This window comes from Streptomyces sp. NPDC003248 (assembly GCF_055563235.1).
In genome coordinates this window covers 566899-623091 of sequence record NZ_JBVHDT010000002.1, presented here as the reverse complement: position 1 = coordinate 623091, position 56193 = coordinate 566899, and the positions used below count along the sequence as shown (strand labels likewise).

Annotated in this window: 53 protein-coding genes and 1 tRNA gene (2 of these 54 cut by a window edge); 16 read left to right on the top strand and 38 right to left on the bottom strand. The window is 70.8% G+C overall.

Going from position 1 to position 56193, the window contains the following annotated elements; all coding sequences use genetic code 11:
- On the bottom strand, positions 1-69 hold the start of the coding sequence (gene wblA / locus ACZ3KJ_RS08155) for a transcriptional regulator WblA (protein WP_190046553.1). 270 nt of this gene lie to the left of the window's left edge; only the first 69 of its 339 coding nucleotides appear in the window; the start codon lies at positions 67-69; its stop codon lies beyond the left edge, outside the window.
- Between the two features lie 408 nt (positions 70-477).
- Between wblA and ACZ3KJ_RS08150 the strand changes: the two genes are divergently transcribed.
- Positions 478-2751: a transglycosylase domain-containing protein gene (locus ACZ3KJ_RS08150; RefSeq protein WP_467525547.1), complete on the top strand. Its 2274-nt coding sequence runs from the start codon at positions 478-480 to the stop codon at positions 2749-2751.
- A 155-nt stretch (positions 2752-2906) separates the two neighbouring features.
- On the opposite strand, the gene ACZ3KJ_RS08145 is transcribed toward ACZ3KJ_RS08150, so the two are convergent.
- Positions 2907-3371, bottom strand: coding sequence for a GatB/YqeY domain-containing protein (locus ACZ3KJ_RS08145; protein ID WP_467525546.1), 465 nt, complete (start codon positions 3369-3371; stop codon positions 2907-2909).
- A 75-nt stretch (positions 3372-3446) separates the two neighbouring features.
- On the opposite strand from ACZ3KJ_RS08145, the gene ACZ3KJ_RS08140 reads away from it, so the two are divergent.
- The 3 genes from ACZ3KJ_RS08140 (at position 3447) to ACZ3KJ_RS08130 (ending at position 5499) form a co-directional block, all read left to right on the top strand.
- The gene (locus ACZ3KJ_RS08140) at positions 3447-4373 is read left to right on the top strand and encodes a metallophosphoesterase (RefSeq protein WP_401687446.1); all 927 of its coding nucleotides are present in this window, start codon (positions 3447-3449) and stop codon (positions 4371-4373) included.
- Between the two features lie 215 nt (positions 4374-4588).
- Positions 4589-5374 carry a Pr6Pr family membrane protein gene (locus tag ACZ3KJ_RS08135; protein ID WP_467525544.1) on the top strand — a complete coding sequence of 262 codons (786 nt, stop codon included), beginning with the start codon at positions 4589-4591 and terminating at the stop codon, positions 5372-5374.
- A 51-nt stretch (positions 5375-5425) separates the two neighbouring features.
- A tRNA-Pro gene (locus tag ACZ3KJ_RS08130) sits at positions 5426-5499 on the top strand.
- 74 nt (positions 5500-5573) lie between these two features.
- Here the strand turns inward: ACZ3KJ_RS08130 and ACZ3KJ_RS08125 are convergent.
- The 17 genes from ACZ3KJ_RS08125 to ACZ3KJ_RS08045 form a co-directional block, all read right to left on the bottom strand.
- A complete protein-coding gene (locus tag ACZ3KJ_RS08125) occupies positions 5574-6890 on the bottom strand; it encodes a site-specific integrase (protein ID WP_467525542.1) in 1317 nt (438 codons plus the stop codon).
- Entirely contained in the window at positions 6878-7084 is a 207-nt protein-coding gene (locus ACZ3KJ_RS08120; RefSeq protein WP_467525540.1) for a helix-turn-helix domain-containing protein, read from the bottom strand. Before ACZ3KJ_RS08120 ends, ACZ3KJ_RS08125 begins: the two co-directional genes overlap by 13 nt.
- The gene (locus tag ACZ3KJ_RS08115; RefSeq protein WP_467525537.1) at positions 7081-8424 is read right to left on the bottom strand and encodes a replication initiator; all 1344 of its coding nucleotides are present in this window, start codon (positions 8422-8424) and stop codon (positions 7081-7083) included. Before ACZ3KJ_RS08115 ends, ACZ3KJ_RS08120 begins: the two co-directional genes overlap by 4 nt.
- Before the next feature lie 105 nt (positions 8425-8529).
- The gene (locus ACZ3KJ_RS08110; RefSeq protein WP_467525535.1) at positions 8530-8835 is read right to left on the bottom strand and encodes a SpdD-like protein; all 306 of its coding nucleotides are present in this window, start codon (positions 8833-8835) and stop codon (positions 8530-8532) included.
- Positions 8836-8855: 20 nt separating this feature from the next.
- A complete protein-coding gene (locus ACZ3KJ_RS08105) occupies positions 8856-9011 on the bottom strand; it encodes a hypothetical protein (RefSeq protein WP_467525533.1) in 156 nt (51 codons plus the stop codon).
- 14 nt (positions 9012-9025) lie between these two features.
- Positions 9026-9205, bottom strand: coding sequence for a mobile element transfer protein (locus ACZ3KJ_RS08100; protein ID WP_073889547.1), 180 nt, complete (start codon positions 9203-9205; stop codon positions 9026-9028).
- A gap of 15 nt (positions 9206-9220) precedes the next feature.
- Entirely contained in the window at positions 9221-9928 is a 708-nt protein-coding gene (locus ACZ3KJ_RS08095; protein WP_467525531.1) for a DUF2637 domain-containing protein, read from the bottom strand.
- Positions 9929-9952: 24 nt separating this feature from the next.
- A complete protein-coding gene (locus ACZ3KJ_RS08090) occupies positions 9953-10168 on the bottom strand; it encodes a hypothetical protein (RefSeq protein WP_467525529.1) in 216 nt (71 codons plus the stop codon).
- A gap of 83 nt (positions 10169-10251) precedes the next feature.
- Positions 10252-11619, bottom strand: coding sequence for an FtsK/SpoIIIE domain-containing protein (locus ACZ3KJ_RS08085; protein WP_467525527.1), 1368 nt, complete (start codon positions 11617-11619; stop codon positions 10252-10254).
- Between the two features lie 5 nt (positions 11620-11624).
- Positions 11625-11972 (bottom strand): SCO3933 family regulatory protein, encoded by a 348-nt coding sequence (locus ACZ3KJ_RS08080; RefSeq protein ID WP_467525525.1) that lies wholly within the window; start codon positions 11970-11972, stop codon positions 11625-11627.
- 157 nt (positions 11973-12129) lie between these two features.
- Entirely contained in the window at positions 12130-12951 is an 822-nt protein-coding gene (locus ACZ3KJ_RS08075; RefSeq protein ID WP_467525524.1) for an integrase, read from the bottom strand.
- Positions 12948-13799, bottom strand: a complete 852-nt coding sequence (locus ACZ3KJ_RS08070; protein ID WP_467525522.1) for a sigma factor-like helix-turn-helix DNA-binding protein — start codon at positions 13797-13799, stop codon at positions 12948-12950. Before ACZ3KJ_RS08070 ends, ACZ3KJ_RS08075 begins: the two co-directional genes overlap by 4 nt.
- Positions 13800-13974: 175 nt before the next feature.
- Entirely contained in the window at positions 13975-14376 is a 402-nt protein-coding gene (locus ACZ3KJ_RS08065; protein ID WP_467525520.1) for an ATP-binding protein, read from the bottom strand.
- Positions 14377-14471: 95 nt separating this feature from the next.
- Positions 14472-15323: a helix-turn-helix domain-containing protein gene (locus ACZ3KJ_RS08060; RefSeq protein WP_467525518.1), complete on the bottom strand. Its 852-nt coding sequence runs from the start codon at positions 15321-15323 to the stop codon at positions 14472-14474.
- 413 nt (positions 15324-15736) lie between these two features.
- On the bottom strand, positions 15737-16576 hold the full coding sequence (locus ACZ3KJ_RS08055; RefSeq protein ID WP_467525517.1) for a hypothetical protein: 840 nt from the start codon (positions 16574-16576) through the stop codon (positions 15737-15739).
- 196 nt (positions 16577-16772) lie between these two features.
- Entirely contained in the window at positions 16773-17417 is a 645-nt protein-coding gene (locus ACZ3KJ_RS08050; protein ID WP_467525515.1) for a hypothetical protein, read from the bottom strand.
- A 1009-nt stretch (positions 17418-18426) separates the two neighbouring features.
- Positions 18427-19125: a hypothetical protein gene (locus ACZ3KJ_RS08045; protein ID WP_467525514.1), complete on the bottom strand. Its 699-nt coding sequence runs from the start codon at positions 19123-19125 to the stop codon at positions 18427-18429.
- A gap of 2020 nt (positions 19126-21145) precedes the next feature.
- Here ACZ3KJ_RS08045 and ACZ3KJ_RS08040 point away from each other — a divergent pair.
- The gene (locus ACZ3KJ_RS08040; RefSeq protein ID WP_261679190.1) at positions 21146-22429 is read left to right on the top strand and encodes a DNA sulfur modification protein DndB; all 1284 of its coding nucleotides are present in this window, start codon (positions 21146-21148) and stop codon (positions 22427-22429) included.
- Positions 22430-22777: 348 nt separating this feature from the next.
- Here the strand turns inward: ACZ3KJ_RS08040 and ACZ3KJ_RS08035 are convergent, their stop codons facing one another.
- The 3 genes from ACZ3KJ_RS08035 to ACZ3KJ_RS08025 form a co-directional block, all read right to left on the bottom strand.
- Complete coding sequence (locus ACZ3KJ_RS08035; protein ID WP_467525511.1) at positions 22778-24295, bottom strand: LacI family DNA-binding transcriptional regulator; 1518 nt, start codon at positions 24293-24295, stop codon at positions 22778-22780.
- A 47-nt stretch (positions 24296-24342) separates the two neighbouring features.
- Positions 24343-24723, bottom strand: a complete 381-nt coding sequence (locus ACZ3KJ_RS08030; RefSeq protein WP_392401882.1) for a helix-turn-helix domain-containing protein — start codon at positions 24721-24723, stop codon at positions 24343-24345.
- Positions 24724-24798: 75 nt separating this feature from the next.
- Complete coding sequence (locus ACZ3KJ_RS08025; RefSeq protein ID WP_467525510.1) at positions 24799-25056, bottom strand: helix-turn-helix domain-containing protein; 258 nt, start codon at positions 25054-25056, stop codon at positions 24799-24801.
- 365 nt (positions 25057-25421) lie between these two features.
- On the opposite strand from ACZ3KJ_RS08025, the gene ACZ3KJ_RS08020 reads away from it, so the two are divergent.
- The 3 genes from ACZ3KJ_RS08020 to ACZ3KJ_RS08010 all read left to right on the top strand — a co-directional run bounded on the left by ACZ3KJ_RS08020 (position 25422) and on the right by ACZ3KJ_RS08010 (position 29067).
- Positions 25422-27026, top strand: a complete 1605-nt coding sequence (locus tag ACZ3KJ_RS08020; RefSeq protein WP_467525509.1) for a restriction endonuclease — start codon at positions 25422-25424, stop codon at positions 27024-27026.
- Positions 27027-27223: 197 nt separating this feature from the next.
- Positions 27224-28054, top strand: a complete 831-nt coding sequence (locus tag ACZ3KJ_RS08015; protein WP_467525507.1) for a PIN domain-containing protein — start codon at positions 27224-27226, stop codon at positions 28052-28054.
- Between the two features lie 290 nt (positions 28055-28344).
- Entirely contained in the window at positions 28345-29067 is a 723-nt protein-coding gene (locus tag ACZ3KJ_RS08010; protein ID WP_467525505.1) for a hypothetical protein, read from the top strand.
- A 310-nt stretch (positions 29068-29377) separates the two neighbouring features.
- On the opposite strand, the gene ACZ3KJ_RS08005 is transcribed toward ACZ3KJ_RS08010, so the two are convergent.
- Positions 29378-29560, bottom strand: coding sequence for a hypothetical protein (locus tag ACZ3KJ_RS08005; RefSeq protein ID WP_467525503.1), 183 nt, complete (start codon positions 29558-29560; stop codon positions 29378-29380).
- A gap of 5 nt (positions 29561-29565) precedes the next feature.
- Between ACZ3KJ_RS08005 and ACZ3KJ_RS08000 the strand changes: the two genes are divergently transcribed.
- On the top strand, positions 29566-30459 hold the full coding sequence (locus tag ACZ3KJ_RS08000) for a phosphorothioated DNA-binding restriction endonuclease (protein WP_467525502.1): 894 nt from the start codon (positions 29566-29568) through the stop codon (positions 30457-30459).
- Between the two features lie 8 nt (positions 30460-30467).
- Here ACZ3KJ_RS08000 and ACZ3KJ_RS07995 read toward each other — a convergent pair whose 3' ends face one another.
- A complete protein-coding gene (locus ACZ3KJ_RS07995) occupies positions 30468-31163 on the bottom strand; it encodes an SDR family NAD(P)-dependent oxidoreductase (protein WP_467525500.1) in 696 nt (231 codons plus the stop codon).
- A gap of 534 nt (positions 31164-31697) precedes the next feature.
- Between ACZ3KJ_RS07995 and helR the strand changes: the two genes are divergently transcribed.
- Positions 31698-33893 (top strand): RNA polymerase recycling motor ATPase HelR, encoded by a 2196-nt coding sequence (gene helR, locus ACZ3KJ_RS07990; RefSeq protein ID WP_467525499.1) that lies wholly within the window; start codon positions 31698-31700, stop codon positions 33891-33893.
- Positions 33894-33897: 4 nt separating this feature from the next.
- Here helR and ACZ3KJ_RS07985 read toward each other — a convergent pair whose 3' ends face one another.
- On the bottom strand, positions 33898-34371 hold the full coding sequence (locus ACZ3KJ_RS07985) for an ATP-binding protein (protein ID WP_467525497.1): 474 nt from the start codon (positions 34369-34371) through the stop codon (positions 33898-33900).
- Positions 34372-34549: 178 nt separating this feature from the next.
- Between ACZ3KJ_RS07985 and ACZ3KJ_RS07980 the strand changes: the two genes are divergently transcribed.
- Both ACZ3KJ_RS07980 and ACZ3KJ_RS07975 read left to right on the top strand, forming a co-directional pair.
- A complete protein-coding gene (locus ACZ3KJ_RS07980; RefSeq protein ID WP_467525777.1) occupies positions 34550-35464 on the top strand; it encodes a helix-turn-helix domain-containing protein in 915 nt (304 codons plus the stop codon).
- On the top strand, positions 35421-35558 hold the full coding sequence (locus ACZ3KJ_RS07975; protein WP_467525495.1) for a DUF397 domain-containing protein: 138 nt from the start codon (positions 35421-35423) through the stop codon (positions 35556-35558). The genes ACZ3KJ_RS07980 and ACZ3KJ_RS07975 overlap by 44 nt, the downstream gene beginning before the upstream one ends.
- 281 nt (positions 35559-35839) lie before the next feature.
- On the opposite strand, the gene ACZ3KJ_RS07970 is transcribed toward ACZ3KJ_RS07975, so the two are convergent.
- Positions 35840-37369: an FAD-binding protein gene (locus tag ACZ3KJ_RS07970; protein WP_467525493.1), complete on the bottom strand. Its 1530-nt coding sequence runs from the start codon at positions 37367-37369 to the stop codon at positions 35840-35842.
- A 278-nt stretch (positions 37370-37647) separates the two neighbouring features.
- Between ACZ3KJ_RS07970 and ACZ3KJ_RS07965 the strand changes: the two genes are divergently transcribed.
- Entirely contained in the window at positions 37648-37941 is a 294-nt protein-coding gene (locus tag ACZ3KJ_RS07965) for a zinc-ribbon domain-containing protein (RefSeq protein WP_467525491.1), read from the top strand.
- Between the two features lie 21 nt (positions 37942-37962).
- Here the strand turns inward: ACZ3KJ_RS07965 and ACZ3KJ_RS07960 are convergent, their stop codons facing one another.
- Both ACZ3KJ_RS07960 and ACZ3KJ_RS07955 read right to left on the bottom strand, forming a co-directional pair.
- Positions 37963-38724, bottom strand: a complete 762-nt coding sequence (locus tag ACZ3KJ_RS07960) for a TIGR03943 family putative permease subunit (protein ID WP_467525489.1) — start codon at positions 38722-38724, stop codon at positions 37963-37965.
- On the bottom strand, positions 38721-39704 hold the full coding sequence (locus tag ACZ3KJ_RS07955) for a permease (RefSeq protein ID WP_467525776.1): 984 nt from the start codon (positions 39702-39704) through the stop codon (positions 38721-38723). The genes ACZ3KJ_RS07960 and ACZ3KJ_RS07955 overlap by 4 nt, the downstream gene beginning before the upstream one ends.
- A gap of 323 nt (positions 39705-40027) precedes the next feature.
- On the opposite strand from ACZ3KJ_RS07955, the gene ACZ3KJ_RS07950 reads away from it, so the two are divergent.
- A complete protein-coding gene (locus ACZ3KJ_RS07950; protein ID WP_467525487.1) occupies positions 40028-41974 on the top strand; it encodes an NAD-binding protein in 1947 nt (648 codons plus the stop codon).
- Positions 41975-42016: 42 nt separating this feature from the next.
- On the opposite strand, the gene ACZ3KJ_RS07945 is transcribed toward ACZ3KJ_RS07950, so the two are convergent.
- Complete coding sequence (locus tag ACZ3KJ_RS07945) at positions 42017-43834, bottom strand: S9 family peptidase (RefSeq protein ID WP_467525486.1); 1818 nt, start codon at positions 43832-43834, stop codon at positions 42017-42019.
- A 123-nt stretch (positions 43835-43957) separates the two neighbouring features.
- On the opposite strand from ACZ3KJ_RS07945, the gene ACZ3KJ_RS07940 reads away from it, so the two are divergent.
- Positions 43958-44869, top strand: coding sequence for an SURF1 family protein (locus ACZ3KJ_RS07940; protein ID WP_467525484.1), 912 nt, complete (start codon positions 43958-43960; stop codon positions 44867-44869).
- On the opposite strand, the gene ACZ3KJ_RS07935 is transcribed toward ACZ3KJ_RS07940, so the two are convergent.
- The 7 genes from ACZ3KJ_RS07935 to ACZ3KJ_RS07905 all read right to left on the bottom strand — a co-directional run bounded on the left by ACZ3KJ_RS07935 (position 44839) and on the right by ACZ3KJ_RS07905 (position 51558).
- Positions 44839-45897 (bottom strand): hypothetical protein, encoded by a 1059-nt coding sequence (locus ACZ3KJ_RS07935; protein WP_467525483.1) that lies wholly within the window; start codon positions 45895-45897, stop codon positions 44839-44841. The two genes, ACZ3KJ_RS07940 and ACZ3KJ_RS07935, sit on opposite strands and share 31 nt — an antisense overlap.
- Positions 45898-46055: 158 nt before the next feature.
- On the bottom strand, positions 46056-46742 hold the full coding sequence (locus tag ACZ3KJ_RS07930; protein ID WP_467525481.1) for a SigE family RNA polymerase sigma factor: 687 nt from the start codon (positions 46740-46742) through the stop codon (positions 46056-46058).
- 425 nt (positions 46743-47167) lie between these two features.
- A complete protein-coding gene (locus ACZ3KJ_RS07925) occupies positions 47168-48235 on the bottom strand; it encodes an aspartate-semialdehyde dehydrogenase (protein ID WP_467525480.1) in 1068 nt (355 codons plus the stop codon).
- Positions 48235-49512 carry an aspartate kinase gene (locus ACZ3KJ_RS07920; RefSeq protein WP_389519326.1) on the bottom strand — a complete coding sequence of 426 codons (1278 nt, stop codon included), beginning with the start codon at positions 49510-49512 and terminating at the stop codon, positions 48235-48237. The genes ACZ3KJ_RS07925 and ACZ3KJ_RS07920 overlap by 1 nt, the downstream gene beginning before the upstream one ends.
- A 280-nt stretch (positions 49513-49792) precedes the next feature.
- Complete coding sequence (locus tag ACZ3KJ_RS07915; RefSeq protein ID WP_467525478.1) at positions 49793-50458, bottom strand: DUF5063 domain-containing protein; 666 nt, start codon at positions 50456-50458, stop codon at positions 49793-49795.
- Positions 50451-51050, bottom strand: a complete 600-nt coding sequence (recR, locus tag ACZ3KJ_RS07910) for a recombination mediator RecR (RefSeq protein WP_467525775.1) — start codon at positions 51048-51050, stop codon at positions 50451-50453. Before recR ends, ACZ3KJ_RS07915 begins: the two co-directional genes overlap by 8 nt.
- 166 nt (positions 51051-51216) lie before the next feature.
- The gene (locus ACZ3KJ_RS07905; RefSeq protein ID WP_467525476.1) at positions 51217-51558 is read right to left on the bottom strand and encodes a YbaB/EbfC family nucleoid-associated protein; all 342 of its coding nucleotides are present in this window, start codon (positions 51556-51558) and stop codon (positions 51217-51219) included.
- Positions 51559-51853: 295 nt separating this feature from the next.
- Between ACZ3KJ_RS07905 and ACZ3KJ_RS07900 the strand changes: the two genes are divergently transcribed.
- The gene (locus tag ACZ3KJ_RS07900) at positions 51854-52588 is read left to right on the top strand and encodes an SLATT domain-containing protein (protein WP_467525773.1); all 735 of its coding nucleotides are present in this window, start codon (positions 51854-51856) and stop codon (positions 52586-52588) included.
- 210 nt (positions 52589-52798) lie between these two features.
- Here ACZ3KJ_RS07900 and ACZ3KJ_RS07895 read toward each other — a convergent pair whose 3' ends face one another.
- Both ACZ3KJ_RS07895 and ACZ3KJ_RS07890 read right to left on the bottom strand, forming a co-directional pair.
- Positions 52799-54358: a substrate-binding domain-containing protein gene (locus ACZ3KJ_RS07895; protein WP_467525474.1), complete on the bottom strand. Its 1560-nt coding sequence runs from the start codon at positions 54356-54358 to the stop codon at positions 52799-52801.
- A gap of 99 nt (positions 54359-54457) precedes the next feature.
- Positions 54458-56193 carry the 3' portion of a serine/threonine-protein kinase gene (locus tag ACZ3KJ_RS07890; RefSeq protein ID WP_467525472.1) on the bottom strand. The gene runs 160 nt beyond the window's last position, so the window shows 1736 of its 1896 coding nt (coding positions 161-1896); its start codon lies off the right edge, out of view; its stop codon occupies positions 54458-54460.

Sequence of the window (56193 nt, the reverse complement as noted above, 5' to 3'; positions counted from 1 at the left end):
AACGAACAGTTCATCCGGATCGGTAGTGCGGCAGGCAGCCTGCGCACTCCAGTCGGTTACCCAGCCCATACCGGCGCCGTCCTCTCCCGAATCGAGGCTCCCCCACGGCGGCAGCGGCATATTCACCGCCGCCAGTTGAGGACGTTACGGAAGGTGGGCACAGCGCAACACCCCCTTCGGGCCCAATCTTGAATGGCCCGAACGGACTATGCGCAAGCGGCAGATCACCCGGGGGAGTGAGCCTGCGACATGCGTGACTATCCGCTGCAAAACGGGACAGTCCTGTTGAGTCACAACGGACGCCGAGTGACACACGAGGCGGATTCGGACACGCTCTCACCAAGAAAGCGAGAAACCTCCGGAACGATTCGGGGTCTCCGGACGTATTGATACGTAGCCCTGCTGCTGTGACAGTTGAGGGCAGCTTAGGCCAAGGCATTGACGCGTGTCCGGCGAATGAGAACGTAGGCTTCCCCCATGCCAAAGAAGCGCTCGGGCGGTGGTCTGACGGCGACGCAGCAGGCCGCCCAGTTCCTCGGTGTCAGTGTTCTCGCGGGAGCCGTGCTGGCCGGTATCGCCCTGCCCGCGTTCGGCGCCCTGGGCCTGGCCGCCAAGGGGTCGGTGGAGTCGTTCGACGAACTCCCGGCCAATCTCAAGACGCCACCGCTGAGCCAGCGCACCACGATCCTCGACGCCAAGGGCGACCAGATCGCCACGGTCTACTCCCGTGACCGCACGGTCGTCGACCTCGACGCCATCTCGCCCTACATGCAGAAGGCGATCGTCGCGATCGAGGACTCGCGCTTCTACGAGCACGGCGCCGTCGACCTCAAGGGCGTCCTGCGCGCACTGAACCAGAACGCGCAGAGCGGCGGGGTCTCCCAGGGCGCCTCGACGCTCACCCAGCAGTACGTGAAGAACGTCTTCGTCGAGGAGGCGGGCGACGACCCGACGAAGGTCGCCCAGGCCACCCAGCAGACCATCGGCCGCAAGATCCGCGAACTGAAGTACGCGATCCAGGTCGAGGAGGAGCTGGGCAAGAAGAAGATCCTCGAGAACTACCTGAACATCACGTTCTTCGGCCAGCAGGCGTACGGCGTGGAGGCCGCCTCCCAGCGGTACTTCTCCAAGAGCGCCAAGGACCTGACTCTGCCCGAGGCGGCCCTGCTGGCCGGCATCGTGCAGTCGCCCAGCCGCTACGACCCGGTCAACGACGCGGCGGAGGCCACCAAGCGGCGCAACGTCGTGCTGGAGCGCATGGCCGAGGTCGGCGACATCTCGCAGGCCGAGGCCGCCGAGGCGACGAAGGCCCCGCTCGGCCTGAAGGTCACCCAGCCGAAGAACGGCTGCATCACGGCCGTGCAGGGCGCCAGCTTCTTCTGCAAGTACGTCGAGCGGGTCTTCCTCAGCGACCCGGTCTTCGGCAAGACCAAGGAGGAGCGCGCCAAGGTCTGGAACCAGGGCGGCCTCACCATCCGGACGACGCTCGACCCGCAGTCCCAGCAGTCCGTCCAGGACTCGCTCAAGGACCACGTGTACAAGTCGGACAAGGTCGCCGCGGCCGCCACGCTCGTCGAGCCCGGCACCGGCAAGATCCTCGCGATGGGCCAGTCCAAGCCGTACGGCTACGGCAAGAACGAGACCGAGTACAACTACTCGGTCGACGCGGCGATGGGCGGCTCCAACTTCGGCTTCCCGACCGGTTCGACGTTCAAGCCGTTCGTGGCCGCGGCCGCCCTGGAGGAGGGCCGGCCGATCAACCAGTCGTACGCCGCGCCGTACGAGATGCCCTACCCGGCCTCGGTCCAGACGTGCAGCGGGAAGCCGTGGACCAACGCCTCCAACGAGAAGCTGGAGAACGAGGCGGAGTCCGAGGTCGGCCCGTACACGCTGAAGGAGGCCATGGCCAAGTCGGTCAACACCTACTTCGTGCAGATGCTCGCCGACATCGGCATGTGCCCGGTGGTGAAGATGACCGACGCCCTCGGCGTGGTCCAGGGCAACGGCGACAAGGTCCCCGAGGTGCCGTCCTCGATGACGCTCGGTTCGACCGGCCTGTCGCCGCTGACGATGGCGACCGCGTACGCCGCCTTCGCCAGCCGGGGCATGTACTGCACGCCGATCGCCATCGAGTCGATCACCCAGACCGTCGGCGGCACGAAGAAGTCGCTGGAGGTCCCGAAGTCGACGTGCTCGCGCGCGATGAGCGAGAAGACCGCGGACAGCATCAACACCCTGCTGCGCGGCGTGGTCGACTCCGGCACGGGCCAGCAGGCCGGCCTGTCGGGCCGCGAGAGCGCCGGAAAGACGGGTACGACCGACGAGCGGAAGAACGCCTGGTTCGTCGGCTACACCCCGAACCTCTCCGGCGCCGTCTGGGTCGGCAGCGCCACCCAGAAGGTCAAGATGACCAACATCACCATCGGCGGCGTCTACCACGCCCAGGTCTACGGCGGTGACACCCCCGGCCCGATCTGGCGGGACGCCATGTCCGGCGCGCTCCAGGGCAAGGAAGCCCCGAACTTCAACCTCGTCGACATCCCCGGCGGCGACAAGGACAGCGGCGACGAGGACGACGACGGCGACGACAACGGCGGCAACGACGACCAGGGCCTCATCGCCGGCCTGATCAACGGCGGCACGACGACCGGCGGCACGGTGCCGACCCCGTCGTACTCCTTCCCCGAGAACCTGTTCCAGGGGCAGAGCAACGGAAGCAACGGGAACAACGGGAACGGGGGGCGCGGCTGAGCGGCCCCGCCCGGCCTTGATGTGGAACGGCCCCCGCCCCTCGTACGGAGGGACGGGGGCCGTTCGACGTCGGGGAGCCGGTCACCGTCGGGCGACGCACCGATCGTCGTCGGGCGAGGCGCCGGCCGCCGTCGGACGCGAGGCGCCGGCCGGGGTCAGCCCGCGAGGAGCTTCTTCACCACGGCGGCGACACGGCCGCCCTCGGCCAGGCCGGCCACCTTCGGGTTCACGATCTTCATGACGGCACCCATGGCCCGCGGACCCTCCGCACCGGCCGCCTTCGCCTCCTCGACGGCCTGGGCGACGATGTCGTTCAGCTCGTCGTCGCTGAGCTGCTTGGGCAGGTACGCGGCGAGCACCTCGCCCTCCGCCTTCTCCCGCTCGGCGGACTCAGGGCGACCGCCCTGCGCGAAGGCGTCGGCGGCCTCCCGCCGCTTCTTCGCCTCACGGGTGATCACCTTCTGCACCTCGTCGTCGGAGAGCTCGCGCTTCTCCTTGCCCGCGACCTCCTCCTTGGTGATCGCGGTGAGCGTCAGCCGGAGCGTCGAGGAGCGGAGCTCGTCGCGCTCCCTGATCGCGGCGTTGAGGTCTTCCTGCAGCTTCGACTTGAGCGTGGTCATGGCTGCGATTGTCGCAGGTGCGGACAGTCCGACGCCCGTTCATTTAACGGGCGACGGTTCTGACACGATGGGCACATGCGCGCGCGATACGGAGTGCCCCTAGGAATCGCGGCGGTCGGCGCCGCCGGACTGCTCTACTCGGCGGGCTTCGAAGCCCGCTCCTTCCGCCTGCGGCGGGTGACGGTTCCCGTCCTGCCCGCCGGGATGCGTCCCCTGCGCGTGTTGCAGGTCTCCGACATCCACATGGTCGGCGGCCAGCGCAAGAAGCAGCGCTGGCTGCGCTCGCTGGCCGGTCTGCGCCCCGACTTCGTGATCAACACGGGCGACAACCTGTCCGACCCGGAGGGCGTCCCGGAGGTCCTCGACGCGCTCGGCCCGCTCATGGAGTTCCCGGGCGCGTACGTCTTCGGCTCCAACGACTACTACGGCCCGAAACTGCGCAACCCCGCCCGTTACCTGCTGGAGAAGACCCAGGGCCGCCACGGCCTGAACGGCAACGCACCCGCGGTCAACGTCGTCCACAACCCGTGGGAGGAGCTGCGCGACGGCTTCGACGGCGCGGGCTGGCTCAACCTGACGAACACGCGCGGCACGCTCAAGGTCGAGGGCGTGTCGGTGGAGCTCACGGGCCTGGACGACCCGCACATCAAGCGGGACCGGTACGCCGAGGTGGCCGGCGGCCCGTCGGGCACGGCGGACTTCTCGATGGGCGTGGTCCACGCCCCCTACCTGCGCACACTGGACGCGTTCACCGCGGACGGCTACCCCCTGGTCCTCGCCGGCCACACCCACGGCGGCCAGCTGTGCATCCCCTTCTACGGCGCACTGGTGACCAACTGCGACCTGGACACGGACCGGGTGAAGGGCCTGTCCACGCACACCGCGGAAGACCGTACGGCCTATCTGCACGTGTCGGCCGGCTGCGGAACGAACAGGTACACCCCCGTACGGTTCGCCTGCCCACCGGAGGCCACTTTGCTGACGTTGGTGGGACGGGAGTAGGGGCCGGACGGCACCGGCCCGGACGGAGGGGCGCAGCTGTCGGCCCGGAGACGGACCGACGGGCTGGGCGGACCGAACCCCCTAGGCTTATCCCCCCCCGGGCATTCCAGGTGTCCCAGGCGCCCCAGGTGTCCCGGGCGGCGCTCCGGACGGCGGATCACCCACACAGACCCGCCCGAATAGCCCCTTTCCTCCCCCCTCCCTAGCGTGAGGGCATGACCGCCCCGATACCCAGGGACCTCCCGGACCTGCCGGCGATCCCGCGGACGCACGCGCTCCTGCCCTCCTCCGTCCCCGCCTCGGCGGTGGTGGCCCCCGTACGACGCCCCGTGGCCGCGGTGCTCCGCCTGCTGATCGCCGCGACCGCGGCGGCGGGTGTCACCCTGGCCCTGCTGCTCGGCAGCCCGCTGCGGGTGCTCAGCCACTTCGCCGTCCAGAGCAGCATCCTCCTGGCCCTGGTCACGGCCCTGTCGGCGCGCCGCGCCTGGACCGCCCGCCGCCCCCTCTCCCCCGCCTGGACCGGCGCGGCCCTGCTCTACGTGACGATCACCGCCGCGGTGTACCACCTTCTCCTGGCCGACGCCGCGACCCCGTTCTCCGTGACGGCCACCACAGCCGCCCCCACACGCTGGGACGCGCTCGCCGGCCACCTCCTGCACACGGTGATCCCCGCGGCCGCCGTACTGGACTGGCTCCTGCTGACCCCCGCCGGCCGCCTCCGCCTGCGCCAGACGGCACCGTGGCTGCTGTACCCCGCGGCCTACCTGGTCTTTTCCCTCATCCGCGCGGAACTGATCACCCCGGGGACCCCCGGCCGCCACCTCTACCCGTTCCTCGACACGGCCGCCCACGGCTACCGGCACACCCTCGCCAACGCACTCCTCCTGGGCCTGTCCTTCTACGCCCTCGCCCTCCTCCTGGTCGCCCTCGATCACGCCCGCCCGAACCCGATGCGCCTCCGCGCCAGAACCGGATTTCGCCTACAGCCACCGGTGGGCTAAAGTAAACGACGTCGCCGCGACAAGCAGCACAAGCAGGACCAGCAGCGACATCGGGGTGTAGCGCAGCTTGGCAGCGCGCTTCGTTCGGGACGAAGAGGTCGTGGGTTCAAATCCCGCCACCCCGACACAGGTCAGAGGCCCATTCACGTGATCGTGAATGGGCCTCTGTCGTGCGTACAGCAGCGGAGTACAGCAACCGCTATGACTCTTGCTGGCCGTCCTTGTCCGGCTGCTCTTCCGCCCCCTTTTGCTGCTTGCGCTTCCCCTTCTTTTCCTTCTTCTGCTTGCTGCCGCCGAGCGCCTTGCCGAGCTTGCGGAGGGCCCGGCGGGTCTCGGCGGAGGGCACGTGTGTGTAGACCTCCATCGTGACCGCGATCTCGGAGTGCCGCAGGATCTGCATGGCAATCCGCGGGTGGACGTCGAGGGCGGCCAGGAGCGAGGCGCAGGTGTGGCGGGTGTCGTGCACGCGGATGCGGCGGACGCCGGCGCGCTCACAGCGGCGGTCGAATTCGCGGGTGAAGTTCCGCGGCTCCACCGGGGTGCCGTAGCGGGTGGTGAAGACGAGATCCGATTCCGTCCACAGATCCTTGGCCCGCTCCCTCGCGGCCCGCTGCTCCTTCTGCCGGAGCCGGAGGGCGGTCAGGCAGACGTCCGGCAGCGGGAGCACGGCCTCCGACGCCTCCGTCTTGGCCGTGTCGGTGTGCAGGAGCCGCCGGCGGACCCGCTGCAGTTGATGCCGGATGTGCAGTTCACCGGCGTCCAGGTTCACGTCCGACCAGGTGAGGCCGAGGACCTCTCCTTTGCGCAGGCCCAGGACGAGGATCAGGACGTACGCGGAGTAGAGGTAGTCACGCCAGGTCTGGGCGTTCTCCAGGAACGTGCACGCCTCTTCGACCGACCAGGGGTCGGGCCGCTTGCGCCGGGCCCGCTGGACCTTGACGAGCTGGGCGACGTTCTTCGAGATGCGCTCCTCGACCATGGCGTTGGTCAGCGCGCTGCGGAGGATCGTCCGGGCGTCGTTGACCGAGCGCTTCGACAGGGTCTGTCGGCAGCACTCCCCCTTGGCGCAGCAGCGCCGTCGCTCCTCGGGCCGCCTGGCATCCTTGCCCTGCGCGCAGCACTGGCAGGTCTCGGCGAGCTTGTTGAGCCAGCCCCGCATGTCCTGGACGGTCAGCCGGTCCAGCCGCTTGGAGCCGAGGAGCGGCACGATGTAGAGGCGGACGGTTGTCTCGTAGGTGGCAGCAGTCAGCGGCCGAAGGTTGGGTTCCACAACGTCCTTGAGCCAGTACGCCAGGTACTGCGCCAGGGTCGGCGTGTTGGTCGCCACCGGCCCTCTCTTGGCTTCGTTGTGGAGCTTGAGCCACTTCTCATGGACCTCTTTGCGGGTCGGTCCGTAGACGTACTTCCGCTTGCGGTTGCCCTCCGGAGTCGTGACCCAGGCGTACGCCGCATAGCCGTTCCGGTAGGGGTAGATCGATCCTTCGCCGTTGCCCCGCTTCCCGCTCACGCGGACCACCTCTCGTCCTCGTCGGCGACGCGGTTCACGTAGTCGTCCACCCAGGCCGGGAGGATGCGGCGGTTACGGCCGATCTTCACTGAGCGGAGCTCGCCCGTGAGGACGAGCATCTTGGTCTTGGAGAGGCTGAAGCCGAGCATTTCCGCGACCTCGGCCGTCGTGTGCCACTTCCGGTTGAGCGTGGCCGTGGTCATCGGGTCGGTTCTCCTTCTGCTCCGGGGGTGGATTGGCGTGACGTGGCCAGCCAGGTTTCCGCGGCGGTCAGGCCGGTCCCGGCGAAGCGCCAGTGCGAGAGGACGAGGACGGTGTCCGGGTCGGGCAACGGGTGGCCCGCTGCGGCCGCGCGTTCGCGGGTGAGGGCTTCGTTGTGGTCGGCGCGTTCCTGACGGAGGGCGCCGAGGGTGACGGAGTAGGCGCGGGACTTGGTGGAGAAGTGGCCGCGGAAGCCGAGCATGTGAGCCCACTTGCGCAGGCGGAGGTCTTCGAGTTCAGGCAGTACGCCGAGGTGCCAGCAGGTGAGGATCATTCGGCGTGCGTGGTCGGTGACGCCGGAGCCGATCAGGTCCGTGATCGGGTTGCGGATGGGGCGGTCGAGGGTGCCGGCGGTTTCGGCGCCCTTGGTGGCGTACTTGGCGATGTACGCGGCCACGGCCCGGCTGGAGAGCTCCGAGGTGCCCGCGAACTCGGCGGAGCGGATGGGGCGGATGTCGAGCTGTTCGCCGAAGCGGAAGGCGTGCGCGTGGCCGTCGAGGACGGGGCCGGGGGCCTCGGCGAGGCGGGCGGCCGCGCGGATGGCGTCGGTGAGGAGTTCTGTCGTGGCCCAGGCCGGTGGGGTGTCTTCGGCACCGTCCGGGCCGTCGAGGCGGATTACGGCGTGGAAGTGGACGGCGCCGCGCCGCTGGTACTCGGCGACCTTGGCGTACGAGACCTTGAGGCAGTCACGCAGCGCGGAGCGGCCGATGCCTGCGCGTGAGGCGAGCTGTTGGCGCAGGTAGGTGCTGAACCGGGCCCAGAGGGCACCGGCGTGCGCGTTCCACAGGACGGCCGCGCGGTAGTCGTAGCGGTCAGGATCGAGCGGCGTGCCGAGGGCGGGGTCACCGTCCGGGTGGGTGCGTCCGCAGCGGCAGCGGCCGCCGGCGGGGCGGTTGTGGACGGGGCCGAAGGACGGGGCGGTGAAGGTGGCGAAGACGCGGGGGTGTTGGGCGACGGCCGGGCCGATGCCCTTGCCGCCGCTCAGCCCGGCCGTGACGAGGTGGAACGTGTCCTTGCGGTACACCTCGGCGCAGGCGGCGCACCGGGTGGCCCGGCGGTTGTTGCAGCGGATGAGGAGTTGTCCGGCCGGGAGGTCGACGTCGACGACCTCCCGGACCACTTCACCCGTGGTGGCGTGGACGTCGAGGCGGTGGCCCTCCATCCGTACCGGCTGCTCGCAGCCTCCCAGGCGCTGAATCTGCCGGGCGTAGTCGCTGAGGTTGCCGTGACTGGCGAGGGCGGCCAGGTGGCGGATGGCTCCGAGGGGAGCCGGGGCGTGCATGTGCGGGTTCCTCCTTGCAGTGGGTGGGAGTTCGAGGCGGGCGCCCGGCCTGACCGTCCAGGGGGCTAGACAGTGGGGGCAGGCCGGGCGGCCGGAGCCTAGGGATCAGCGGCGGGTGAGGAGGGAGCGGACGACGACGGCGCAGACGGCGACCGAGGCGGCGGTGACGGCGACGGCCAGGAGCATGGAGACCAGGACGGCGCCGACGACCAGGACCACGCCAGTCCCACCGCCGACGAGGGCGAGCGCGGTACCGGGGGTGAGCTGGACGGCCGGGCGGGACGGCGCCGGAGCGACGGAGGCCGGCGGCAGGGTCTGCGCAGTCGGGGTGATGGTGATCGGCTCGACGACGGTGGGCGGGGGGACCAGGCCGGTCGGCTGGGGCATGGTCGGGATCTTCGGCCGGAACATGGGCGGATCTCCTTTCCGGATCACTTGACGACGGAGTTGATGACGGGGGCGAGCAGGCTGTCGGCGAGGAGGTAGCCGCCGAGAAGCAGGGCGGCGATGAGCCACCAGGGCGGGCGGATGAGCTTGACGCCCAGGACCCCGATGCAGAGCAGGGCGAGCCAGAGCGGGACGTCCATGCGGTGATCTCCTGTCAGGCGGAGCAACGGTGGGTGCGGGCGGCGAGTTCGGCGGCGGCACGGGAGTCGTACTCGGCGGAGAAGTCGCAGCGGGGCGCGGTGCAGGCGGCCAGGTGTCGGTTCTTGCCGCGGTCGAGGTAGGAGGCGACGTTCACGGGGCCGATGCGGCGGACGTTGCGGAAGCGGCGGTGCATGGTGGTGCTCCTCTCTCAGAGGTGGGCGGCGACGGATGCGGTCATGGACGGGGGCAGGCCGAGCCGGGCGCGTACGGCGTCGGGGTCGACGGGGCGGCCGGTGGTCGAGCGGTGTTCGTCGGCCAGGGCCCGGACGCGGTCGACGAGGGCGGGTGGCAGGGCGACGGCGGGAACGGAAGCCGAGGCCGGGGCCGGAGTGGCGACCGGTTCGGCGACAGTGGGTTCGGGGTCGGGGGACGGCGCCGGAAGCGCGTCCCGGTCCGGCGTGTCGACGACAGCTGGGGCCGGATGCGGCTCCATGTCCGTGTCTGGAGTCGCGGAGGCCGGGGCCGCCGGCGCTTCCTGGCCGTGCGGTGCGTGGGCCAGGAGCGTGCCGCCGAAGAAGGCGACGGCAGGCCAACCCGCGACGACCACGCGGAGCGAGGCGGGGACGTGGTCCAGGTCGAGGAGTCCGGCGGTGGCGACGTTGGCACCGAGGGAGGCGGCCAGGGCCACCAGGAACCACAGCCGCGGTCCCCCGGCCGCCTGCCCCGCTCGCTGTGACTGGCGCATACGGCGCCAGGCGGCGACCAGCAGCAGGTCGACACTGACGGGGTAGGCCCATGCCTTCCAGCCGCCCTGTCCGGCCGCCGAGGCGAGGTCGTGCAGGTGGGAAAAGGACAGGGCACCCGCGATGGCGGCCTGGACGATCACGGCGTCCACACGGAGCAGGTGGGCACGCATCAGCTCGGGTTCCCTTCCGGGGGGTCAGTTGGCGGACTTGAGCGCGTCGGCACGCTCACGGGCGAGGCGGGCCACCTCGGCAGCGTCGGCGTCGCCGGGCGTATGGGCCGCGATGCGCTCCAGCAGCTCCGCCTTGCGGTCCATGAGCGCGGCGTACTCGGCGGAGCCGGCGCCGATCTCCCGGAACGTCTGCAGGTCGGCGAGGAGCGCGTTGATCTCGGAAATGGTGGGGCGCGACATGGGCGTCCTTCCGGTTTCAGGCATGGGAGGGGTAGGGACGTGGCGCGAGGCGGTCACGCCGGCCGTGAAGAGAAGGGGCGCGGCTACTCGGTCACCGGGCGAGCGGTGGGAACGGCAGCGGTCGAGGAGGGCGGCCCGGCCGATTCGACGGCGACGGCGGGCCGGAAGGCGTTGAGCCGGGGCAGCTCCGGCACCAGGGCGGCGGTGTCACGGCAGACGGCCGCCGCCTCGTCGAGGGTCAGGTGGGGGGAGCGGACACGGGACCAGCCGCCGGAGGAGTCGCCGACGATGGCGACGCCGGGCCGTTCGGCCGGGATGGAGGTGGCGGCCAGGGCCGCCTCAGGGGAGATGTCGGCCAGCGCCATGTTCGCCGAGGACTCGTCGTTGACGCGGTGGCAGATGCGGCCGGTCAGCTGAGCGCGCAGCATCGTGGCGCCCCTGCCGAGTTCCGAACCGAAGCGCTGCCCGCACACCTCCAGATAGATGCCGGCCGCACGCCCGAGCTGGGCGAGACGGATGAGCTTGGTGACCATGGCATCCCGCCGTTTCTCGTCGTCCTTGCCCGCCGCGAGGAAGAGTTCCGCGACCTCGTCGACGACGACCACGACCGGCACCGGCCGCACCGCTTCCGGCAGCCCCCACACGTCCGAGGTGAGCACGGTGTCCGGACCGGCCCCGCTGCGGAGGCCGATGAGGCGGAAGCGGGCCTCCATTTCCTCCAGCAGGACGTCGAGGAGTTCGTTCGCCCGGTCCGGGGTGTCGGCGAGCGCGGACAACCGGGGCGCGAACGGCGCCAGTTCGACGCCCCATTTGCAGTCGATGCCGACGAGGACGACCGGCTGTCGGGCCAGGCCGCACAGCAGGTTGCGCAGGTAGACGGACTTACCGGATTGCGTGGCGCCGAGGATCAGTTCGTGCGGCACGGTACGGAAGTCCCGTACGTGCCACTCGCCGTCCTCCCGCAGCGCCAGCGGCAGGCAGAGCGGACCGGCGGCCAGCCGGTGCCGGGCGGGCCGTACCTCGGCGAGCACATCCCAGCCGACCAGCCGCAACTCCAGCCGCCCCGGCTTGGTGGGCCGGACGTGCACGGCATGGGCGCCCCAGGCGTGCCGCAACCGGTCGGCAGAGGCGGCGAAGTCCTCGGGTGCCTGCCCGGCCGCCATGCGCAGCCGCATCACGAGCCCGGAGCCGGTCGGCCGCGGGAACGAGTGGCGAGGCGGTACGGGAGCCGCCTGCCGCCCGAGCATCCGGGCGGTGGCCCGGCGGACGGCCGAGGCCGGGACCGTCAGGCCGCAGGCGTCCATCGTCGCCCGGTACGAGGCGAGCACCCGCAGCGCGACGACCGGATAGCCGACCAGCCACCAGAACACCACCGGCATACGCCGGCGTACTACCAGCAGCGCCACCCAGACCAGCAGGACGGGCAGCAGCACCCGGACGGTGTCGGCCATGGCGATCAACCCTGCGCCGAAGCCGGGGCGTTGACCATGACGGCGTCGGCCCGGTAGGCGATGCCGTGCCGGGCACGTCCACCGAACTCGCTCTCCCAGGGCCGGGCCACGAGACCGGGCAGGATGACCGGGGCGCCCATGACCAGACCGTCACCGATGCCCGGCTCGGGAACGGTGACCTTGATCATGTCCGAGCCGCCGGCCGCGATGAACACCAGCTCCAGGACCATGAGCCGCTGGTTGGTGACCGGGTCCACGGCGACCTCTCCGGTCTGCCGGTCCTTCACCTTGACCTCGGGCAGCTTGGTGACGAGGAGCGTCGCGGCCGAGGTGTCCACGGGGATCACACGCATTTTCTGAACCTCACTGAGCGGTGCGGATTGAATACCCCCCTAGACAGCACAGGGAGGGGCCCGCCCTAACTGTCTAGGGGGGTTGACGACAAAGGTAACCGACGGCCCGTCAACTGTCTAGGGGGATATACGAGCGCGCCTCAAGGGCGCGCCCGCGCTACGCCAGCAGCCAGTGAAGGACGGTCGCGTCGTCCCGCACTTTGCCGCGCGGCCAGCGCCGACCGTCGGGGTCCCCGCCTTCGGCGGCGCGCACCCGGTGGATCAGCTCATCCGGCCCGGAGGAGTCGAGGACGGCCAACACCTCTCGCCAGTCGGCGAGTTCGAAGCGGTCGACGAGTCGCGTCGCACCGTCGCTCAGCAGCGTCACGGACGCCAGCGACTCCAGCGGCACTGTCCCTGTCAGGGAGTGTTCGGCCGCCCTCGGGTCGGGGCCGGCGATCCAGAAGCCGCCCGGCAGGTTACGGAGCCCGGTCAGCGCGTCGCGATACTCGGCGAGCGCGGCAGCATGCTCGGGCGATCCGGTGGGCAGCGCGTCGACCGGCCCGCGCAGCCGTTTGCCGACGTCGTCCAGGCGCCGGTCGGTGACGACGGACGTACCGCCGCCCTTGTCAGCCAGGAGCAGGGAGGAGTCGCCAAGGACGAGGTATTCCAGAGCTCCCGCGCCGACCCGGGCGCAGACGACCGTACTGGTCGGACTGGCCCGGTACGCCAGGTCGCAACCGTCCTCGTGCAGCGACCGGACAAGGCTGATCGAGTCGGCCAGGCAATCGGCGAGCGGCCGGGCGGAATGCGCCGTGATGCTGCGCAGCAGCAGGCCGCCCAAAGTCGAGGAGAACCAGGCGACACCGTGCGTGCACCCGGTTTCGGCCCCGCCGACGCCGGCGCCGTCGAGAAGCACGGCCGCACCAGGAGCGGTAGCGGCGAAGTCCTCGTTTTCGCGTCCGAGGTCGGCGGGCAGCGTGGCGAGGGCGACCCTCACGCCGTCGTCTCCTCGTCGTGCAGGTAGAGCGGGGTGAGCAGTTCGACGGATTGCGGTTCGTCGGTGTCAGAGTCGTACTCGACGCTCACCAGGGTCGAGAAGTGACGCTCACCCACCTGCCCCCAGAGCGTGTTGAGGTCGGAGGCGAGCAGCTGGACGACGCCGAGGGAGCCCGCCGGGTGTATGCCGGCGATGGCGAGAACGGAGCCGTTGCCGTCCGGCCGGGGCAGCCGGCCGAGGTATCCGACGTCGTGCGGACGGGACGGTTCGGTGTCCACTCCCGCGCGGTACGTCGAGCCAGTACGCCGGTCCACCAGGGCCCACGGCTCGCCCTCCGGGTGCTCCCAGCTGAGCACCGGATCCTGCGCGTACAGGTCGCTCATGACCTGAGACATGCCCGGCCCGCAGACGACGACCAGGCCGTCACGGTTGAGGTCGACCTCACCGCCCACCTGCACATGCCCGGAGCTGACATCGAGCCCGTACGACTTGGCCAGCTCCTCGAGCCGCTTCCCGGAGTTCATGTCTGCCATGGCGACGACCGGGCGCTTCTTCTCGCCGTCCCACCGCAGCGGGGTGACAACGGTGACGGCGCCCGCCCCGAGGAAGGCACCCTCAGGGGCTGGCCCGGTGTGCCGGATCTGATGGATCCGCCCGCGGCTCAGGCCGGCTTTCTCGGCGATCTGCGCGTACGACAGCCCTTGCGCGTGGAGGTCCTGGACCACACGGCGACGCAGCCGGGCGAGTTCGGTCACCTCCTGCTGCGCTTCGGCCAACCGTGTCGTGACCTCACGCAGGAGCAGGTACGGATCACCGATCGCCGTGATCCGCTTCAACTCGTCCGACATGACCACACCTCCTAGAAGTACCCAGGAGTCTAGGGCCCTAGACAGAACAGGCGCGAGACGGCGTCCCGATCGGACCCCGATCACATAGAACGCGGCCCGCCGCCGCGGCACACCCTTGGGGCTCACTCCCCACCATCCAGAGGACGAGTACGGCCCGCCGCCGCATCAGGCGCCATCACTCGCCCACCCGCACCAGGTCGACCCAGATGCAGCGTCCACCGGAAGGCCGGTCCTTCACGCCCCAGTCCTTCGCGCAGGCCGCGACCATCATCAGCCCGCGGCCTCCCTGCTCTGCCGGGCTGGTCACACTCCGCACCACGGGCTCGCAGTCGCCGCCTTGGTCGACCACCTGAATCCGCACGAAGTCGTCAGCGAAGCCGACGACCACGAGGAACCATCCTCGGTACCAGCCGCTCCGTGTGTGCCGGACGGCGTTGGCCGCCAGCTCACCGACGACCAGGACGGCGTCGTCGACGAGGCCCGAAGCCTCGCCCTCCAGCAGGCTGGCGACGAAGTGGCGGGCTTCGGCCACCTGCCACGCCTGGCCGGGAAAGATGCGGGACCACTCTGCGGGCATGGGAACACTCCTCTGCGTCTAGGGGGCTAGACATGCCGTGAGCAGAGTATTCCTGGGCGCAACAGATGAGCCAGGCATTCAGAGGAATTATTCCTCTAACGAGTGGCGGGGCCGTCCAGGTCCCGGAAGTCCGCCATCACCCGGAGCAGGAGCTCCCGCACCTCAGACCCGAAGACCGCGGCCGCTTCGAAGCGAGTGAACGTCTCCTCGTACTCAGCAACTTCGGGAGAGTCGTCCGATGCCCGCTCACCCCGGAAGGTCTCGACGACGACCGCCGCTCGATCGCACAAGGTAAACCCGTGACGAGGCATGACGGGTACGGCGCGACACCAGGGCAGGACGCCGAGGCGGACCGTGCTCAGGCTCTCGACAGCCAGCAGCCGGTCGAGCTGGGCGAGCATGAGCGCAGGACTCCCCGGCCAGGTCCGCAGCACGGCCTCCGTCAGCACGAACACCGACTCCCGCCCCGGCTCGTACAAGAGGCTCTGCCGCTCCACACGGGCGGCGACCGCACGGCCGACAGCTTCCGGAGTCGCGTCCGGCGCACTGCCGAAGACGTGCCGGGCATACTCCGCGCTCTGAAGCATGGCCGGCAGGACGACGCACCCGAACGAGCGGACCAGCCGAGCAGACCGCACCGCTTCATCAAGAGCCCCCACGGCGGAGGCTTGAGCCTCCGGCGCTTCAACGGCGTCCGATGCGGTCTCCACCGCGACCAGGAGGTCACGCACTTCCTGCGTCGTCGACTCGTCGAGGTCAAGGGCGCGAGCCAAGCGATCCAAGACGTCGACGCTGGGAACCATGCGCCCGTTCTCCACCTTGGACACGGTCGGTTGCCCCACACCGGCTCGATGCGCCAGCACGGCCCCCGTCAGACCAGCCTCAGTACGAAGTCCGCGAAGACGCACCCCAAGCGCCTTCATCCGCTCCTGCCGCTCACTCCCCATAACCAGGGTTCTACACCACGGCCCGAAGGGGCCTGCCCTACGGACTCGACGACGGTCAACGACACACACCGGCAGTCAGACCATGATTCAAACTTTCTCTACTGGTTCAAGGCGGCTCGCTCCGCTCCCCGCGCGCGGCCCGGCCCCCGGCCGGGCCTGCGCTCCTGCCTCCGTCCCGCTCCAGCCCGGCCGGTGTCCGTGCCGCGCACATAGCAGCGAGCCGAAGGCCACACGGCGAGTGCCACCGGAGCGGCCACTGTCAGAACGATGCCTCCGGCGGGGGATCAGCCGGCACCCGGACGGAGGGCGTAGGGGTGTGGGTGGGGAGCTCCCATCCCGTCCGCCATTGCCCCAGGCGAAGCCGAGCAGACGTGGCCCTGGCGTTCAGGTCGTTCGTACAGTGGCGCGGCCCGCTACGGACACTCGCGCAAACGCCGCAGAAACCTCTTCAGGGAAGCAAGAAGTTCTTGCGGGTTGTCTATGACCTCAACAGGGATCCTGTCTACATAGGCAAGGCCAGCATCCCGGAGCAAGTGATCCCGCGACGTGTCCATCGCTCGGCGTACGCGGTGATTCGGGCCGTCAACTTCCAGCACACCCGCACGGCCCTTGTAAGCCACGAGAAGATCAGGTTCCCAGGTGTGCCCCAACACCCTTCCGTATGGCAGCGGGAAGATCGAGATCGTTTCCTCCGGGGGAAGCTCCTTCTCCTGTAGGTGCTTCAACGCCTGGTACACGCGACGCTCGCCGTAGTTCGTGAAGGCCAACCCGTCCAGCACCCACTGAGGCTTTTCGGGCATGGTCCGGCGCGCCTGGTTCGTCGGACGCTCAGCGGCCATCATCTCTTGCAGCCGCTCGCGCCAATCAGGGCCAACCCGAGGCAAGGTCTCGCGAAAACCGAGCCACGTGACGCCGTAGTTCAGACGACCGCTGATCCGTTCGAAGACCGAATTCAGGTGCTCCCTAGCCTCACTGGTGAAGTCCGCTTCGTTGCCCGGGTCGATCTCAAGCCACAGGTCATCCGTACGTGACTCATCGTCATACTCAACGAAGGCGTTCCTAACCAAGAGCAGCAGTTGCACGTGTTTGGTATCGCCCCGTTGCAGCAGGAGCGCGGCCATATGGCCCAACAATGAGTCAGCCTTGGCGTTCCGGCGCTCCTCGTCGGTCGTCCATCTGTCCTCGATGATCTCGTCGTACGTACGCGAACGCTGGAGGCCGTTCGCATCCCCCTGCGCCGGTTGCTCCGCCACTGCCCCTCCCCAGGCTCGAATAACGTGAAGCTACCCGATCCCTGTGACAGTCAGAGGTAGATCACCCACCCACAGTGCTGTACAGCAGCGAAGTACAGCAACCGTCCCCGCCCAGCAGCGACCCCGGGAGACCGCAGGGCTACCTGTATGACCGCCGTTGACCGATCGCTACAGGCAGGGCCGTCTCAGCCTCGTCTCACTCGGCCCTGTTCACGGCTGCTCCATGGGACCGGAGGCGGTAGCCGCGAAGACGACCACCCGCCCGTGAACGCAGGTGAACGTCCCCGCCCGGCCGCGGCGGCGTTCGCAGGACAAGCTTCGAGGCCTCAGTGAACTGTCTCCGCGCCTGGTGTGCCCGAGTCATCAGCGTCGGCCATGAGTGCCAGTCCCGCTCGAAGGGCTCATCCGGGTTCGACTGATGGTTGAGATACCCAGACGCGGCATCAAAGGCGTTGTCCATCGCGCTGACCGCCGCATCCACCGCTGCTGGGCCCAGGATGGCGGCGCGATCTAACGGCTTCGACAAGCCCCGCCGGGCGTCTACAAGGTCTTCCTCTACCGCTTTCTCCAGCTCATAAGGTTCACCGCCCTGGCTGTCTAGCCACTCCTCTCGCTCCGGCCACACGTCCACTGTGTGTCCGAGTTTGCTGACGGCGGTGTCCCACGCGTCGAGAAGAGCCACGTAAGCCTCTTGCCGTTGTCCACGCAGCCATTGCTCATGCTCGACAGCGGCTTGGTCCGTGGTCTGTCGGCGATTGCCGTGGATGCCGATGTAAGCCACAACGACGGTCCCAGCCACGCCGAGAGCTGCGGTGAGGATGACAGGCCACTGATCGCTCATGCGGGTCATCGTGCCGTAGCGGGGCCTACGCGCATCAGGCCGAGGGTGTGTGAAGCCAGCGGACTGGTCGAGGTGGAAGGCGGAGCCCTGAGGCTCGGACGACCCCTCGGCCCAGCTCCGCCAAGGAGACGATCGAGGCGAAGGTACTGTGCCATTCGCGTGCCAGATCCTGCGGGGAATCACGGGGAACAGCGGGAACTCGCCTCGGGTGCAACCAGGCGTCCAGCACCACCCCGCCGCAGGTCAGCGGAGCAACAGCCGTCAAGAAACCCAAGCTTCCCAAGCTGATGGCTCGGCGCCGGCCTTGACTCGATCAGTGGGCGCTGATCGGCTTGGCCCATGGCCGTGGACCCCAGGGAATACGACAAGGCGATGCCGATCGTGGCAGCCCACCTCGCAAAGATCGAGCGGGCGGTTAGCCGGACCCGCGCCTCACATGCGGGGCAGCCGTTCGCGGCGGTCCATCAGGCATTGACCGAAGCGCTGCGAGACGAGGGCGCCCAACGCGTCGTGCCCCAGGTCGTTGAGGAGTTTGCGCGCCAAATCTCTGGGGCAGTTGCCGGGTCCTCCGGAGCTGTGGGGTGAGTGTCTAACTGCGTGACACCGCCCGCGCACAGCGGCGGACACCCATGGGCGCCCACGGACGATCGCCGCAGGTGCGCAGTGTCCTGGCCCAAGTCGGAGTCCCTGCTCAAGTTGCTTCGGGACGAAGAGGTCATCCAAGGTCTCACCGCTACGCTTCCGCCGGCGCGGCTTGCTCTGGGCGACGGCATGGCAGCGTGGCTGAGGCCGGTGGGGGTGCAGCGAGGCACACGCGTGCGTGATCGGTCGGCGCACCCGCCGTCGTGGCTGACTGTCGTCGGCTGAGCTTCGTGCCACTGCCGTGCCAGATGCAGGGGTCAGCCACGGTCAACAGGGTCGTCTGGCGGTCGAGTTCCCGGCAGCCTGACGAGGTATCGAAGCCCCAGCTCAGCGGCACGATGTCCCAGCCTCTCTCCTAAAGCGGTGCTCAGCTCCCTCCGTGCAGTGCGCTACTGATCTCCAGAAGGCGCTCCTTGGGCAGAGTGAAGGCGTTGCTTGGGTTTCGGTAGGAGTGCCCACCGTCGTTGATCCAGATGCCGCCTGCCGACCTCCACCGAGCGGGAGCCCATTGGCCCTGGTTCTCAAGAAGCATCCTTGCCACCTCGGCAGGCTCTTCGATCAGGGTGAGAGCGGCGAGCGCAGAGGTAAGGGCCGCGGCTGCGTCGTCGGGAAGCAGCGCGTCGCCGAGTGTGGGGAAGAGCAGCAAGAGACGGGCGTCAGCGTCACCAATGCCTTCTGTTGCCGACTGCCGAGCAGCGGACAACAGTTCCGGCCAGGCCATGCCGGGTCCCATGAAGTGACCATCGTCCACGGCGAGGGTTTCCGCTTCGGACCAAGCCGGCTGATGTATCAGATAGTCCACGCCCCATTCGTCCACGAAGTTGCGGTAGACGACGTAGATGGTGTGACCAGAGCACAGGGGCACGCTGAACACCGGCCATTCATGCTCGTCGGACAGCACGCGATACAGCTCCATGGCCGCGTCCCAGTCGGCGCCGAACGCGGCTCGTTGTGCGTCCTCCCCACGCAGGCAGGAGCCGAGGTGCACGGGCCAGAACAACGGGTCGTCCAGGTAGGCGTCGCCCCGGACCAAGGGGCCGCCTTCGTATCCGGGGATCTTGAGCACGTGCAGATGATGGCACGCGGGACAGCCACGGCGTCAGGAGCAAGGCTCGCCCTCTTCCGTCTCAGTTACCGTCTCATTCAGTGTCGTTCGCGGACGTTCAGACGAGACCGGAGCCAGTAGCCCCTAGCTCAACCGGCCGCCCATGAACGCAGGTGAACGGCCCCACCCAAGGGCCCCGCAGCCACCAGCACAGTTGGAAAGCGTGCGCCTGCCGTCGCCTGGCGAGAGAAGTAGTGCGCGGCCGACGCTGGCAGGTCATCGCTTGGCCATCGACGAAGCCCAGCCGTCGGTTAGGTCCCGGACGAGTCCCCGGGCCGCCCCCAGACAGGCCAGGGATGCAACCATTCCCTTCAGAGCTGGAACCCCCGGAAGCCGACCGCGCGCTTGAGACCATAACTGCAGGGACTGACAACAGATCTGACGGTAAGCGGTCATTTGGTGTCGCCAGTTGGACCCGCACCACAACCGCACCAGATCGGGCGGGGAACAGCGGGGAATGGCGGGGAACGCAGGCGCCGCGGCTAGCGTCGAAACCCAGCCGTTTGCCCAGGTCAGCGCACAAGCGGACCACAAATGATCGCAGCTTCCCAAGCTGAGGGCTCCGGCCGTCGTCACGAGCCGGCCGTGGCCGCTTGCTCTGGTTGACGAAAAACCCCGATAGCGTGGCCGGGGCCGGTGGGGGTGCAGCGAGGCACACGCGTGCGTGATCGGTCGGCGCACCCGCCGTCGTGGCTGGCTTTCGTCGGCTGAGGTTCATGCCACTGCCGTGCCAGATGCAGGGGTCAGCCACGGCCAACGAAAGTGCTCAGGTCGAGTTCTCGGAAGCCTGACCAGGTATCGAAGCCCCAGGGCCCCGCTCCCCGCGCCGCCCCTCTTCTAACGCGGTGATCAACACGACTGCTGTACAGCAGTGAAGTACAGCAACCACCGTGACCGCTGGCGACCGCCAACAGTCGTCAGCGGCCGACCGACCAGCCCGTTGGCCCTCGATGACCCTCCCGCCGAGAGTTCGGGACGAAGAGGTCGTGGGTTCAAATCCCGCCACCCCGACAGTGAAGTACCAGGTCAGGGGCCTGATCCGCTTAGCGGGTCGGGCCCCTGAGTGGTTTCCTGGCTTCCTTGGGAGCCGTTTGGGAGCCGGATTCGGAATCCGGCTCCCCAACATCCCCCCTCACAGGCAGCACCGGGTCCATCATGCGGAGGCGGTCGATCACACGCGCGACTGCGGTGTACGACAGCGCGAAGCGGCTGCTGACACGAACGGCCCGTGCAGGCGCCTTCCTCTCCTGCCACCATCCCCGGGTCCAACCTGCGGGCCCTGCGGCTGACAAGGACGCGTACCCCATGCCGCCTCGATGGGCGTGCGGATCTCGCATCGGTGCGGCGTGCCGGCCGACGGACAGTGCATGGGCGAAGCTCGGTGGCCTTGCCTGATAAGCCGCCCGAATGCCCCCTCACGGCAGGATCAGCTCGTCCAGCGGCCGCGTGGTCACCCCGCCGCTGCCACTTGTCCCCCCTCGCCGCGTTCGGCGCGCTCCACCCACGTGCCGGCCAGTGGCGGGCCGCCCCCGACGCCCCGACCTCCGAGTTCGGGGGCCTTCTCCCCGCAGGCGGCCGAGCAGGGCCTCAGCCGAGTTGGCCTTGCCCTCCCAGCGCGACGGCGTTTACCTCATTGAGTCCAATGGGACCGCTCACGACCGAGTCCACGGAATGGGGCGTGTACAGGACGGTGCTCGCGCGCCCCATCACGACCAGGACGACTCCGAGCCGCCCTCCAAGGGAACAGACCTTGCCAGTGATCACCGCGGCGTGCCCCTTGGCTTGGTCATGACGCCGGAGGCCAACCTGCAGGATGCAGGCACCCCGGGCGTGGTCGCGTCTGCAATTAGCAGATGAGTACGCATCTTGTGCCCTAAACCCTCGATTAAGAGGAAAATTTGATGGTTAGTTATATGTGGGGTCACCTTCCGTGCTTGAGTGCGTTGTGTAGCAAGTCACCTGCCCGTGAAGGAAGTTATCCTTGAGCATCACTGTCGACTCGTCGCGCCTCTCTCTCGTGCGCGAGGAGTCCACCTATCTGGCGATCCGCACCAGCCAGGGCGGTCGGACCGTCTACACGACGCGCATCCCGCTCGCCGACCTCTCGGTCATCCTCACCATCCCCGACCCGGCCAAGCCGGACCCGGACAACCGCAAGGTGGACATCAACCACGCCAAGGGCTTCGGCCAATACCTCGCCGACAACCCCGGCTGGGTGGCTCCGGCCCTCCTCATCCGCGACACCGGCGGCTGCCGCTTCGAGCCGATCAGCGAAGACGGTTCGGTCGGTTACCTCACCGTCCCGTGGTCCATCGGCGGCATCGGGCGCCTGATCACGATCGACGGCCAGCACCGCATCCTCGGGGTCCACCTGGAAAAGAAGCGCATCACGGACGAGGTCTCCCGCATCGACCGGGAGATCCACCGCGCCAACGAGGCTAAGAAGGCAAGGCTGGAGCAGGACCGCGAGGCCCTGATCGGCCGAATGCAGCGACTCAAGGACGAGTTCGTCGGCATCGACATCTACGTGGAGCGCGACGGTGTCATGGGCCAGCAGATGTTCGTCGACGTCGCGGACAACGCCAAGGGCATCTCCGGTGCCGTCCGGGCCCGCTTCGACACCTCACGCATCGCCAACCGCACGCTCAGCGACATCGTCACCCACCCCCTCTTCCTGGGCAAGGTCGACATCGAGCGGGACCGGATGACCCTGACCAACCGCAACCTGATGGGCGCGAAGCACGTCGCCGACATCACGCGGGCCGTCATCGCCGGTCCCGGTGGCCGCGTCAGCAAGAAGGTCGAGTCGCTGACCGACAACGAGGTCATCGAGAGCGTCCGCAGCTTCCTGGATGTCATCTCCATCGCTTTCACCGCGCTCGCGGAGATCACCGAGGAGGACGTGGACAACTACGACCCCTCGCTCTCCGAGAAGAAGAAGAACGAGCCGCCGGCGCCCCCCACCAAGGCCATGAGGCTGCGCGAGTCCTCGCTCCTGGGCTCTGTGGGCATGCTCCGCGTCCTGGGCGGCGTCTACCGCAACCTGCGGGAGGACGGCGCCGAAGACGGTGACATCCAGGAGTTCTTCAAGCGGCTCGACCGGCACATGACCGCCCCTGTCACCGAGGACAGCATCTGGCGTACTACGGCCGCGAACGAGGACTTCGAGCCGAACGCCTCCGCCCCGATCATGCGTCAGCAGAACGTTGTGCACCTGACCAAGGTGATCACGGACTGGTACAAGAAGGCCCCGGCCGCCATCTGATCCACCAGCAACACCAGAGCCCCCTCCACATCTCACGCGGAGGGGGCTCCTTGCTTCCCAACGTACCCGACGGAAAATCGAGTGCACGTGTCCGACCAACCCGAGGACCGCACACCCGATGGCGCCCTCGTTCCGGCTTGAAAACGACATTGGGCCGATCAGCGCCATCTCATATGGCGCCAGACTGCTATTGCGCTCCGAATGCTAGGTCTCCGCGATCTCCGGGTGCGGCACCGCCCCGGCGTACGGCCGACCCAGCTCGTTCCCCGTGGTCTTGGTCGTCACGCAGCCACAGCCTCTTCCTCATTACTGCAGTGCCGCGCGACACCGTTGCGGGGCACCGTGGAACTACCGGAGGGAGACCGCCCGTGCGCGCAGGAGGTCGTTGAGCACGCGCACTGGCGACGTCGAACATAGGGCCAGCCGGGCGTCGAGCGCCGCCTCCCACTGCTCGGTCAGTCCGAGCATGAGACGCTTGCGCATGCCAGGAGTGACGTGGGCATAGCGCGCCGAGACGGAGCCATCGATGTGGCCCATGCGTTCGTCCATGAGGACCTTCTCGGTGCCGAGGTCCTCCATCACGGTCCGGTGGGTGTGGCGAAGGCCGTGGGGTGTGAGGCCCTTGGCGATGGGAAGCCAGCAGGCGTCGGCCCGGTCACTGGCGCCACGTCCTCGGGCCGGGACTCCGGGCCAGGGCTCGCCGAGCAGCGGGACGGGGCGGGCTTCCTGCGGCGCCTTCTTCGGGTACCAGCCCGAGGCTGCCGGTGTGAACAGCCACGTCGCGAAGCCGTTTCGACGCCAGTGAGCTGCGTGCTGCGGCACCGCGCCGCCCCGTGCGAACCCCAGGTCCGCGATGGCCTGCTCCACCCTCATCCGCTTGGCTTCGGTGACGCGGTCGGGGTGGTTGAGGACGTTGGACACCGTGCCCGTGGAGACTTCGGCACGGCGTGCGACGTCGATGAGCTTCGCGCCCTGGTGGCCTCCGGTGCGGGCCGCGCCCTGGCCTCGGAAGACGTAGGTCATGCCGTGACACAGGCAGGGTTTCGGCTTCGTGCGGGCGACGTGGTTGGCGACCAAGGCCGACAGCCAGTCCATCGCATCGATCTTGCGATAGCTGTCGTCCTTTGGCGGACAGCGCACGAGCTCGCCGGTGTCGAGTTCGTACAGCTGCCACTCGACGCGGACGGAGCCTGAGCGGGCGAACCCCGCCTCAAGGCCGACGATTTCGCCCCAGCGCATGCCGGTGTAGCCCTTGAGGACGACGGCGACGAACTCGTCGTCGCGGCCGGAGAGCAGGGCGGCCCGTTCGGCGGTCAGCAGGATGCCGAGCGGGTCGGTGACGACCTTCTCCGGGCCGCGGTCGCGGGAGCGGCCAGCGCGCTTGCCGCGCCCGCGACGTCGAGCGGCCGGGTTGGACGTAATCAGCCCCTCGTCGATCGCGTCCTCGAAGATCAGATGGAGCGTCGAGCGCCAGGTTTTGACACTGGAGGCCGCGTACGCGGCCTTCTCCTTCTTCTCCCACAGGTCGACGTCCGTGCGCAGGATGCCGGCGAGCGCCTTGTCCTCAAAGTCGGGGAGCAGGTGCTCCTCGATGTGGCGTTTGTAGTTCTGCATGGTCGAGGCGGCGAGGTCCTGGGCCTCGTACCAGCGGTTCGCGTACTCGCCGAAGGTCTCCTGGCCGAGTGACGGGTCGCGCCAGTCGCCGCGCCGGTACTTGTTCTCGGCCTCGCTCGCGGCGCGCTGGGCCTCGCCCTTGGTGGCGAACCGGATCGCCTTGCCGTTCTCGTCGGCGACCGTGAGGTGCATGCCGGGCGCGGTCTTGTACCGGCCGCGCCAGTAGTTTCCACGCTTCTCCGCGAAACCCAACTTCCCTCTTCCTCCTTGCTCTTGCCTCGTCGCTGGGTGCGGGCGCGCTACACGACGGTCTCGTACTGGGTACGGCGCGGCGGCCGGGCCCGCAGATGCCCCGTCGTCGCGGCCGTAGTCGGCCGAGAAGACTGGGTGGCGCGAGTTCGTGCAGCGGGAGGACTTGTTACTGCTGGACCAGCCGGCGCACTGCTGAAGGATCGCTTCGGGCGCTCTTCGTGGAGGCGGACGATCTCGGCGAGGTGTGCGGCGGTGAAGCGGTAGGCGCGGCCGACGCGGGTGTGCGGGATGAGGCCGCGCCGAGCACGGTCCTTGACCCACCAGGCGGAACAGCCGAGGGCTTCGGCGATTTCTTCGGGGCGGTAGAGACGGGGCAAGGGGGCTCCGCCCTCGGTGCCGGGAAAGCGGCGTACGAGGGCAGGGGGTATCTCGGAGTGGTACAAGAAGAGTGGATCCTAACTCGGTTGGGGGCCTGCTCACTCAGCAGTGCTGGGCGGCCTTCGTCACATGGCGGTCGGTCCCTGCAGCAGCACGAGGGGCGAGACGCGGAGGGCCTGGGCGAGGGCGACGAGGTCGTCGGTGTCGCAGCGGCGTTGGGCACGTTCGATGCGGGACAGCATCGTGTTGGACATCGGGCGGCCGATGGCGGTGACTCGGGCGGCCAACTCTCGTTGGGCGAGACCGCGTTCGGTACGGAGGATTTCGATGGTGCGGGCGGTCCGTATTCCGGCCGGACCGATTTCCAGGGATCGTGCTGCCATAGCTCCAATTGGAACTCGTATTCGCCGGTTTGGTAAACCGGCGATCGTCGGCTATGTTACGCCCGGCCGGGCAGGGGGAGTTGCCGCGGGTTGGGTTCCGGGCAGTCGGCGGGTGGGGGCTACATCCGGCGGACGGGTGCTCTGACATGGGATGTTGTGTTGTAGCTTGGGCTCCGACGGAGGTCAACGGCTTCCCGATGTGATCCTTCTGGCTCGGCCCCGTGGGCAACCAATTTCTGCAACCGGAAGGCGGGCATGTGAGATGGCCGTCCCTATAGGAGATGAGTTCCACAGTTAGGTGCGTCTTGCGAGCCAAGTCCCGTCGATGGCCGAACCACCTCCCTGGATCCTGGGCGTCGGCCGCCGTGCCGATCGAGATAGAGATCCTTAGGATTCCGTCAACGAAGTCGAGGGGGAATGCCTTGTCCAGCTCCAGTGATCAACCAGACGGCACGCATCAACCGCCGGCTTTGGCCGTACCCTTCGAGTCGGTTATCAGCAGCGTCAAACGCGGCTACGCCGTCAAGGGCCAAGCATCTGAGGGGGCTTACGCGGCCGATCAGCCGGGGGCCGTCCGATTGGTATGGCTCAGGCATCTCGGCCGGGACGGGTCGATCGCCGAACCCGACGAGGAAGCCGATGTCTGGCGGGACGATGTGCCGGACCGCTTTCACCTTCAAGCCGGCGACCTACTGCTGTCCGAAGTGGTCACTGGTCGTCCCAAGGCCGCCCGTGTTGAGGAACACGACCTGCCTGCGACTGCCGTCGGCAGCATCCTCGTCCTGCGCCCTGTCGGCACTCTGACCGCGGAGCACGCTCGCCTGATCCTCGCCTTCCTGCGCTCCGAAGACGTCGGCCGCCTGACAAAAGGCTCGTTTGGCCGGATGCGACTCTCGCCCAAGGACCTCCATTCGCTCATGCTGCCGAAGGCTGACGAAGCACTCTCAGCCGCGCTCGACGAACTAGACACGGCTGGTCGGCGGATGAGTGGCTGGAGCGCTGAAGCAACGACCCTGGCCGGATCCGTCTTCGACATGGACGTAAGCCTGGAGGATGCCCGGCGATCCATCATTGAGGCTGGCCAGCTCACCCGTTTGCGAGCTGAAGCGGCTGCCCAGCTGGATGATCCCGGCTATATCGTCCGCACGCGATTCCCCTACCCGGTCGCGCTACGGTGGCGGGAAGTCGAGGCTCGGATGAGCGCAGAGGACCTCGGGCCAGCCTACGAAGCCGTTCTTGAAGCAGCCGAAGTCCTGTTGGGTTACAGCGCCCTGGTCACCGGGGCCCTCGCACAGGAAGCCACCATCGAGCTCACCTCCATAGGGGCGCTTCAGCGCAAGCTGTCCAGTGCACCGGGGGGTCCAGGGCTGGGAGAGTGGACCGCTGTCCTGCAGGAAATCAGCGGGAACAGGAAGCGGCGGGGGCTGCGGATGGATCACCCTCTCCACGAACTGGGAACCCTTCTCGGCAGTGATGAAGCCCAGCAGGCGCGTGGTCGCCTCGCAGACCGACGGAATGCCAAGGCCCACGGGCGTGGACCCGACGCCGTCACTCTTCCCGCCGCTGTGGAGGAAGCGTTCCGTGACCTCTCACTCCTGGTGTTCCGCGCCCGATTCCTCGCTGACCTACCCCTCATCCACGTGACATCCGCGAGCTGGGACGCCTTCCAAGGTGAGGCAACGATCATGCTCCGACGCCTCATGGGCGACCACCCGGTAGTACCCACATCGACCATGCAGTACGCAAGCAACGAAATCGAAAGAGGAAGTCTGTACCTCGCGGACCGTGACCACCGCCTATACCTTCTGAGGCCCTTCCTCACCTGCGAGGTGTGCGAGACATGCCATACGTGGTCGACCTTCCACGCGGACAAGGAGAAGGGCAGCCTGGTGCAGAAAAGCCTTGAACACGGCCATCACTACCCCTACAGAGGAAACACCCAAGTCCTTCAGCAGGCCGGCTTGCTCTAATCGGGAGATGCCGAGACCGGTAGACGGTCAACCACAGCGGGTGCTCAGTGGCAGAGAACCGTGTTGTGGACGTGCATCCGGTAGAGCAGTCGCAGTAACAGCTGGGCCCAGCAACGCCTGCCTGCTGGGCCCTGTCCGCGTTGTACCCCTCAGGAAAGAGACCCCTCCTCCGCGCTGCGCGGCTACCGTGATCGGCCATGAGACTGAAGCCAGGGATCACTCTGGAGCACGCCCAAGAAGAGCTGCGCGAAGCCCTAAACCTGCTGACGAACGCGCAATCCGGCCAGAGGTACGAGTCGCCTTGGCAGAGCTACATGATCGCGGTCGACCAGGCCCTGCCGCATCTGGCCGTGTTCACCGAGCCTGACCTCGCCAGCGGCCTGTTGTCCCCCACGTACTGGCATCTGCTCCCCGTCGCCGGGATTGGACCGGAGGCTGGCCGCGTGGTCTACCGCGAGTTGCGCACACAGATCGCGACGCTTGAGCTGGCTGAGGAAGAGCTACTACAGCTCAAGCAGTACGCGGTGCGCCCCGGCGTGCCGGTGGTCCTGGACACCAACATTCTGAACTGGTGGGAGCAGCCCCACACCATCAACTGGCGTCAGCTCTTCAAAGACGAGGGCATTGACGCCTCGTCCGCCCGCCTCGTGGTGCCCCTTGTCGTCATTGAGGAGCTGGACCGGCAGAAATACGGCGCAGGATTGCTGGCCAAGCGCGCCGCCACCGCGATCCGTTATCTCGACCACAAGTTGACTGGCATCACCCCTGGCGAGCCGGTGAAACTCACCGACAACGCCACCCTTGAAGTCAGCCTCGGCACGAGGCACGGCCAACCCGGCACGGAGGCGGACACAGCCATCCTGACGTGCGCTGCCGATCTCGACCAGTTGCTTCCGAACGCAGGCACGCGAGTGCTGACCGACGACACAAACATGCGTCTGCGCGCCGCGCACATGGGTCTGCAGACTCTGCACCTACCCGAGCGGCATCGCAAGCCGGGCACAGCCATGAGTGACACAGAACCCTGAGATCACAGCGCACTGAGGGCCTCATCGCATTGCAGTAGGGGCCCTCATGGCCATGATCGGACCGGCGCGGACCTGGGCAGACGGCCTCCGTCCGCCAGCCCATGCTGGGCTCCGACCAGGACTTCCTCTCACGGCTCGCACCGGCAACCACAGCGGCGGGTAGCCCCACGGGGTACACGACTGGTAGAGGCCGGCGAGAGAGCGGGTACTGGGGCTGGGGAAAGCGCAAGGGGCTCCGTCAGTCCCTGCGCGTAGCGTGAGCCCTGTCCGGCCCGAGAACAGGAGCAGGGATGTTCGAACGCGACGTGAACTTTCCGTGGGCTGTCGCCAGCAACGACACCGAAGGTGTGGACGCGGCCATCGACTGTTGCTGCGAGCGCATGGAGGACGGCGACACGCTCACCGTGTGGACCAGCCTCAAGTCCAACCTGCAGAACTGCTCCGAGTTGGAACAGCTCGTGTCCCGACACTCCAACGTCGAGCACGTCACCGGCAGGGGCGGCGGGTTCATCCGCGGAGACGGTCCGGTCCTCATGGCCTGGCCGAACATGGCGGACATCGGGAAGCTGGTGCAGTACGGCGGCCACCGCATCCGGGCCCTTTGCGTGATCACGTGGAACGAAGACGAGATCAGGCCGTGGGTGGCAGCCGTCGGCCCATCGGTCCTCGGCGACGGCTCGGCGTGGGAAGAGCTGACGCCGGAACTCGACCCCGTCGTAGTTGAAGCCCTGAAGAGTTTGACGAAGACCATCAACCACAACAACACGATCTCAGCCGGTTACGAGAAGGACATGGTCGTAAGCAGCCTGCTTGCACTGCACGGCGCCAGCATCCCGATGGACGGTGAGGCCATGCAGGGGTGGGCTCTCGCCCATGGATGGTCGGGCAAGAACCCCGAGCGCCTCGCCAAGTATGTGGAGGACATCAACGCAGGGAAGCGTCCACGATGCCGCCCCATGCTCCGTCCGGACTACGTCGACAGCCTTCGTAGCCGAGCCGCGGACAACGCATAGGACCGCACAGTGACCACCGTCCTAGTGACGGGGCTCCGTGGGAGCCATCTGGGAGCCAACCCGCTCCCCGAGCCCCTTCGAGACCACCCGAGACCACGACAGCCCAACGCGCTGACCAGGGAAAACACCATCCATGCTGGCAAGATCAGCACCCGAACCTCATTCGGGACGAAGAGGTCGTGGGTTCAAATCCCGCCACCCCGACAGCTGAGTAGCAGATCAGAGGGCCCTTACCGGGTAGGTAAGGGCCCTCCGGCATTGCTGCGCGTCTAACTGCGTGACTATCGATTCCTGAATGCTTGCTGCGTGACTACGGCTGCTGCGGCACGGCTCCGAAGACGCCGTCCATGACCACGGCACCGGTCTGGATCACGGACCTGTGCCGGAGCTCCCGCGGTGTCCACGCACGGGGGAAGTCGGTGCGCTCGCGGCGGGCGCGGGTGGGGCGCAGTACCCGGACCATGTCATGGGCGGCGCGCGTCGCTACGATCACGGGTCATGGATTGGCTGGAGCGCGCCGCGAGTCTGAGGCAATGGAGCCGGGACGGGGTACGGGCACCGCACAAGCCGTTGCTGCTGCTGTACGCGCTGGGCCGTTTCCAGGCCGACCCCGAGGGCGAGTTGCGCTACAGCGTGGTGGAAGCCGATCTGAAGCAACTGCTGGCGGAGTACGGCCCCACGCGCGGGACCACCCCCGCCTACCCCTTCCACCACCTGGCCAACGACGGGGTGTGGGAGGTACGCACCGACCGCGGCCCTGGCAGCCCCGGCACCGCCGTCACGGAACTGCGGGCCGGCGGCGCCACCGGGCGCCTGACCCCCGACCTGCGCGCGGCACTGCGCCGTGAGCCCTCCCTCCTGGACCGCATGGCAAGGGTCCTGCTGGACCTGCATTTCCCGCCCTCGCTCCACCCGGACCTGTGCGAGGCGGTCGGTCTGGAACTGGAGCCGGCGGAGATCCAGGCACTCGCCGCTCCCGAGCAACGCCGGCGCGACCGCCGTATGCGGGAGTTGGTCCTGACCGCCTACGACTACCGATGCGCCTTCTGTGGTTACGACGGCATGATCGGCACCGCGTCCGTAGCCCTGGAGGCCGCACACGTGCGGTGGTGGGCCTACGACGGCCCGGACGACGTCGACAACGGCCTGTGCCTGTGCTCCCTGCACCACAAGCTCTTCGACAAGGGAGTCCTCGGCATAGGCGACGGCCACCGCGTCCTGGTCTCCCAGCACTTCGTGGGCCGCAGCACCGCCGCCCGCGACCACGTCACCGCACTCGCCGGCCGCCCCCTCATCGGCCCCCAGCCCGGCATCCGGCGCGTCGCGGATACCCACCGCACCTGGCACACCAGCCAGGTCTTCAGGGGCTCCCCACGCCCTAGCGCCGCCTGACTTCGCGCTCAGCGCCGAGGGCTGTCGGTGTCCGGCGCTTCGTCGGTGGTGCCGCGGCCGCTGTGGAGGATCTCCCTCTGCCGGCGGTGTCGTGGCTGGGTGTGCAACCGCCAGTAGTGTTCGGCGATGGCATCCGGGTCGAAGGCCGTTCCGGGGGCGACCGGTCCGTCGATGGTGACCGTGGCCACGTGTACGCCGGACCCGCCGTACTGGTCGTCCAGCAAGGTCACCAAGGTCCGCACCCCGGCCTTGCCCAGTGAGAGGCTGACGTACTGGGGCTTCGGTTCAGGCATTCCGCCGGTGATGAGGAACGAACCGTTGCCACGCTCGGCCATGGCCGGCACCACGTGCGCCGCGGCGGTGATCGCTCCGACCACGTTGACCGCCCAGGTGTCCAGATGTGCGCGTACCGACAGCTCACCGAGCGCGTCCGGCCGGACGGCCGCCGCGTCGTACACCACGACGTCGGGCAGGCCGAACACGTCGATCGCGGTGTCCAGCGCGGAGCGAAGGGCGGGCGCGTCGGTGCTGTCGGCCACCACAGCGGTGACCGGTGTCCCGCTGGAGGCGACGGCGTCGGTCACCGCCTCCAGGGTTCTCTCGGACCGCGCCACCAGCGCGACCGGCAGGCCCTCGCGCGCGAAGCGGCGAGCGACGGATTGCCCGACCCCCGGCCCCGCTCCGACGATCACCGCTCCAGGCATGGTGTTCCCCTTCGTCGTCAGAGCTTCCGGCGGAGGAAGGCTAAGGTCTCTCATCGGTGTGAAGGTCAACCGCGGACGGGGAGTCGACGCGCTGCTCGACGCGGCCCTGCGGCACTCCCACGACACGGTCGTCGAGGGGTAGTCGCAGGCCTCCTGAGACCGTCGGCCGCGGGGTGGTTCCGGGGGGGCCGATCCGGGGGTGACCGGGGAGCCCGGTCCGCAATGCGGCTGCCGAGGGCTGCCCGCTGCGGATGCGTTCGCTGCCCAGCGTGGCCGCCGGCAGCGGAAAAGAGAAAAGGAAAGGAGACACCCGCTCCTTTCCACTCTCAACGTATAGCGCACCGGGGGGCTTGCGGCAAGGCCCCCTCCGTGGCGCAGAATCGCCCGCCAAGGGTCGGGAGCTGCGGAAACGAGGATGTGGAAAGCGTGCGGTGCGGTCCAGACCTCGTATGCCTCGCCCTGCCGCGCCTGAACCGGTCGCCGGCGACCGAAGCGAACCCCTCCCCCAGCGACCTCTCTCCCGGAGTTGACGACGTGACACCCCTGACCACCAGTGCGTTCGACCTTCCCCAGCGTCTCGCGCCCAAGGCCGACCCGGCGCTGATCGCCCGTGACGAGCGGCACTTCGCGGCCGTCGCGGAGTGTCTGGAGCAGTCGATCGCCGAGGTGTCCGCCCGCCTCGACGCCGAGCGCAGGGCACCCGGCGGTCTCGGCCGGCAGGCGATGGACCGGGACGCGGAGATCCACCGGCTGACCGCCCGTCTGCGCACGCTGCGGCGCTTCGGGCTGGACCTGTGCCTCGGCCACATGGTGAGCGCGGACGACCCCGAGCCCGTGTACGTCGGACGGCTCGGCCTCACCGACAGCACGGGCCGCCGGCTGCTGGTCGACTGGCGCTCCCCCGCGGCCGAGCCGTTCTTCGGGGCCACCCACGCCGACCCGATGGGGCTGGCGAGCCGCCGCAGGTACCGCTGGACCCGCGGCCGGATCAGCGACTACTGGGACGAGGTGTTCACCGCGGACGGCTTCGCCGGGCACGCCGCGCTCGACGACCAGTCCGCCTTCATCGCCAGCCTGGGCGGCAACCGGTCGCCCCGGATGCGGGACGTGCTCGGCACCATCCAGGCCGACCAGGACGCCATCATCCGCGCGGGTTCCCGTGGCGCCCTCGTCGTCGACGGCGGTCCGGGCACGGGCAAGACCGTCGTCGCCCTGCACCGCTCCGCGTACCTCCTCTACTCCGACCCCCGTCTCGGTCACCGGCGGGGCGGCGTGCTGTTCGTCGGCCCGCACCGGCCGTACCTGGCCTACGTCGCCGACGTCCTCCCCAGCCTCGGGGAGGAGGGCGTGCAGACCTGCGTCCTGCGGGACCTCGTCGCCGAGGGGGCCACGGCGACGGTCGAGGCCGATCCGGACGTGGCCCGCCTGAAGTCGGACGCGAAGCTGGTGGGGGCGATCGAGAAGGCCGTCCGGTTCTACGAGGAACCGCCCACCGAGGGGATGACGGTCACGACCCACTGGTCGGACATCCGGCTGACCGCCGAGGACTGGGCCGTGGCGTTCGAGGCGGCGGAACCCGGCACTCCGCACAACGAGGCGCGCGAGCAGGTCTGGGAGGAACTGCTCACGATCCTGAAGGACAAGCACGACGACCAGCACGACGCCGGAGACGACGGCGACGACGTCCCGCCCGCCCTGTTCCGCAGGTCGCTGTCGCGGAACAGGGAACTCCGCACCGCGTTCCACCGCGCGTGGCCGCTGCTCGAAGCGGCCGACCTCGTCTCGGACCTGTGGTCGGTCCCCGCGTACCTGCGGATGTGCGCCCCCTGGCTCGGCGCCGACGACGTACGGCGGCTCCAGCGCGCGGACCCCCAGGCCTGGACGGTGTCCGACCTGCCGTTCCTGGACGCGGCACGGCAGCGGCTCGGCGACCCGGAGACGGCGCGGCGCAAGCGCCGGCACCGCGCCGCCATCGACGCGCAGCGCGAGCGGATGACCCAGGTCGTCGACAACCTGATCGACGCCGTGGCCGACTCCGGCGCCGACGGTGACGACGGCGAGGGCCTGGTGACCATGCTGCGTGGCGAGGACGCCCAGGTCAGCCTGGTCGACGAGTCCGAACTGCACACCGCCGACCCTGACCTGCTCGCCGGTCCGTTCGCGCACGTCGTCGTGGACGAGGCCCAGGAGCTCACCGACGCGGAGTGGCAGATGCTGCTGCTGCGGTGCCCGTCCCGGAGCTTCACCATCGTCGGGGACCGCGCCCAGGCCAGGCACGGGTTCACGGAGTCGTGGCGGGAGCGGCTGGAGCGGGTCGGCTTCGACCGGATCGACATGGCCGCCCTGAGCGTCAACTACCGCACACCGGAGGAGATCATGGCGGAGGCCGAGCCGGTCATCCGGGCCGTGCTCCCGGACGCCAACGTGCCGGCCTCCATCCGCAGCGGCGGCGTCCCCGTCGTCCACGGGTCCGCCGCGGACCTGCACCCGGTCCTCGACACCTGGCTCGACGCGCACGCCGACGGAACCGCCTGCGTCATCGGCGATCCATCGTTCCGGGCGACGTCCCGGGTCCGGTCGCTGACGCCGGAGTTGTCGAAGGGGCTGGAGTTCGACCTGGTCGTCCTCGTCGACCCGGAGGCGTTCGGCGAGGGCGTCCGAGGGGCCGTCGACCGCTATGTCGCGATGACGCGGGCGACCGGACAGCTCGTCGTCCTCACCAGCCCCTGACGTCTCAGGCGAGGCCCGGAACACCGACCGGAACCTCCGCCCACACCGTCTTGCCCACCGGGTGACGGGCCGCCGTGCCCCAGCGCACGGCCAGGGCGTCCACCAGGAGCAGGCCGCGGCCCGACTCCCCGTCGGGCAGGGGCTCGGGCGGGGCGACGGGCGGCCGTCGCCCGGCGTCCGCGTCGGCGACCTCGACCCGCACCAGGCCCGCCGCCGTGTCCAGACGCAGGCGGAGGTGGGCCTCGTGCCCCGGCACCCGGCCGTGCCGCACGGCGTTCGCGGCCAGCTCGCCCACGACGAGGGCGACCGCGCACGACGCGTCCGACACCGGCGGGTGCCCCCACTCCTCCATCCACCGCACGGCGAGCCGCCGGGCGAGTCGGGCACCTCGTGGCGTCGCGGCGAACCCCGCGTCGGCCGCGGGGAGTTCGGTGCTCGTGCGGGGCCCCTGGCCCGAGGTGGTCGGTCCTGTCAGCACAGCGTGCCCGTCCTTGCCTGTCGTCTCCTCCGACGCCCCGCAGCGTGCGCGAGTCGTCACGTTCCGCACTCAAGGGTCGTCGGACGGCCCTACGCTCGAAAGGTGACAGAGCCTTACCTTTCGGCCCGTAAGGAACGGATGTGACGCCTTGGCCAACGGAATCGACCCCAGTACGTCGATGGCGGCGCTGTTCGGTGCGCGCGTACGCAAACTCCGGACGGCGGCCGGCCTGACCCAGGCGGAACTCGGCCGGAAGACACACGTCGTGAGCACGCGCATCACGCAGATCGAACGCGCCTCCGGAGCGAAACCGACACTGGAACTGGCACGAGCACTGGATGCCGCCCTCGGGGCGGACGATCTGCTGGTGGAATTGTGGCCGTACGTGTACCGGGAGGCGTTCCCGGACTGGTCGCGGAAGTTCATGGCGTACTCGGAGAGGGCGGTGTCCATCGGGGAGTACGCAGCTCATGTGGTGCCCGGTCTGCTGCAGACCGAGAACTACGCGCGAGCCGTCCTGAGCGTCGGCCTGACGCTGAGCAACGAGGCGCAGTTGGAGGAGAGGCTCACCGCTCGCATGGGTCGTCAGGCACGGCTCGAATCGGCTGACCGCCCCAGCCTGTGGGTCGTTCTCGACGAGGCAGTGTTGAGGCGTCCGGTCGGTGGAGTTGCGGTGATGCGCGAGCAGTTGGGGCGGCTGCTGGAGGCCTCGACGGAAGGTCACGTCACCGTGCAGGTGCTGCCGTTCGACCAGGGTGAGCACGACGTGATGGGCGGCTCGCTGACGATCCTCGCGCTGCCCGACGGCTCAGATGTCGCCTACACGGAAGGGGCGCACTACGGCCAACTCGTCGAGGATCCAGCCGAGGTCAGGCGCTTTGCCTTCACCTACGATCGGCTGAGGGCGGCAGCCCTGCCCCCGCTCATGTCGCTCGACATGATCCGATCCGTGATGGAGGGCAACCACCGTGAAGTCAAGGTCCCGTCCCGATCTGAACGGCGCCGTCTGGCGCAGGAGCAGCTACAGCAATCAGGAGGGCGGCAACTGCGTGGAGGTGGCCGACGGGGGCACCGGCCTCGTCCCCGTCCGTGACAGCAAGACGCCCGACGGCCCCGCCCTCACCTTCCGCAACGACTCCTGGTCGGCGTTCATAGGCGAGTTGAAGGCCGCCCGGCACCGGGGCTGAGTCGGCCAGGTACCGGCCGAGTGCCGGCAACCCCCCGCCTTCCGAGCCCACCGGATCCTCGCGCCCGAGGGGCCGGTGGGCCACGGGACTCCCAAAGAACCCGGTACAGAACTACCCGCCCACCCACCCTCCCGGCCCCCGTCACCCGTACGGGTGACCGGCTTGCCGGGGCGGGATGGCGCTGCCGGGACTGCCGAGCGGGCAACGGCCTGCGTGCGGCCGGTTGAAGCGGTGGCCGGGTGTGCGATGGCCCCGCGGGCGGGAGCCTTGAAGTGCGGCAGTCAGGTGCGGAAGACGTTCTGGCCCGGGGTCAGGAGTGACCGGGGGTCGTAGGTGCGTTTCGCCGCTGCCAGGTGGGGCCAGGCCGGGCCGAAGTGGGTGCGCCAGTCCTCGGGGGTGAAGGGGACGCTGCCGACGGGGTACCAGTGGCCGCCGGCGGCCGCGGCGGTCTCGTAGGCGGAGCGGTTGGCGGCGAGGAGGCGGTCGACGGTGGCGGTGTCGTCGGGCGGGACGGCGCCGAGGATGTCGAAGAGGTACGTCACCGGCTCGTCGGAGGCACGGAACAGGGGGGTGGTGAGGCGGTCGCGCAGCAAGGGGTAGAAGAGGATCACGCCGGGGCCCAGGTCGGCCTGGGTGAGGGCGTCCAGGAGCGGTGCGGCGACGGTGGCGGCGGAGCTGCCGGGGAGCAGCAGGTCGAGCCAGGGGTGGGCCCAGGTCCACTGGCCGGCCGCCTTCAGGGCGGCGACGGTGGGGGCCAGCCGGTCGAGGAAGTCGTAGTAGGGCAGGTCGGCGCGCTGGACGGTGGCGGGGTCGTGCCGCAGGCCGCGCAGGAGGACCGTGTCGTCCGGTGCGGGGCCGGCCGGCGGGCCGTAGGCCACCACCTCCATGACGTAGGTGCGGAACCTCCCCGCCGCGTCCGCGAAGACCTGGCCCTCGACGTAGTCGAAGCGGCCCTCCTCGGCGAGGACGCGCTGATCGTCGAGGAAGGTCTCCAGGTCGTCGTAGGTCAACTGGTAATGGCGTACGGACTCGGGGGCGCGCACCAGGCGCAGGGTGGCTTCCACGATGACCGCGCACTGGCCGAGGCCGGCCAGGACGGCGTGGAAGAGGTCGGGGCGGCGGGACGGGGAGCAGCGCAGCAGCTCACCCGCGCCGGTGACGACCCGGAGTCCGGTGACGTTGTCGACCTGGGCACCGTGCCGGTGGGCCTGGCCGCCCAGACCGCCCACGGACAGGGTGCCGCCGACGGAGAGCTCCAGGTAGTCGGTGAAGACGGGCGGGGTGAGGCCGTGGGCGAGGGTGGCCTTCGCCACGTCGCTCCAGCGGGCGCCGGCGCCCACGGTGACGGTCGTGCTGCTCGGCCCGAGCGGGCCGATGTCCGCGAGCGGCGCGGTCTCGACGACGAGACCGCCCTCGGTCTGCGCCTGGCCGAACGCCGCGTGCCCCTGGCCGCGCGGCGCGACCGGCAGGCGGTGCTCGCCGCAGAACCGGATCATGGCGACGACGTCGTGGACGGAACCCGGGCGCAGGACGGCGGCCGGACGGCGGTGCACGATGTGGCCGAAGTCGTCCGCCGCGGCGCTGAGCGACGGCTCGTCCGTGACGAGGGTCCCGTCCAGCCGGGGGATTCCCTCGATCTGCCGGGCGCCGGACGCCGGGCCGGACGCGGTGGCGGATGTCGAGCCGGACTCCGCGGCGGACGCCGGGCCGGTCGTGGCCCAGCTCCGCGTGGCGGGATCGAAGCCGATCACGGCCGCCCCGGTGACGGTGAGTCCGCGCAGGACGGTACGTCGTGACGGTGTGCGGGACATACGTGCCGCTCCCCCCTCGGATCGGCAGCGATCCGAAGTGATCCAAGTGATCCGCTGGCTCTGAGTCGGGCAAATCCACGTCAGGGTAGGGGAGTTGATGCCCCGGCGCCGGGTGTTCGGAGGGTGTTCGAGCGGTACGGCGGGTTCCGGTGGGGTGTCCTGGCCGGCCCGCTCCGGTCAGCGCGGGCGCAGGCGCGTCGGGATCCGGGAGAGGACCGGGGGAGGATCAGGGGGGAGGATCGGGGGGACGGACCCGGGAAGGACGGAAGGGCAGCGCAGTGATCATCTTCGGCACCAAGGGGTACCTGTACCAGCTCGCGATACTGACGCTGGTGTGCGGGAGCTGCGGCAACCCCGCCGCGCACACGCTCAGGAAGCGCGTCACGAAGTTCACGCTCTTCTTCGTGCCGCTGTTCCCGGTCTCCACGAAGTACCTGACCCAGTGCACCTTCTGCGGCGCCGAGCAGAAGGTGACCGCGGAGCAGGCGCAGCAGTTGCAGGCGCAGGACGCGGGCGGGTACGGCGGTCAGGCGCACGGCCGGCCGCCGCAGCAGCCGTACCAGGGGCGGTGACGGGCTTCCCGGTACGCCTCCTCAGGTGTTCCACGTCTCGTCGTACGGGTCATCGGGCGCCGCCACGGGTCTGGCGGTGGTGACGTCGAGGAACGGGACCGGGCCGTCGTTGACCGGGTCGTGGGTCAGCCGGGGGCTGTAGGTGCCGGTGACCTCCAGCCAGGTGTCCGGCTGGAGGACCGGGGGGACGCGGCCGGTGAGGCCGACCTTGACGGGCTGGGCGTCCGCCGCGCAGCAGTTGAGGGCCATGCGGACCAGGTAGGGGGTGCCGTCGCGGTCGAGGGCGACGAAGCCGGTGAGGGCGACGCGGCGGCCGGTGAGGGTGCGGCCGTGGTCGTAGGCCGCGCGGCCCGCGTAGTCGGCGACCGCCAGCGGGAGGGGGTCGGTGGCGGGGAGGGCGGGGTAGGCGACCGGTTCCTGGAGGGCCGTGCCGGTGCGGGTGGCGGTGTACGAGCCCAGGGCCGGCGGGGCGACGAGGATCAGCGCCAGGAGGGGGAGCAGGAGGAGCCAGGAGACGCGGGGTTCGGGGTGGGCGGCCGTCTCCCGATGGCTCGTCTCCCGGTCGCTCGTCTCCCGGTCGCTCGTCTCCCCCGGTCGCCGCGGTCGCCGGCGCCACTCGTACCACCCCGTCGCCAGCGCCGTGGCGATCAGGACGGCGCCGGACGCCAGGAGGAGCGGTTGCAGGCCTGCCTTGACGTAGCGCAGGTAGAGGTCGGTGGCGCCGGCGTGCAGGAGGCTCGCGCCGAGCAGGAACAGGAGCGCGGCCTGGGCCTGGCGGTTCACAGGAGCACCGCCCCGGTCAGTGCGGACACGGCGACGGCGAGGACGAAGGTCGCCGGGGCGAAGCGCAGGGCGAAGGCGCGGCCGAATGTGCCCGCCTGCATCGCGAACAGTTTGAGGTCGATCATCGGGCCGACCACCAGGAAGGTGAGCCGGGCCGTGAGCGAGAACTGGGTCAGGGAGGCCGCGACGAACGCGTCCGCCTCCGAGCAGAGGGACAGCACCACGGCCAGGACGGCCAGGGCCAGGACCGCCACCGCCGGATGACCGGCGGCCGTGCGCAGCCAGGTCTCCGGGACGGCGGCCTTCAGGGTCGCCGCCGCCATCGCGCCGACGACGAGGAAGCCGCCCGCGTGCGTCACGTCGTGCCGCACCGAGTCCCAGAAGGCCTCGCCCCTGCTCCGCCCCTGGTGCGGGGGGTGCGACGGCGGGCGCATCCAGTCGGTGCGGCCCAGGCGGTGCCACAGCCAGCCCATCGCGCACGCCACGAGCAGGCTCGCCGCGCAACGGGCCAGGACCATCGCGGGGTCGTGGGGGAAGGCGACGGCCGTCGCCGTCAGCACGATCGGGTTGATCGCCGGGGCGGAGAGCAGGAACGCCAGGGCCGCGGCGGGGGTGACGCCCCGGCGGACCAGGGCGCCGGCGACGGGCACGGACGCGCACTCGCAGCCGGGCAGCACCGCGCCCGCGGCCCCCGCCACCGGGACCGCCAGCGCGGGGCGGCGGGGCAGGGCGCGGGCGAAGAACGACGGGGGGACGTACACGGCGATCGCCGCCGACAGCAGCACACCCAGGACGAGGAACGGCAGGGCCTGGACGACCACGGCGAGGAAGACCGTCGTCCAGCTCTGCATCACCGGCGCGGCCAGGGCGCGGCGGATCGGGCCCTGGAGCAGCACCAGCAGGAGCAGGGTGAGGGTGAGGGCCAGGGGGGACGTCAGGCGCCCGGTCTCCGGGGGCTTCCACGCGGGGGCCCGGGACACGGCCGTGGGCCGCTCGGGCTCACCGGACGGCGCTGACAGCGGGTCCGGCACCGGCAGCGGGTCCGGCACCGGCACCCGCTCCCGCAGCGGGCCCTCGGGCCGTCCCCGGGACGCCGACGGGCGCTCCCCCTCGTCCGACGGGGCTCGTGTGATGGCCACGGGTGGGCACCTCCGGATCCGTGTCTCTGCCTCCCCTCCCCTACGGCCGGACGGCCGCCCGCGTTCAGCGCACCTCTGGAACCGCCCGTCCCGGTGGGGCAGTCTTCTCCCTCGTGGGGAGCGTTCCGGATCAGAGTGCGCCGTCGGGTGAGCCCGTCGGGCACATGGTGGTGTGCGGTGACGACGGGCTGGCGCACCGGCTGGCCGCCGAGTTGCGGCAGGTGTACGGGGAGCGGGTCACGCTCGTCGTACCGCCCTCCGAGCGGACGGTGCGGCCGCCGGTGGTCGGGCGGGCCCGTGCGGTGTCGGCGGCCTTGCTCGACCGGGTGGTGAGCGCGGCCGTCAACCGGGCCGTCGGCAGCGGCGGCAACGGCGGCGGCAGCGGCCCGCCGGGGGGCGGTGCCGGCAGTGGTGCGCCTGCGGGTGGTGCCGGCAGCGGTGGCCCCGGCGGCGGGCCCGAGCTGGAGGCCGCCGAGCCCACCGAGGCCGTCCTCGCCGAGGCCGGGGTGGAGCAGGCCGCCGCGCTGGCCCTGGTGTACGACGACGACGAGCGGAACATCCGCGCCGCCCTCACCGCCCGTCGGCTCAACCCCCGGCTGCGGCTCGTGCTGCGGCTGTACAACCGGCGGCTGGGGCAGCACATAGAGGAACTCCTCGACCAGGCGGCCGCCCTCGCCTCGGGGGGCGCCGGCCGCGCGGCCGGCGACGCCTCGACCACCGTCCTGTCCGACGCGGACACCGCCGCGCCCGCGCTCGCCGCGACCGCCGTCGCCGGGACCACCAAGGTCGTCCAGACGGACGGCCTGCTGCTGCGGGCCGTCGAACGCCCGCCGCCGGGGCCGGGGCAGGCCGCCGGCGCGGGTCGGGCCACCCCCACCCTCGCGCTGCTGTCCTCGACGGGCAACGACCCCGCCTTCGCGGACGGCTCCGAGGCCAGCGGGGAGCAGGGGCCGGTGCTGCTGCCGGACGCGGCGACGGTGGCCGCGGCGACCGGGCGGGGCAGTGTGGTCCTGGAGCAGGTGGCGTACACGGCCGGGGGCGCGCTGCCGGCCGGGCGGGGTGTCGGGGTGGTGCCGCCGTTCGCCTCGCTGTTCTCCCGGCGGCTGAGGTGGTCGCTGGCCGGGCTGGTGGGCTGTGTGGTCGCGCTGGCGGTGGCGCTGTGGCTGGTGACCGGGATCCACCCGCTGGGCGCGGTGTACCTGACGCTGCTGGACCTGTTCGCGATCAACGAACCGGCGCTCGGGTCGTCGACGGAGCGGCAGGTGCTGCAACTGCTGTCCGGGCTGATGGGGCTGTTGCTGCTGCCGGTGCTGCTGGCCGCGGTGCTGGAGGCGCTGGGGACGTTCCGCGGGGCGGGGGCGGTGCGCAGGCCGCCGCGCGGGCTCGGCGGGCATGTGGTGCTGCTGGGGCTGGGGAAGATCGGGACGCGGGTGCTGACCCGGCTGCGGGAGCTGGGCATCCCCGTGGTGTGCGTCGAGGCGACACCGGAGGCGCGGGGCGTCTCGGCGGCGCGGCGGCTGCGGGTGCCGGTGGTGTTCGGCGACGTCACCCAGGAAGGGGTGCTGGAGGCGGCCAAGATCGGCCGGGCGCACACGCTGCTCGCGGTGACCAGCTCCGACACCACGAACCTGGAGGCCGTGCTGTACGCGCGGTCCCTGCGGCCCGATCTGCGGGTGGTGCTGCGGCTGTACGACGACGACTTCGCGACCGCCGTGTACCGCACCCTGCGGGCCGCGCACCCGCAGGCGCTCACCCGGAGCCGGAGCGTGACGCATCTGGCGGCGCCGTCGTTCGCCGGGGCGATGATGGGGCGGCAGATCCTGGGGGCGATCCCGGTCGAGCGGCGGGTGCTGCTGTTCGCCGCCCTGGAGGTCGGCGCGTACGCGCAGTTGGCCGGGCGGACGGTCGGGGAGGCGTTCCGGGCCGGGTACTGGCGGGTGCTGGCGCTGGACATGGGCGAGGAGGGGCCGGGCGGGTCCGAGCTGGTGTGGGACCTGCCGGAGACGTACGTCCTGAGGAACGAGGACCGGGTGGTGCTGGCGGCCACCCGGAAGGGGCTGGCGGAGCTGCTGGGGCGGAGGCGGCGGGGCCCGGGGTCTCGGGGGCGGTGACCACCGCCCCCGAGACCCCTGCTGCTCCCGTCCCGGTCGCCGCTACGCCCCCAGGTGCCGCTCCGCGAACTCCAGCTCCAGCCGTACCTGCTTGATCCGTTCCTCGACCACCAGCGAGCCGTGCCCGGCGTCGTAGCGGTAGACCTCGTGGGTCGCGCCGCGGGACTCCAGGCGCTTGACGTAGTTGTCGATCTGGCGGATGGGGCAGCGGGGGTCGTTCACGCCCGCGGAGATGTAGACCGGGGCCTTGACCTGGTCGACGTAGGTCAGCGGGGAGGACGCCTCGAAGCGCTCGGGGACCTCCTCGGGGGTGCCGCCCAGGAGGGTGCGGTCCATGGCCTTCAGGGCCTCCATCTCGTCGTGGTAGGCCGTGACGTAGTCGGCGACGGGGACCACGGCGATGCCCAGCGCCCACGCGTCGGGCTGCACGCCGAGGCCGAGGAGGGTGAGGTAGCCGCCCCAGGAGCCGCCGGTGAGGACCAGGCGGTCGGGGTCGGCGAGGCCGGAGCCGATCGCCCAGGCGCGGACCGCCGCGATGTCCTCCAGCTCGATCAGGCCCACCCGGTGCTTCAGCGCGTCCGTCCAGGCCCGGCCGTAGCCGGTGGAGCCGCGGTAGTTCACCCGGACGACCGCGTAGCCGTGGTCCACCCAGGCCGCCGGGCCCGCCGCGAAGGAGTCGCTGTCGTGCCAGGTGGGGCCGCCGTGGATGTCGAACACGGTGGGCAGGGGGCCGGTCGCGCCCGCCGGCTTCTGGACCAGGGCGTGGATGCGGCCGCCGGGGCCCTCCACCCACACGTCCTGCACCGGGACCGAGCCGGGGGACTTCATGCCGGGCGGGTCGAGGACCACGGCGCCCGTCGTGGAGCGGACCGCGGGCGGCCGGGCGGCGGAGGACCACAGGTACTCCACGCTGCCGTCGGGGCGGGCGGTCGCCCCGGACACCGTGCCCGCCGGGGTCGGCACCCGGACCAGCTCGCGGGTCGCCAGGTCGTAGCGGTACAGCTCGCTGCGGGCCTCGAAGCCGTGGGCGACGAGCAGGCCCGAGCCGTCCGGGTACCACTCGGCGCTGACGTCGCCCGGCAGGTCCAGCGCCAGGTCGGTCTCCGCGCCCGTCGCCACGTCCCACACCAGCGGTTCCCAGCGGCCCCGCCGCTGGTGGCCGATGAGCAGGCGGGTGTCGCCGTCGACGGGGGCGAAGCCCAGCACCTCCAGGCCCAGCTCCCGGGTGCCGCCCCGGGTGTCGTCGAGTTCGGCGACGGTGGTGCCGTCGGGGCGCAGGACCCGCAGCGCGGAGTGCATGGCGTCGCCGTGCTCGGTGTGCTCGATCGCGACGAGGGACCCGTCGTGGGAGAGGTCGCCCACGCCCGCCGACTCACGGTGGCGGTACAGCTCGAAGGGGGGCTCGCCGGTGCGGGCCACGTGGATCGTGGTGCCGTCCTCGTCCGTGGACCGGCCCACCACCGCCGTACGGCCGTCGCGGCCCAGCTCCAGGCCCGCCGGGTACGACGGGTCCAGGCCGGGTGCCGCCAGTTCGTCCTCCCCGCCCTCGAAGGGCTGGCGGCGCCAGACGCCGAACTCGTCGCCGTCCTTGTCGTCGAACCACCAGATCCACGCGCCGTCCGGGGAGAGCACACCGTCCGTGGTGCCGTTCGCCCGGTTCGTCACCTGGCGCTGCTCACCGGTGGAGCGCTCCCATGCGTACAGCTCGTACGTCCCCGTCGCGTTCGAGACGAACAGGGAGCGGTCGGGCGCGTCCTCCGCCCAGTCGGGCAGCGACACCCGGGGCGCCCGGAAGCGCCTCTCCCAGTCCGGCATCTCCTCGTACCGCTGCGGGGCGGCGGACCCGTTGCTCTCAGTCATGGCCCCATACTGCCCGCCCGCGCGGACAATCGACCGCTCCCCTCCCCAGCCTGTGGAAAACTTCGGCCTCATCCCCACACCCCGGCGACGGCTTCCCCGCACGAGACCCGTACCGTTGAGGTCGTGTACCGGTTTCTGCTGACGCCCCGCTGGTGGGGGATCAACGTCTTCGTGCTGCTGGCCATCCCCTTCTGCGTCTTCATGGGGTCCTGGCAGCTGAGCCGGTTCGAGGCGCGGGTCGACGACCACCGCGCGGCGGAGGCGCAGGTCGAGTCCGCCCGCGAGGAGGCGGCGCGGCCGCTCGCCGAGATGCTGCCCGTGGACAAGGCGACCTCCGGCAAGCAGGTCACCGCGACCGGCCGGTACGCCGATCAGCTGCTGGTGCCCGACCGCGAGCTCGACGGGAAGAACGGCTACTACGTCCTGACCCTGCTGCGCACCGACGGCGGCGAGGCGCTCCCCGTGGTCCGCGGCTGGCTGCCCGGTACGGCCGACCCGGCGAAGGCCCCGGCGCCGCCCACCGGCGAGGTCACCGTCACGGGCGCGCTCCAGGCGTCCGAGACGCCCGGCAGCGACGGCGTGAGCGCCCGCGGCGGCCTGCCCGCCGGGCAGACGGCCGCGATCAGCGCGGCCTCCCTGGTCAACCTGGTGGACTACGACCTGTACGACGCGTGGGTCACGCTCCGCACCGCCGACGCGGGGATGACGGCGGTGCCGGCGAGCGCGCCCGCCGGCAGCGGGCTGGACCTGAAGGCGTTCCAGAACCTCGGGTACACCGGCGAGTGGTTCGTCTTCGCCGGCTTCGTGGTGTTCATGTGGTTCCGGCTGCTGCGCCGTGAGGCGGAGTTCGCGCGGGACGCGGCGCTCGGCATCGCCCCGGACGGGACCGGAACCGACGGGCCCGGAACCGACGGGACGAAAACCGACGGAGCCGGAACCGACGGAACCGGAACCGACGACGGGTCCGACGGAACCGGCTCCGGCCCCGCGGTGTCCGCAGGGGCTCACGACGAGGCCAGCACGCCCGTCCGGTAGACCGTCCCGGCGCACGCGTTCGGCACCGTCGCCGACACCGCCGGACCCCCGCCCTCGGCGGTGTACGTCACCACGACGCTGCCGTCGACCGTGCCGTCCGCGACGAGCAGCTGGGCCGCGGTGGCGTCGGTCTCGGTGGTGGTCGTGGAACCGGTGGTGCCCGTCTGCTCGCTCGGGCTCGGGTCGGGGGAGGCCGTGCCGCCGCCGTCGCCGCCCGTGCTGCCGCCGCTGCCGCCACCGGTGGTGGGGCAGGTCTCGGAGGGCACCCAGGCGAACTTCACGTCGTAGGCCGAGCCGGGGGCGAGGGAGAGCTGGGAGACGTAGAGGGAAGGATCGGGCAGGCCGGCCGCCGCGTCCCCGGAGGCGTGCTCCACCACGCTGATCTTCGTGGCGTCGGCGGCGCCCTGCGCGGTGGGCGTCACCGAGACGCTCCCGCCGACGGTACAGGCGCTGCCGGAGACGTTCACGACGCGGAAGGTGCCGTAGACGGTGCCGGCCGAGTCGGCGACCGCGACGGCGGCGGAGGCGTCGCCGAGCTGGGACGCCGTGCAGGCGGTGGCGTCCGCCTCGACCGAGGAGCCGGATCCGGTGCCGTCCCCGGTGCCGTCGGTGCCGCCGGGGTCCTTGCCCCGGCCGGTGCCCTCGGTGGTGTCGTCGCCCTGCGCGCCGGTCCCGCCGGCCGAGCCGCCGGCCGTGCCGGAGGAGTCGCTGTCGGGGGTCCGGCCCTCCCCGGCGCCGCCCTGGGCCTGGGACGCCTGGCCGGCGATGGAGGGGTTGGCGTCGGAGCCGCCGGCGCCGGAGACGTGCCACAGGGCGGGGACGGCGGTGCCGACGAAGAGGGCCGCGGCGGCCATGCCGACGGCGGCCTGCCGCTTGCGGGCCCGGCGGGCCGGGACGGCCCGCCGGAGGTGGTCCAGCGTCCCGTCGCGCGGCTCCATCTCCTGGACCGCCTGGTGCAGCATCCGGCGCAGTGCCAGCTCGTCCGAGTCGAGCCCGTCGGGGCCCTGGTCGTCGAGGTGGTGGTTCACGGTTCCGTTCCCAGCGTGCGATTGCTTCGGCTCTTGCTCGTGCGGTGCCCGCCCCGGCTCCCGCCCCGCGGGCGGTTCCCGCCCCGCGGGCGGTTCCCGCCCCGCGGACGGCTCGCGCCGCTCCCGGTCACCCGTGCCGTCCCCGCCGGCCCGCCCGCTCACGTCCGCGCCTCCATGGCGACGCGCAGGGCGGCGATGCCGCGGGAGCCGTACGCCTTCACCGAGCCGAGCGAGATGCCGAGGGTCTCGGCGACCTGGGCCTCGGTCATGTCGGCGAAGTAGCGCAGGGACAGGACCTCGCGCTGGCGGCGCTGGAGCCCCTTCATCGCCTTGATGAGGGAGTCGCGCTCCAGCCGGTCGTAGGCGCCCTCCTCCGCGCTGGCCATGTCCGGCATCGGCTTGGACAGCAGCTTCAGTCCGAGGATGCGGCGGCGCAGGGCGGAGCGGGAGAGGTTGACGACCGTCTGGCGCAGGTAGGCGAGGGTCTTCTCCGGGTCGCGGACGCGCTTGCGCGCGGAGTGGACGCGGATGAAGGCCTCCTGGACGACGTCCTCGCAGGAGGCGGTGTCGTCGAGGAGGAGGGCGGCGAGACCGAGCAGCGAGCGGTAGTGCGCCCGGTAGGTCTCGGTGAGGTGGTCGACGGTCGTTCCGGCCGCGACACCGTCGTCCGCGGGGGCCGCGCCGTCACGCTGGCTGGGTATGCGGGCGGGCCGCGCTGCGGGCATGGGCGCGATCACCGGCATGCCACCGGGCGCCCCGGCCGGGCGGCGGGGACGGAGGGCGGTGCGGGGCGGCCGCAGGGCCGGGCCGCGGGCCGCCGCGGGGAAGTCGAGTACCTCTGCCACGCCAGTTGGACACCCGTCCCCCCTCGGGGGTTGTACACGTCGGCCGTCGCGTTCGCGCCGTACGGCGGTACACGTGTGACCGGCACCGTTCCGGGCGCCCGTCTCGCGCCGGCCGGCTTCCCCGCCGACGGCGCCTCACATGCCCTCATGCGTCCCGCTCTTCCCCTGTGGTCCATAGGAACGGGCGCCCCCACGCCCCGATCACGGCGTCCCCTGTGCGCCGGGATCACGTCTGCGCACCCCGGAGGGTGACGGCAAAGACGCTCCCCGCGTTCCGCACGGTTGCGGAACGCGGGGAGGAAAATCTTCGGATGCCGACAGGTCCCAGGACAAGTGGTCCGGACCACCGACCGGCTCACATCCGTGCTGAAGATCCTACAAACCCGTCACGCCGTGGCCAGCGTTTTTTCGGCCCCTTCACCGGCTCACGACAGCTCCGCCGCCACCAGTTCCGCGATCTGCGCGGTGTTCAGGGCGGCTCCCTTGCGCAGGTTGTCGCCGCACACGAAGAGTTCGAGCGCCGTGGGGTCGTCCAGCGCGCGGCGCACCCGGCCGACCCAGGTCGGATCCGTGCCGACGACGTCGGCGGGCGTCGGGAACTCCCCGGCGGCCGGGTCGTCGCACAGGACCACGCCCGGCGCGGTGGCGAGGATCTCGCGGGCCCGCCCGACGGTGACCTCGTCCTGGAAGCGGGCGTGGACGGTGAGGGAGTGCACGGTGACCACCGGCACCCGTACGCAGGTCACGGCGACGGGCAGCCCCGGCAGGCCGAGGATCTTGCGGGACTCGTCCCGCACCTTCATCTCCTCCGACGACCAGCCGTCCTCGCGCAGCGACCCGGCCCACGGCACCACGTTCAGCGCGACCGGCTCCGGGAACGGCCCGGTGCCGTCGCCCACGGCCCGCCGTACGTCACCGGGGCTCGTCCCCAGCTCCGTACCGGCCACCAGGGACAGCTGCCGCCGGAGCGTCTCCACCCCGGCCCGGCCCGCCCCGCTGGCGGCCTGGTACGACGACACCACCAGCTCGCGCAGCCCGAACCCGGCGTGCAGCGCGCCGAGGGCGACGATCATCGACAGGGTGGTGCAGTTCGGGTTCGCGACGATCCCGCGCGGACGCGCCCGCACCATGTGCGGGTTGACCTCGGGGACGACCAGCGGCACGTGCGGGTCCATCCGGAAGGCGCCGGAGTTGTCGACGACGACCGCTCCCCGGGCGGCGGCGAGCGGCGCCCACCGCTCGGCGACCTCGTCGGGCACGTCGAACATCGCGACGTCGACGCCGTCGAAGGCCTCCTCGGTGAGCGCCTCCACCTCGACCTGTTCGCCGCGCACGGCCAGCTTGCGGCCGGCCGAGCGCGGCGAGGCGATGAGCCGGATCTCGCCCCAGACGTCGGCGCGCTGGGACAGGATCTGGAGCATGACCGTGCCGACCGCCCCGGTCGCTCCCACGACCGCGAGCGTCGGGCGCCCGGTCACACGGGGGCCCGTCATCAGCGCCCGGTGCCTCCGTAGACGACGGCCTCGTCGCTGTCGGAGTCGAGCCCGAAGGCGCTGTGCACGGCGCGCACGGCCTCGTTGACGTCGTCGGCGCGGGTGACGACCGAGATGCGGATCTCGGAGGTCGAGATGAGCTCGATGTTCACGCCCGCGTCGGCCAGCGCCTTGAAGAAGTCGGCCGTGACGCCCGGGTTGGTCTTCATGCCCGCGCCGACCAGGGAGATCTTGCCGATCTGGTCGTCGTAGCGCAGCGAGTCGAAGCCGATGCCGGACCGGTTCTTCTCCAGGGCGTCGATGGCCTTGCGGCCCTCCGCCTTCGGCAGCGTGAAGGAGATGTCCGTCAGGCCGGTGGCGGCGGCGGACACGTTCTGCACGATCATGTCGATGTTGATCTCGGCGTCGGAGATCGTGCGGAAGATCACGGCGGCCTCGCCCGGCTTGTCCGGCACGCCGACGACCGTGATCTTGGCCTCGGAGGTGTCGTGCGCGACACCGGAGATGATGGCCTGCTCCACCTGCTTGTCCCCTTGCTCGATCGGCTCGCTGCTGACCCACGTGCCCTGGAGTCCGCTGAAGGACGAGCGGACGTGGATCGGGATGTTGTAGCGGCGCGCGTACTCCACGCAGCGGTGGAGCAGCACCTTGGACCCGGAGGCAGCCAGTTCGAGCATGTCCTCGAACGAGATCCAGTCGATCTTCCGGGCCTTCTTCACCACGCGCGGGTCGGCGGTGAACACGCCGTCGACGTCGGTGTAGATCTCGCACACCTCGGCGTCGAGCGCGGCCGCGAGCGCGACGGCGGTGGTGTCGGAGCCGCCGCGGCCCAGCGTGGTGATGTCCTTGGTGTCCTGGCTGACGCCCTGGAACCCGGCGACGATGGCGATGTTGCCCTCGTCCAGCGAGTCACGGATCCGGCCCGGCGTCACGTCGATGATCCGGGCTTTGTTGTGGACCGAGTCGGTGATGACACCTGCCTGGCTGCCGGTGAAGCTCTGGGCCTGGTGGCCCAGGTTTTTGATCGCCATGGCCAGCAGGGCCATGGAGATCCGCTCTCCGGCGGTCAGCAGCATGTCGAGCTCGCGCCCGGCAGGGATCGGGGAAACCTGCTCGGCGAGATCGATCAACTCGTCCGTCGTGTCGCCCATCGCGGAAACCACGGCGACCACCTGGTGGCCGTTCTTCTTGGCTTCCACGATCCGCTTGGCGACGCGCTTGATGCCCTCGGCATCGGCTACGGAGGAGCCTCCGTACTTCTGCACGACAAGGCCCACGTGCGCTCCTCGCTCAGTTTGTCTCTTTCCGCACATACGCCCTTGTACTGCGGGTCGGCTCAGTGTAACGAGCGTCCGTCGTCCGCCCCCGGGGTATCGCATCGTGAGACCACGTCCAGGCCGCACGGCGAGAGGTGCCGGGGACGGGCCCGGCCGCCCGTCCAGGACGTTCCCTGCCCACTTCCACCGAACTGATGCGCGACGCTCCACGCCGACGCTCCACGCCGGTGCTCCGCGCCGGTGCTCCTCGCCGAGGGTCACACGGCGGGGCGCGGACCGGTCAGGTGGCGGGGCGCAGACCCGGGTGTCCGCCTCCGCCGATCTCCTCCGCCATGACCCTGCCGGCCTCGAACTCCAGGGTGTCGTCGCCCATGCCCTGGTCGGTGTCCAGCCCGTCCAGTTCCTCCAGCGGCTGGTCGAGGCGGATGTGGGCCAGCACCGAGTGCAGGGCGCGCAGGGTCGCCGAGGCCGTCGAGCCCCAGTTGGAGAAGTACGAGAACTGCCACCACCACAGGGCCTCCGTGGTGCGGCCGGCGCGGTAGTGGGCCATGCCGTGGCGCAGGTCGGTGATGACGTCGGTGAGGTCGTCGGAGACACGGGCCGGCACGGGCGCCTTGCGGGGCTCGTAGGGGTCGAAGACCTCCGAGTACACGTCGACCGGGTCCAGCAGGCGGGCCAAATTCTCGCGGAGTTCGTCGACGTCCGCGTCGGGGCCCGTGTCGGGCTCGTAGCGCTCGTCGGGGACGATGTCCTCGTGGGCGCCGAGACGGCCGCCGGCCAGCAGCAGCTGGGAGACCTCCAGCAGGAGGAAGGGGACCGCCGAGCCCGGCTCGTCGCCCTTGGCGACCTCCGCGACGGCCACCAGGAAGCTCTCGATCTGGTCGGCGATCTGGACCGCGAAGTCGTCGGGGTTCTGGTCGCTCGCGTGCAGCGTGGCGTCAGACATCTAGGAGTCGTCTCCCCTCGAAGGCGCGGCCGAGGGTGACCTCGTCCGCGTATTCCAGGTCGCCGCCCACCGGGAGGCCGCTGGCCAGGCGGGTGACCTTCAGGCCCATGGGCTTGATCATGCGGGCGAGGTACGTGGCCGTCGCCTCGCCTTCGAGATTGGGGTCCGTGGCGAGGATCAGCTCGGTGACCGTGCCGTCCGCCAGCCGGGCCAGCAGCTCCCGGATGCGCAGGTCGTCCGGACCGACCCCCTCGATCGGGCTGATCGCCCCGCCCAGCACGTGGTAGCGGCCCCGGAACTCGCGGGTGCGCTCGACGGCCACCACGTCCTTCGGCTCCTCCACCACACAGATGACGGCGGGGTCGCGGCGCGGGTCGCGGCAGATGGAGCAGTGCTCCTCCTGCGCCACGTTGCCGCAGGTGACGCAGAAGCGGACCTTCGCCTTGACCTCCATCAGGGCCTGCGCGAGACGCCGCACGTCGGTCGGCTCCGCCTGGAGCACGTGGAAGGCGATCCGCTGCGCGCTCTTGGGACCGACGCCGGGCAGCCGCCCCAGTTCGTCGATGAGGTCCTGGACCACGCCTTCGTACAACGGACTGCCGTCCTTCCTGGGTTCCTTGCAGTACGTACGGTAGTTGTCCGCCACCCGTCCTAGGAAGGCGGTGCGGGTGTCGCCCCGGCGACCTGCGGCGGAACGACCGGGGCGACGCGAACGACGGGAGCGGCCGGCGCGATCGCGACGGCCCGCGCCGCGACGGTCAGAACGGCAGGCCCGGGATGCCGCCCCCGCCCAGACCCTGGGCCAGCGGGCCCAGCTTCTGCTGCTGGAGGGCCTGCGCGTTCTCGTTGGCCGCCTGGACGGCCGCGACGATCAGGTCGGCGAGGGTCTCGGTGTCCTCCGGGTCCACCGCCTTGGGGTCGATCTTCAGGCCGCGCAGCTCGCCGGCCCCGGTCACCGTGGCCTTGACCAGGCCGCCGCCGGCCTGGCCGTCGACCTCCGTGCCCGCCAGCTCCTCCTGGGCGCGGGCCAGATCCTGCTGCATCTTCTGGGCCTGCTGGAGCAACTGCTGCATGTTGGGCTGGCCACCACCGGGAATCACGATCAGCTCCTCTTACGGGCCTGGGGTCGATACGGGTTTTTCCGCTCGGCACGAGCCTACGTGGTCTGTGCGGGTGTCGCCCCGGCACTCTTTCGAGTGAGTCTTCGGCGAGGTCTATACCTGATCAAGGCCCCCTTACGGGCGTAAGGGCGAGGAAACCTTCCTCTTCGCCACCCATCGGGAGGTAGGAAAGGTGCGGCGCATCAGGCGTCACCACGGGTCCCGCCGGTGACCGGGGCGTCGGTCGGGGCCGGTCGGGTTCAGGAGGGAGTGCCGGGTGGGTCAGCAGCCGGAGATGCAACCCGAGGGTCCGCCTCAGGACGGGCGGGGCGAGGGCGCGGCCGGGCTGCGGCCGGGCGATCTGACCGGCCGGGCGTTGCCGCTCGGGGACTGGGGCGAGCCGGCCCAACGGCTGGACGAGCTGTACCGCTGGGTGGAGCGGCGGGCCCTGGAGACCGCGGCCTGGTACCTCGCCGACCGGGTGGGGAAGCGGCGGGGCGCGCGGGTGCTGCGGGCCGGGGCCGTGGCGGGGGCGGTCGCGGGGGCCGCGCTGCCGCTGCTGGACCTCACCGGGGTGCGGACCGGGGTGGCCCCCTGGGGGTGTCTCGCGCTGCTGGTCGCGGTGGCGTGCGTGGCCGTGGACCGGTTCTTCGGGGTGACGTCCGGGTGGATGCGGGACGTGGCGACCGCGCAGGCCGTGCAGCGGCGGTTGCAGGTGTTGCAGTTCGACTGGGCGTCGGAGAGCGCGCGGGAGGTGCTGGGGCCGGCGGAGGGCACGGCGAGCGAGGCCGCCGAGCGGTGCCTGGGGGTGCTCCGGCGGTTCTCGGAGGACGTGACCGAGCTGGTGCGGGCGGAGACGGCGGACTGGATGGTGGAGTTCCGGACGGGGGCCGCGCCGCTCGGGATCCAGGGGGCGGTGGGGGGTGGCGGGCGGTCGGATGCGGGGGTGCCGCAGGGGAGGTTTCCGCTGCCGCCGGGGGCCGGGAGCCGGCCGAACATGCCTCGGCAGCGGCCGCCGGAGCCTCGGTGAGGGTGACGCCGGGGGCTGCCGTCGGGGTGTGGGTGGGGGCTGACGCCGGGGGCGCGGTGGTGAGGCCGGGGGCGCGGTGACGTCGGGGGCGCGGTGGTGACGCCGGGGGTTTCGCCCCCGCCGCCCTTGCCCTTCCCGCCCCTGGGGGCTGCCGCCCCCAGACCCCGGCTTCGGCCCTTAAGGGGGCCTCGTCCTCAAACGCCGGACGGGCTAATTTGCGCCGGACGGAGTGGACTGGCTGCCCCGGGCGCACAGGCGCAGGCCCTCCGGGGTCCAGCAGGGCAGGTGGCCGTGGGTGCGGATGACGTCCTGGCCGTTGCCGCGGGTGAGGTAGGTCAGGAAGCTCGATGCCAGGGAGTCGGCCGGGGGGCGGCCGTAGGTGTAGGCGTACTCGATCTCGCGGTACGGGTAGTCGCTGGTGCCGTCCTCGATGGCGTCGACGGACGCGGGGTCGCCGTCGAGGCGCAGCGCGTGCAGGCCCTCGGCGCGGTCGGCGACGTTGAGTTCGCTGTAGCCGATGGCGCCGGGGGTGGCGGCGACGGTGGAGAGGACCTGCTCGGTGGAGTCGAGTTCGCAGCGCACGACGGAGGCCGTCGGGTCGTCCTTGTGGACGCAGTCGACGGAGGAGTTGGCGATCTCGCCGCGGCCCAGCACCTGACGCTGGAACACCTGCCGGGTCCCGGAGTTGGCGTCCCGGCTGACCAGGACCACCGGCAGGTCGGGGCCGCCGAGCTGGCGCCAGTTGGTGATCCGCCCGAGGTAGAGGCGGCGCACGTCCTCCGTGGAGAGGTCCGTCAGGGGGACGCCGTCGTGGACGACGAGGGCGAACACCGACACCGCCACCCGGTTCTCGCGCAGTTCGGCCAGGCCGGACGGTTTGGGGCCGTCGGAGAGGGCCACGACGGGCGGGGAGCCGTCCTTCGCCCGGGTGCCCGCCGCGGTGAGCTCGCGGATGCCGGCCGTCGATCCGTGCGGGTCCACGGTGAGGTGCGCGCCCTCGCAGTCGCTCTCGTACTTGCGGGCCACCTCGCGGATCACCGGGGCGAAGGCCGTCGAACCGGTGAGGGTGAGGCTGCCCCGCTCGCAGCCGATGGGCGGCGGGGTGTCGTCACGGACGACGACCATCGTCGCGAGGGTGATCACGCAGAGGGTGAGGAGGAGGGAGATCAGCCGGGCCGCCCGGCTGAACAGCGGCGGGGTGTCGTCCGGGGTGGCGCTGCGGTTGGGGTGGACCTCGCCGTCGCGGATGCCGCCGTAGAGCCGTATGCCGTGGCCGACGTCGCCGCCCGACAGCAGGACCAGGAGCTTGAAGTGCTCGCGCGGGTTGAGCGGGACGCGCGGGATGCGCAGGGTGTTGTCCTCGTAGCCGAAGCCGCGGTCCGCGGTGAAGTGGTCCATGAGGTGGTCGGTGTCGGTCGGCTGGGTGACCGACACCCCGCGGATGGTGCGGTCGGTGAACACCGCGGTGAGCCCGTGGCGTTCGGGGCCGGTGTAGTCGTCGCGGGCGATGCCCTGCGAGCCGTCGTTCTCGATGCGCAGCAGGACGAGGGTGGCGGCCGCCATGCCGGGCGTCTCGTCGAAGAGGCCGAGACGGCGGTTGGGGCGGCCGGACCGGACGTCGTCGCCGATCGGGTTGTCCATCTGCACGCGGTAGCCGATCCGCTTGCGGCGCGGCACCCGGCGCTCGTACCAGACCATCGCGCCGGACGCGGCGATACCGAGGACGGCCGTCCCCACGGCCACGACGTTCTCAGCGTTCAGCCAGTCCACTGTGGGTGCCCCCGCCACTCCCGCCGGCCGGATCGTGGGGCCACCGTACGTCTGCCCTAGGGGACATTCCGGACGGGAGGGCGGGAGTTCGCCGGACGTTCACCGGCGGGTGTACGTCAGCTTCTCCCCGGTGGAGGTGTTCACGCGTTGCAGCCTGCCGTCGGACAGGAGGGTGACCTCGGTGGGGGCGCCCGGGGAGCAGGAGGAGAGCGGCTCGCCGGTGGTGACCGTGGACGGTCCGATCCGCAACGGGCCCTCCGAGGCGGGCCGTTGGGTCAGCTCGGCGGTGAACTCGCAGTGGTAGGAGTCGCCTTCCGCGACGAGCGAGAGGACGGTGTCGCCCACCTCGCCCTGGGTGAGGGTGAGCCGGCGGGTGTCGGTGCCGCCCGCGCCGTCGACGGTCGTGGCCCAGGTGCCGAGGTAGTCCGCCGGGACCGCGCCGGCCGGCTCCGTGGCGGACGGCGAGGCCGACGGCCCACCGGACTCGGCCGGGGAGGCGGACCCGGTGCCGGAGGCCGTGGACGGTGCGGCCGTGGTCGGTGTCGGGTCGGGGCGCGCGGTGGAGTCGGTGCCGCCGCCGTTCATCAGCGCGTACACCGAGCCGCCCGCGGCCAGCGCGACGACCAGGGCGACCACGACCAGCAGCGCGGTCGTACGGCCGCTGCGGCGCGGCGGCTCCTGGGGCTCGTCCCCGTAGGGGCCGTACGGGGTGTACGAGGGATACGGGCCCTCTCCGTGGGGGCCGGACGAGGGGTACGGCTCGTCCCCGTACGGGGCGTACCCGGGGTGCGGCAGGGGCGCGCCGGGGCCGCCGCCCGCCGCCGTGTACGGGTTGTGCGGGACGGGTCCCGGCACCGGCCCCGGCACCGTCTGGGGGACCGGGGGTGCGGACTGCGGGTGCGGGCGGGGGTGGCCGTACGCGGGGTGGGCCGGGGGCGCGGTCGTGGCGCCGGCTCCCGTCGGCGGGGCGGCGGGCGGCGTGGGGGCGGCCGGGTACGGGCCCGCGCCGCGTGGGCCGGAGTGCTCCGGCGCGGCCTCGGCGGCGCCGGCCGGGGGCGCCTCGTCGCCCTCCGGGTTCTCCGTCTCCAGCAGCCGCACCGCGTGCCGGCCCAGCTGGGCCACCAGGGTGTTCGGCAGCCAGGGCTCACGGGAGCGCCCCTCCGCGACGGTCTCGTGCGCGCCGGTGCGCTCCAGGAGCCACTCCAGGGACGGCCGGGCGGCCGGGTCCTTGCGCAGACAGGCGCGGACCAGGTCGGCGATGTCCTCGGAGAGGCCCGACAGGTCGGGTTCCTCCTCGGCGATGCGGAACATCAGGACGTGCACGCCGCTGTCGGCGGAGCCGAAGGGCAGGCTGCCGGTGGCGGCGTAGGCGAGGACGGAGCCGAGGCAGAAGACGTCGCACGCGGGCGTGATCCGGCCGCCGCGCACCTGCTCGGGCGCCATGAAGCCGGGCGAGCCGATCATCGCGCCGGTCCGGGTGAGGCCTCCGGCGTCGCCGCCGAGCGTCTCCATGGCCCGGGCGACGCCGAAGTCGATGAGCCGGGGGCCCTCGATGGTGACCATCACGTTGGACGGCTTGAGGTCGCGGTGGACGATCCCGGCCGCGTGGATGTTGGTGAGCGCGTGGGCGAGCCCGGCGGCGAGCACGCGCACCGACCGCTCGGGCAGCGGGCCGTGGTCGTGGCCCACGACCTGCTGGAGGCTCGGGCCGGCGACGTAGCCGGTGGCGACCCAGGGCACGGCCGCCTCGGTGTCGGCGTCCAGGACGGGCGCGGTCCAGAAGCCGCCGACCCGCTGGGCGTTGCGGACCTCCTGGCGGAACCGCGCCCGGAACT

Bases quoted from the DNA above. Each gene is read 5' to 3' on its own strand.
- ACZ3KJ_RS08095 (WP_467525531.1), bottom strand. From the start codon at position 9,928: ATGCGTGCCCACCTGCTCCGTGTGGACGCCGTGATCGTCCAGGCCGCC.
- ACZ3KJ_RS08015 (WP_467525507.1), top strand. From the start codon at position 27,224: ATGAGACTGAAGCCAGGGATCACTCTGGAGCACGCCCAAGAAGAGCTG.
- ACZ3KJ_RS07925 (WP_467525480.1), bottom strand. From the start codon at position 48,235: ATGACGGGCCCCCGTGTGACCGGGCGCCCGACGCTCGCGGTCGTGGGA.
- ACZ3KJ_RS08025 (WP_467525510.1), bottom strand. From the start codon at position 25,056: ATGGCAGCACGATCCCTGGAAATCGGTCCGGCCGGAATACGGACCGCC.
- ACZ3KJ_RS08065 (WP_467525520.1), bottom strand. From the start codon at position 14,376: ATGCCCGCAGAGTGGTCCCGCATCTTTCCCGGCCAGGCGTGGCAGGTG.
- ACZ3KJ_RS08140 (WP_401687446.1), top strand. From the start codon at position 3,447: ATGCGCGCGCGATACGGAGTGCCCCTAGGAATCGCGGCGGTCGGCGCC.
- ACZ3KJ_RS08100 (WP_073889547.1), bottom strand. From the start codon at position 9,205: ATGCACCGCCGCTTCCGCAACGTCCGCCGCATCGGCCCCGTGAACGTC.
- ACZ3KJ_RS07900 (WP_467525773.1), top strand. From the start codon at position 51,854: ATGCAACCCGAGGGTCCGCCTCAGGACGGGCGGGGCGAGGGCGCGGCC.
- ACZ3KJ_RS08050 (WP_467525515.1), bottom strand. From the start codon at position 17,417: ATGAGCGATCAGTGGCCTGTCATCCTCACCGCAGCTCTCGGCGTGGCT.
- ACZ3KJ_RS08080 (WP_467525525.1), bottom strand. From the start codon at position 11,972: ATGCGTGTGATCCCCGTGGACACCTCGGCCGCGACGCTCCTCGTCACC.
- ACZ3KJ_RS08110 (WP_467525535.1), bottom strand. From the start codon at position 8,835: ATGTTCCGGCCGAAGATCCCGACCATGCCCCAGCCGACCGGCCTGGTC.
- ACZ3KJ_RS07995 (WP_467525500.1), bottom strand. From the start codon at position 31,163: ATGCCTGGAGCGGTGATCGTCGGAGCGGGGCCGGGGGTCGGGCAATCC.
- ACZ3KJ_RS07970 (WP_467525493.1), bottom strand. From the start codon at position 37,369: ATGTCCCGCACACCGTCACGACGTACCGTCCTGCGCGGACTCACCGTC.
- ACZ3KJ_RS08105 (WP_467525533.1), bottom strand. From the start codon at position 9,011: ATGGACGTCCCGCTCTGGCTCGCCCTGCTCTGCATCGGGGTCCTGGGC.
- ACZ3KJ_RS08145 (WP_467525546.1), bottom strand. From the start codon at position 3,371: ATGACCACGCTCAAGTCGAAGCTGCAGGAAGACCTCAACGCCGCGATC.
- ACZ3KJ_RS08010 (WP_467525505.1), top strand. From the start codon at position 28,345: ATGTTCGAACGCGACGTGAACTTTCCGTGGGCTGTCGCCAGCAACGAC.
- ACZ3KJ_RS08135 (WP_467525544.1), top strand. From the start codon at position 4,589: ATGACCGCCCCGATACCCAGGGACCTCCCGGACCTGCCGGCGATCCCG.
- ACZ3KJ_RS08150 (WP_467525547.1), top strand. From the start codon at position 478: ATGCCAAAGAAGCGCTCGGGCGGTGGTCTGACGGCGACGCAGCAGGCC.
- ACZ3KJ_RS08090 (WP_467525529.1), bottom strand. From the start codon at position 10,168: ATGTCGCGCCCCACCATTTCCGAGATCAACGCGCTCCTCGCCGACCTG.
- ACZ3KJ_RS07915 (WP_467525478.1), bottom strand. From the start codon at position 50,458: ATGTCTGACGCCACGCTGCACGCGAGCGACCAGAACCCCGACGACTTC.
- ACZ3KJ_RS07980 (WP_467525777.1), top strand. From the start codon at position 34,550: ATGGCGGCGCTGTTCGGTGCGCGCGTACGCAAACTCCGGACGGCGGCC.
- ACZ3KJ_RS07950 (WP_467525487.1), top strand. From the start codon at position 40,028: ATGGTGGTGTGCGGTGACGACGGGCTGGCGCACCGGCTGGCCGCCGAG.
- ACZ3KJ_RS08070 (WP_467525522.1), bottom strand. From the start codon at position 13,799: ATGTCGGACGAGTTGAAGCGGATCACGGCGATCGGTGATCCGTACCTG.
- ACZ3KJ_RS08085 (WP_467525527.1), bottom strand. From the start codon at position 11,619: ATGGCCGACACCGTCCGGGTGCTGCTGCCCGTCCTGCTGGTCTGGGTG.
- ACZ3KJ_RS08000 (WP_467525502.1), top strand. From the start codon at position 29,566: ATGGATTGGCTGGAGCGCGCCGCGAGTCTGAGGCAATGGAGCCGGGAC.
- ACZ3KJ_RS08120 (WP_467525540.1), bottom strand. From the start codon at position 7,084: ATGACCACGGCCACGCTCAACCGGAAGTGGCACACGACGGCCGAGGTC.
- ACZ3KJ_RS08115 (WP_467525537.1), bottom strand. From the start codon at position 8,424: ATGCACGCCCCGGCTCCCCTCGGAGCCATCCGCCACCTGGCCGCCCTC.
- ACZ3KJ_RS07945 (WP_467525486.1), bottom strand. From the start codon at position 43,834: ATGACTGAGAGCAACGGGTCCGCCGCCCCGCAGCGGTACGAGGAGATG.
- ACZ3KJ_RS08060 (WP_467525518.1), bottom strand. From the start codon at position 15,323: ATGGGGAGTGAGCGGCAGGAGCGGATGAAGGCGCTTGGGGTGCGTCTT.